Source organism: Kitasatospora sp. NPDC087315, from assembly GCF_044744345.1.
Classification (GTDB): domain Bacteria; phylum Actinomycetota; class Actinomycetes; order Streptomycetales; family Streptomycetaceae; genus Kitasatospora.
In genome coordinates this window covers 573,862-631,207 of record NZ_JBIUYD010000001.1, presented here as the reverse complement: position 1 = coordinate 631,207, position 57,346 = coordinate 573,862, and the positions used below count along the sequence as shown (strand labels likewise).

The 57,346-nt window shown below is 73.7% G+C and carries 44 protein-coding genes, 1 pseudogene and 1 riboswitch (2 of these 46 running past the window's edge); of the genes and pseudogenes, 15 read left to right on the top strand and 30 right to left on the bottom strand.

Going from position 1 to position 57,346, the window contains the following annotated elements:
• Nucleotides 1-11,345: the 5' portion of an amino acid adenylation domain-containing protein gene (locus ACIO5D_RS02675; RefSeq protein ID WP_400793717.1), read on the bottom strand. Its footprint begins 7,432 nt before the window's first position; 11,345 of the gene's 18,777 nt are visible here — the first part of the coding sequence; the start codon lies at nt 11,343-11,345; the stop codon falls past the left edge of the window.
• Between the two features lie 761 nt (nt 11,346-12,106).
• On the opposite strand from ACIO5D_RS02675, the gene ACIO5D_RS02670 reads away from it, so the two are divergent.
• A complete protein-coding gene (locus ACIO5D_RS02670) occupies nt 12,107-12,556 on the top strand; it encodes an RNA polymerase sigma factor (RefSeq protein ID WP_400793739.1) in 450 nt (149 codons plus the stop codon).
• Between the two features lie 51 nt (nt 12,557-12,607).
• Here ACIO5D_RS02670 and ACIO5D_RS02665 read toward each other — a convergent pair whose 3' ends face one another.
• From ACIO5D_RS02665 to ACIO5D_RS02635, 7 genes are all read right to left on the bottom strand, one after another.
• A complete protein-coding gene (locus ACIO5D_RS02665) occupies nt 12,608-13,936 on the bottom strand; it encodes an aminotransferase class V-fold PLP-dependent enzyme (protein WP_363607603.1) in 1,329 nt (442 codons plus the stop codon).
• Between the two features lie 222 nt (nt 13,937-14,158).
• The gene (locus ACIO5D_RS02660; protein WP_363607604.1) at nt 14,159-14,782 is read right to left on the bottom strand and encodes a hypothetical protein; all 624 of its coding nucleotides are present in this window, start codon (nt 14,780-14,782) and stop codon (nt 14,159-14,161) included.
• 195 nt (nt 14,783-14,977) lie between these two features.
• Complete coding sequence (locus tag ACIO5D_RS02655; RefSeq protein ID WP_400793716.1) at nt 14,978-17,902, bottom strand: bpX6 domain-containing protein; 2,925 nt, start codon at nt 17,900-17,902, stop codon at nt 14,978-14,980.
• Entirely contained in the window at nt 17,899-19,578 is a 1,680-nt protein-coding gene (locus ACIO5D_RS02650) for a hypothetical protein (protein ID WP_400793715.1), read from the bottom strand. Before ACIO5D_RS02650 ends, ACIO5D_RS02655 begins: the two co-directional genes overlap by 4 nt.
• Entirely contained in the window at nt 19,575-20,030 is a 456-nt protein-coding gene (locus ACIO5D_RS02645) for a hypothetical protein (RefSeq protein WP_400793714.1), read from the bottom strand. The genes ACIO5D_RS02650 and ACIO5D_RS02645 overlap by 4 nt, the downstream gene beginning before the upstream one ends.
• A complete protein-coding gene (locus ACIO5D_RS02640) occupies nt 20,027-21,202 on the bottom strand; it encodes an AAA family ATPase (RefSeq protein ID WP_363607608.1) in 1,176 nt (391 codons plus the stop codon). Before ACIO5D_RS02640 ends, ACIO5D_RS02645 begins: the two co-directional genes overlap by 4 nt.
• 178 nt (nt 21,203-21,380) lie before the next feature.
• Complete coding sequence (locus ACIO5D_RS02635; RefSeq protein WP_400658808.1) at nt 21,381-21,500, bottom strand: CGNR zinc finger domain-containing protein; 120 nt, start codon at nt 21,498-21,500, stop codon at nt 21,381-21,383.
• Between the two features lie 100 nt (nt 21,501-21,600).
• On the opposite strand from ACIO5D_RS02635, the gene ACIO5D_RS02630 reads away from it, so the two are divergent.
• Complete coding sequence (locus tag ACIO5D_RS02630) at nt 21,601-22,134, top strand: SIMPL domain-containing protein (protein ID WP_400793713.1); 534 nt, start codon at nt 21,601-21,603, stop codon at nt 22,132-22,134.
• 84 nt (nt 22,135-22,218) lie between these two features.
• On the opposite strand, the gene ACIO5D_RS02625 is transcribed toward ACIO5D_RS02630, so the two are convergent.
• Nucleotides 22,219-22,773 carry a hypothetical protein gene (locus ACIO5D_RS02625; RefSeq protein ID WP_363607610.1) on the bottom strand — a complete coding sequence of 185 codons (555 nt, stop codon included), beginning with the start codon at nt 22,771-22,773 and terminating at the stop codon, nt 22,219-22,221.
• A gap of 214 nt (nt 22,774-22,987) precedes the next feature.
• Between ACIO5D_RS02625 and ACIO5D_RS02620 the strand changes: the two genes are divergently transcribed.
• A complete protein-coding gene (locus tag ACIO5D_RS02620) occupies nt 22,988-23,503 on the top strand; it encodes a DUF3592 domain-containing protein (protein WP_400793712.1) in 516 nt (171 codons plus the stop codon).
• A 96-nt stretch (nt 23,504-23,599) separates the two neighbouring features.
• Here ACIO5D_RS02620 and ACIO5D_RS02615 read toward each other — a convergent pair whose 3' ends face one another.
• The 3 genes from ACIO5D_RS02615 to ACIO5D_RS02605 all read right to left on the bottom strand — a co-directional run bounded on the left by ACIO5D_RS02615 (nt 23,600) and on the right by ACIO5D_RS02605 (nt 27,072).
• Nucleotides 23,600-24,940 (bottom strand): glycosyl hydrolase family 8, encoded by a 1,341-nt coding sequence (locus ACIO5D_RS02615; RefSeq protein ID WP_400793711.1) that lies wholly within the window; start codon nt 24,938-24,940, stop codon nt 23,600-23,602.
• An 11-nt stretch (nt 24,941-24,951) separates the two neighbouring features.
• Entirely contained in the window at nt 24,952-26,001 is a 1,050-nt protein-coding gene (locus ACIO5D_RS02610; protein WP_400793710.1) for a chitinase, read from the bottom strand.
• Nucleotides 26,002-26,265: 264 nt separating this feature from the next.
• Complete coding sequence (locus tag ACIO5D_RS02605) at nt 26,266-27,072, bottom strand: hypothetical protein (protein ID WP_400793709.1); 807 nt, start codon at nt 27,070-27,072, stop codon at nt 26,266-26,268.
• A gap of 235 nt (nt 27,073-27,307) precedes the next feature.
• Between ACIO5D_RS02605 and ACIO5D_RS02600 the strand changes: the two genes are divergently transcribed.
• Both ACIO5D_RS02600 and ACIO5D_RS02595 read left to right on the top strand, forming a co-directional pair.
• Entirely contained in the window at nt 27,308-28,285 is a 978-nt protein-coding gene (locus ACIO5D_RS02600) for a LysR family transcriptional regulator (protein ID WP_400793707.1), read from the top strand.
• A 127-nt stretch (nt 28,286-28,412) separates the two neighbouring features.
• Nucleotides 28,413-29,324, top strand: a complete 912-nt coding sequence (locus ACIO5D_RS02595; RefSeq protein WP_363607616.1) for a glutaminase — start codon at nt 28,413-28,415, stop codon at nt 29,322-29,324.
• A gap of 95 nt (nt 29,325-29,419) precedes the next feature.
• Here the strand turns inward: ACIO5D_RS02595 and ACIO5D_RS02590 are convergent, their stop codons facing one another.
• Complete coding sequence (locus ACIO5D_RS02590) at nt 29,420-30,874, bottom strand: MFS transporter (protein WP_400658806.1); 1,455 nt, start codon at nt 30,872-30,874, stop codon at nt 29,420-29,422.
• Between the two features lie 159 nt (nt 30,875-31,033).
• On the opposite strand from ACIO5D_RS02590, the gene ACIO5D_RS02585 reads away from it, so the two are divergent.
• Both ACIO5D_RS02585 and ACIO5D_RS02580 read left to right on the top strand, forming a co-directional pair.
• Complete coding sequence (locus tag ACIO5D_RS02585; protein ID WP_363607617.1) at nt 31,034-31,489, top strand: MarR family transcriptional regulator; 456 nt, start codon at nt 31,034-31,036, stop codon at nt 31,487-31,489.
• 107 nt (nt 31,490-31,596) lie between these two features.
• Nucleotides 31,597-32,139: a hypothetical protein gene (locus tag ACIO5D_RS02580; protein ID WP_400658774.1), complete on the top strand. Its 543-nt coding sequence runs from the start codon at nt 31,597-31,599 to the stop codon at nt 32,137-32,139.
• Nucleotides 32,140-32,154: 15 nt separating this feature from the next.
• On the opposite strand, the gene ACIO5D_RS02575 is transcribed toward ACIO5D_RS02580, so the two are convergent.
• The 4 genes and pseudogenes from ACIO5D_RS02575 to ACIO5D_RS02560 all read right to left on the bottom strand — a co-directional run bounded on the left by ACIO5D_RS02575 (nt 32,155) and on the right by ACIO5D_RS02560 (nt 34,850).
• The gene (locus ACIO5D_RS02575) at nt 32,155-32,370 is read right to left on the bottom strand and encodes a hypothetical protein (RefSeq protein WP_400658772.1); all 216 of its coding nucleotides are present in this window, start codon (nt 32,368-32,370) and stop codon (nt 32,155-32,157) included.
• A gap of 4 nt (nt 32,371-32,374) precedes the next feature.
• Nucleotides 32,375-33,604, bottom strand: coding sequence for an ROK family transcriptional regulator (locus ACIO5D_RS02570; protein WP_400658770.1), 1,230 nt, complete (start codon nt 33,602-33,604; stop codon nt 32,375-32,377).
• 358 nt (nt 33,605-33,962) lie between these two features.
• A pseudogene (locus ACIO5D_RS02565) lies at nt 33,963-34,208 on the bottom strand (PLP-dependent transferase); the annotation flags it as partial.
• Between the two features lie 249 nt (nt 34,209-34,457).
• On the bottom strand, nt 34,458-34,850 hold the full coding sequence (locus ACIO5D_RS02560) for a hypothetical protein (protein WP_363607621.1): 393 nt from the start codon (nt 34,848-34,850) through the stop codon (nt 34,458-34,460).
• Between the two features lie 224 nt (nt 34,851-35,074).
• Between ACIO5D_RS02560 and ACIO5D_RS02555 the strand changes: the two genes are divergently transcribed.
• Nucleotides 35,075-36,631 (top strand): LCP family protein, encoded by a 1,557-nt coding sequence (locus ACIO5D_RS02555; RefSeq protein WP_400793704.1) that lies wholly within the window; start codon nt 35,075-35,077, stop codon nt 36,629-36,631.
• Between the two features lie 84 nt (nt 36,632-36,715).
• On the opposite strand, the gene ACIO5D_RS02550 is transcribed toward ACIO5D_RS02555, so the two are convergent.
• Both ACIO5D_RS02550 and ACIO5D_RS02545 read right to left on the bottom strand, forming a co-directional pair.
• The gene (locus ACIO5D_RS02550; RefSeq protein ID WP_363607623.1) at nt 36,716-37,375 is read right to left on the bottom strand and encodes a double zinc ribbon domain-containing protein; all 660 of its coding nucleotides are present in this window, start codon (nt 37,373-37,375) and stop codon (nt 36,716-36,718) included.
• 180 nt (nt 37,376-37,555) lie between these two features.
• A complete protein-coding gene (locus tag ACIO5D_RS02545; protein WP_400658764.1) occupies nt 37,556-37,774 on the bottom strand; it encodes a hypothetical protein in 219 nt (72 codons plus the stop codon).
• A 374-nt stretch (nt 37,775-38,148) separates the two neighbouring features.
• Here ACIO5D_RS02545 and ACIO5D_RS02540 point away from each other — a divergent pair, with 374 nt between their 5' ends.
• Nucleotides 38,149-38,976, top strand: a complete 828-nt coding sequence (locus ACIO5D_RS02540) for an alpha/beta fold hydrolase (protein WP_400793703.1) — start codon at nt 38,149-38,151, stop codon at nt 38,974-38,976.
• Nucleotides 38,977-39,051: 75 nt separating this feature from the next.
• Here the strand turns inward: ACIO5D_RS02540 and lepB are convergent, their stop codons facing one another.
• From lepB to ACIO5D_RS02525, 3 genes are all read right to left on the bottom strand, one after another.
• A complete protein-coding gene (gene lepB / locus ACIO5D_RS02535; RefSeq protein ID WP_400793701.1) occupies nt 39,052-39,906 on the bottom strand; it encodes a signal peptidase I in 855 nt (284 codons plus the stop codon).
• Between the two features lie 65 nt (nt 39,907-39,971).
• On the bottom strand, nt 39,972-40,565 hold the full coding sequence (locus tag ACIO5D_RS02530; RefSeq protein ID WP_400756950.1) for a helix-turn-helix domain-containing protein: 594 nt from the start codon (nt 40,563-40,565) through the stop codon (nt 39,972-39,974).
• A 154-nt stretch (nt 40,566-40,719) separates the two neighbouring features.
• Complete coding sequence (locus tag ACIO5D_RS02525; RefSeq protein ID WP_400793699.1) at nt 40,720-41,811, bottom strand: helix-turn-helix transcriptional regulator; 1,092 nt, start codon at nt 41,809-41,811, stop codon at nt 40,720-40,722.
• A gap of 108 nt (nt 41,812-41,919) precedes the next feature.
• Here ACIO5D_RS02525 and ACIO5D_RS02520 point away from each other — a divergent pair, with 108 nt between their 5' ends.
• Nucleotides 41,920-42,294, top strand: coding sequence for a hypothetical protein (locus tag ACIO5D_RS02520; protein WP_400793697.1), 375 nt, complete (start codon nt 41,920-41,922; stop codon nt 42,292-42,294).
• A 758-nt stretch (nt 42,295-43,052) separates the two neighbouring features.
• Here ACIO5D_RS02520 and ACIO5D_RS02515 read toward each other — a convergent pair.
• The 5 genes from ACIO5D_RS02515 to ACIO5D_RS02495 form a co-directional block, all read right to left on the bottom strand.
• Nucleotides 43,053-44,222: a magnesium and cobalt transport protein CorA gene (locus tag ACIO5D_RS02515; RefSeq protein WP_400793695.1), complete on the bottom strand. Its 1,170-nt coding sequence runs from the start codon at nt 44,220-44,222 to the stop codon at nt 43,053-43,055.
• A 371-nt stretch (nt 44,223-44,593) separates the two neighbouring features.
• Nucleotides 44,594-44,764: riboswitch (M-box (ykoK) riboswitch) on the bottom strand.
• Between the two features lie 102 nt (nt 44,765-44,866).
• Entirely contained in the window at nt 44,867-45,799 is a 933-nt protein-coding gene (locus tag ACIO5D_RS02510) for a RimK family alpha-L-glutamate ligase (RefSeq protein WP_400793694.1), read from the bottom strand.
• 227 nt (nt 45,800-46,026) lie between these two features.
• On the bottom strand, nt 46,027-48,651 hold the full coding sequence (locus ACIO5D_RS02505; RefSeq protein WP_400793693.1) for a response regulator: 2,625 nt from the start codon (nt 48,649-48,651) through the stop codon (nt 46,027-46,029).
• A 9-nt stretch (nt 48,652-48,660) separates the two neighbouring features.
• Nucleotides 48,661-49,200 carry a heme NO-binding domain-containing protein gene (locus tag ACIO5D_RS02500; protein WP_400658753.1) on the bottom strand — a complete coding sequence of 180 codons (540 nt, stop codon included), beginning with the start codon at nt 49,198-49,200 and terminating at the stop codon, nt 48,661-48,663.
• A 316-nt stretch (nt 49,201-49,516) separates the two neighbouring features.
• Nucleotides 49,517-50,596: a response regulator gene (locus ACIO5D_RS02495; RefSeq protein ID WP_363607643.1), complete on the bottom strand. Its 1,080-nt coding sequence runs from the start codon at nt 50,594-50,596 to the stop codon at nt 49,517-49,519.
• A gap of 1,086 nt (nt 50,597-51,682) precedes the next feature.
• Here ACIO5D_RS02495 and ACIO5D_RS02490 point away from each other — a divergent pair.
• The 4 genes from ACIO5D_RS02490 to ACIO5D_RS02475 all read left to right on the top strand — a co-directional run bounded on the left by ACIO5D_RS02490 (nt 51,683) and on the right by ACIO5D_RS02475 (nt 54,818).
• Nucleotides 51,683-53,494 carry a glycoside hydrolase family 15 protein gene (locus ACIO5D_RS02490; protein WP_363607644.1) on the top strand — a complete coding sequence of 604 codons (1,812 nt, stop codon included), beginning with the start codon at nt 51,683-51,685 and terminating at the stop codon, nt 53,492-53,494.
• Nucleotides 53,491-53,955 carry a HEAT repeat domain-containing protein gene (locus ACIO5D_RS02485; protein ID WP_400793692.1) on the top strand — a complete coding sequence of 155 codons (465 nt, stop codon included), beginning with the start codon at nt 53,491-53,493 and terminating at the stop codon, nt 53,953-53,955. Before ACIO5D_RS02490 ends, ACIO5D_RS02485 begins: the two co-directional genes overlap by 4 nt.
• Nucleotides 53,956-54,145: 190 nt before the next feature.
• Complete coding sequence (locus ACIO5D_RS02480; protein ID WP_363607646.1) at nt 54,146-54,358, top strand: hypothetical protein; 213 nt, start codon at nt 54,146-54,148, stop codon at nt 54,356-54,358.
• A gap of 130 nt (nt 54,359-54,488) precedes the next feature.
• Entirely contained in the window at nt 54,489-54,818 is a 330-nt protein-coding gene (locus tag ACIO5D_RS02475) for an SIMPL domain-containing protein (protein ID WP_400793691.1), read from the top strand.
• A 176-nt stretch (nt 54,819-54,994) separates the two neighbouring features.
• On the opposite strand, the gene ACIO5D_RS02470 is transcribed toward ACIO5D_RS02475, so the two are convergent.
• From ACIO5D_RS02470 to ACIO5D_RS02460, 3 genes are all read right to left on the bottom strand, one after another.
• Nucleotides 54,995-55,237, bottom strand: coding sequence for a hypothetical protein (locus tag ACIO5D_RS02470; protein WP_363607648.1), 243 nt, complete (start codon nt 55,235-55,237; stop codon nt 54,995-54,997).
• A gap of 171 nt (nt 55,238-55,408) precedes the next feature.
• Nucleotides 55,409-56,539: a DUF6745 domain-containing protein gene (locus ACIO5D_RS02465; protein ID WP_400793690.1), complete on the bottom strand. Its 1,131-nt coding sequence runs from the start codon at nt 56,537-56,539 to the stop codon at nt 55,409-55,411.
• Nucleotides 56,540-56,668: 129 nt separating this feature from the next.
• Entirely contained in the window at nt 56,669-56,995 is a 327-nt protein-coding gene (locus ACIO5D_RS02460; RefSeq protein ID WP_400793688.1) for a hypothetical protein, read from the bottom strand.
• A gap of 154 nt (nt 56,996-57,149) precedes the next feature.
• Here ACIO5D_RS02460 and ACIO5D_RS02455 point away from each other — a divergent pair, with 154 nt between their 5' ends.
• Nucleotides 57,150-57,346, top strand: partial view of an STM4015 family protein gene (locus ACIO5D_RS02455; protein WP_400793687.1) — the 5' portion only. Its footprint extends 757 nt past the window's final position; only the first 197 of its 954 coding nucleotides appear in the window; its start codon is at nt 57,150-57,152; its stop codon lies beyond the right edge, outside the window.

Here is a 57,346-nt window from a genome sequence, read left to right as displayed (position 1 = left end):
CGCCGGGGGCGCAGCGCGCACTCCCGGACGGCGAGCAGGTCGAGCAGGGCGCGCTCGGCCTCGCCGAGGTCGGTCCAGCGGCCGTCGAGCTCGGCCCAGCCGTCCTCGGGGCCGCGCAGGTCGAGGCGGCCGTCGGGGGTGATCCGGCCGGTCAGTCCGGTGCGGGCGAGGCGGTCGACGCCGGGCAGGGCGGCACCGAGGGTGTTCGGCGGCAGCCAGGGCCCGGCGTCCGGGTCGAGCAGGCCCGGCGCGGCGACGTGCACGGCGCCGTGGACGCCGGTGGGCACCGGCGCGCCGGCGGCGTCGAGCACGACGGTCGGCACCACCGGGGTGTAGGGCGCTCCCCCGCCGCCCGGGGCGCCGTCCTCGTCGGCGGCGGGGTCGGCGAAGGCCACCACCCCGGCGGCGGGCACGGCGAGCAGGCGGCGCAGCGGGACGGCGAAGCGGTCGGCGAACCGCCGGGCCTGGTCGGGCGAGGAGCCGGTGCCGACGCACCAGACGGCGTCCGGCAGGGCGTCGGCCAGGGCGGGGTCGTGGTCGGCGGCGGTCAGCAGCAGGTCGGCGTGGTCGGCGGTGAGGAAGGCCAGGGTGGGGCCGTGGGGGGCGAGTCGGCGGATCCGCTCGCCGGCGGCCCGGGCGGCGTCCGGGCGGTCCGGTCCTTCGCCGTCCGGCGAGGCGGCCGGGGCGGCGTCCGAGGTGGCGGCCGGAACGGCGTCGGGGGCGGCGGGGCCGGGGTCGACGACGATCCGCGCGCCCCGGGTGAGCGGGGCCAGGATCTCCCAGCAGGCGCGTTCGGAGTCGAGCGGGGCGAGCAGGGCCACCGCGTCGGCGTCGCTCAGCCTGGTCCGGCGCAGCAGCGGGCGCAGGGTGCGGCCCAGGGCGGCGTGGGTGAGGACGGCGGTGCCGCGCGGCGGGCGGACCAGCCAGGCCGGGTCCTCGTCGGTGAGGGGTACCGCGGGCGCGGTGGCGTCGGGGTGGGCCCGCCCCTCGGCGAAGGTGACCACGGCCGGGCCGCCGGGCCGGGCGCCCTCGGGGCGTTCGGCGGCGAGCAGGAAGGCCGGGGCGGTGGGCAGGGCGGTGGACAGGGCGCGGTCGGTGCCGGCGAGGACGCCGCCCGCCTTGAGGACGGCGAGGACGGCGGTGACGGCGTCGGCGCCGGCCGGGGCCGCCACGGTGACGCGGTCGCCGGGGGCGAGGCCGCGGTCGAGCAGGCGGTTGGCGAGCCGGTTGGCGGCCCGGTCGAGGTCACGGTAGGTGAGGCCGGTGTCCGGGCCGACCAGGGCGAGGGCGTCCGGCCGGCGTTCCACCTGGTCGGCGAAGAGGCCCAGCACGCCCGGCAGTTCGAGGTCGTCACCGGCGCCGGCGACGCCGGTGACCAGGCGGCCGCGCTCCTGCGGCAGCACGATGTCGAGGCCGCTGAGCGGGGTGTCGGGGGCGGCGGCCGCCGACTCCAGCAGCCGGACCAGGCGGGCCAGCAGGGTGCGCGCGGTGGCGGCGTCGAAGAGGTCGGCGCTGTATTCGAGGTAGGCGTCGAGGCCGTCGGGCGCGCCGTCGGCGGTCCGGCGCTCGACCACCGCGAAGAAGAGGTCGAACTTGGCGGTGCCGGTCTCGACCGGGTCCACCTCGGCGGTGAGTCCGGGCATGCCGGCGCCGAGCCGGGGCGTCTCCTGGACGGCGAAGGCGACCTGGAACAGCGGGTGCCGGGCGCGCGAGCGGACCGGGTTGAGCTCCTCGACCAGGCGGTCGAAGGGCACGTCCTGGTGGGCGAGGGCGGCGAGGTCGCTCTCCCGGACGCGCTGCAGCAGGTCGCGGAAGGCCGGGTCGCCGTGGGTGCCGGTGCGCAGCACCAGGGTGTTGACGAAGAAGCCGACCAGGTCGTCGAGCGCTTCGTCGGAGCGGCCGGTGACCGGGGAGCCGAGCGGCAGGTCGGTGCCGGCGCCGAGCCGGGTCAGCAGGGCGGCGATCCCGGCCTGGAGGGTCATCAGCAGGCTGGCGCGGCCGGCCGCGGCCAGGTCGGTGAGCGCGCGGTGCAGCGGGGCGGGCACCCGGGTGTGCACCCGGCCGCCGGTGCCGCTGCCGGTCGCGGGGCGCGGCCGGTCGGCGGGCAGCGGCAGCTCCTCCGGGATGCCGTCCAACGCGGTGCGCCAGTAGGCGAGCTGGCGGGCGACCGGGCTGGCCGGGTCGGTCTCGTCGCCGAGTGCGGCGGTGTGCCAGAGGGTGTAGTCGGCGTACTGCACCGGGAGCGGCGTCCAGGCCGGGGCGGTGCCCCGGCTGCGGGCGGTGTAGGCGTGGGCGAGGTCGCGGGCGAGCGGGCCCATCGACCAGCCGTCGCCGGCGATGTGGTGGACGACCAGGACGAGCACGTGGTCGCGGGCGTCCGGTCCGCCGGTGAGCAGTTCGGCGCGGAGCGGCAGGTCGGTGGTGAGGTCGAAGGTGTGCCGGGCGGCCCGCCGGATGTGCTCCTCGCGCTCGCCGCCGGTGGCGACGGTGACGGTCAGCGCGGCGGGGGCCGCGCCGGGCGGCAGCACCACCTGGCGGGGTACGCCCTGGTCGTCGGTGTAGCGGGTGCGCAGGATCTCGTGGCGGTCGGTGACGTCGCCCAGCGCGGCGCGCAGCGCCCCGGTGTCCAGGGTGCCGGTGAGCCGGACCACGAGCGGGATGTCGTAGGTGGGGCTGGGGCCCTCCAGCTGGTTGAGGAACCAGAGCCGCTGCTGGGCGTAGGAGAGCGGGACGTTCTCCGACCGGGCCGCCGGGACGAGCGGCGGGCGGGCCGGGGCGTCGCCGCGTTCGGCGGCGCGTTCGGCGCCCAGGGCGGCCAGCGCGGCGAGGGTCGGGGCGGCGAACAGGTCGGCGACGGTGAACTCCAGGCCGAGGACGGTGCGCAGGCGCCCGACCAGGCGGGTGGCGAGCAGGGAGTGGCCGCCGAGGGCGAAGAAGTCGTCGTCGCGGCCGATCCGGTCGGTGTCGAGGAGTTCGCTCCAGATCCGGGCCATGTCCTGCTCCGGGCCGGGGGCGGGGGCGCCGCCGGCCTCGGCGGCGCGGGCCTGGCCGGCGAGCAGCTGCCGGTCGATCCGGCCGTCCGGGGTGGCGGGCAGGGCGTCCAGGGTCTCCAGCGTGCAGCCGACGGGGGTGCCGAAGCGGTCGTCGGGGGCGGCGGGCGGCTCGGCCGGGGCGCCGACCCGGTAGCCCGCGAGTTCCTGGAGCGGGCGGGCGGGGGCGGCGAGGTGGCTGCGGACCCAGGGGGCCGACGGGTCGAGGCCGACCAGGACGTGCGGGTGGCCGTGGCGCAGCGCGGCAGCCAGCGAGCGGACGCCGTCGCGGCGGCTGAGCAGGCGGAAGCCGCGGGCGCGGGTGAGTGCCTTGAGGGCGTAGCCGCGGCTGACGCCGAGGTCGTCCCACATGCTCCAGGCGACGCTGTGGGCGCGCAGTCCGAGCGCGCGCTGGTGGACGGCGAGGGCGTCGAGGTAGGCGTTGGCGGCCGAGTAGGCGGCGGCGAGGGCGCCGCCGAAGTAGCCGTTGACGGAGGAGAAGGAGACGAAGAGGGTGCCGGGCCGGTCGCGCAGTTCCTCGGTGAGGACGGCGGCGCCGGTGGCCTTGGCGGCCATGGCGCGTTCCCACTGGTCCGCGGTGGTGGCGGTGAGCGGGTGTTCGGCGAAGTGGCCGGCGAGGTGGAGCACGCCGGCGAGTTCGCCGTACTCGGCGCGGGCCTCGGCGAGGGCGTGCCGCACGGCCTCGGGGTCGGTGACGTCGGCGGTGCGGTGGCGGACGTCGCCGAGCGCCTGGAGTTCGCGCAGCGCGGCGGCCTGTTCGGGGCGGGTGGCGGCGGGGTGGCGGCCGATCAGGGTGAGCCGGACGCGGTAGCGGGTGAGCAGGTGGCGGGCGGTCTCGGTGCCGACGCCGCCGAGGCCGCCGGTGATCAGGTAGTGGCCGCCCTCCTCGAAGACCGGTCCGGCGGCGGGGTCCTCCTCGGGCGCGGGCAGCGGGGCGAGGCTGCTGGTCCAGCGGCCGTCGGGGCGCAGGGCGACGTCGGGGTCGGCGGGCGGGGTGGTGATCTCCTGGTGGAGCCGGCGGGCGGTCAGGTCCGGCTCCTCCCCGTCGGGGCCGAGGTCGGTCCAGCGGCCGTCGAGCCAGGGCAGTTCCTGGACGGCGCTGCGCAGGACGGCGACGGCGGCGGCGCGTTCGGGGCGGACCGGCTCGCCGGGGTGGACGGCGTGGCTGTGCCGGGCGGCGACTTCGAGGGTGACGGTGTGTCCGGGGCCGTCCGGGGTGTCGGCCGGCGGGGGTGTGAGCGCCTCGATCAGCCGGGTCAGCGGGGTGGTGGCGGCCAGCGGGTCGGCGGGTGCCCGGTCGGCCGGGCCGGGGTCGGCGAGCAGCCGCAGGTCGACGATCCGGGCGGCGGCGCGCCCGCGGAGGGCGTCCGGGCCGGTGACGACCTCGGCCGGGGAACCGTCGGCGGTGAGCAGGGCGGCCAGCGCGGTGCCGACGGCGTGCGAGCGGTCGCCGGCCCCGCCGGTGAGGACGAGGGTCGGAGCGGGGTGCGCGGTGGCGGCGTGGACGGGCCGGGTGCGCTGCCAGACCGGCCGGTGGAACCAGTCGGGCAGGGTGCGTTCGGTGCCGAGCAGCAGGTCGGTGCGGCGGATGACCTCGGTGAACTCGCCGGCCTCCAGGCGCTTGCGGAGCAGGGTCCGCTGGATCTTGCCGATCTCGGTCTTGGGGATGTCGGCGGGGGCGACGGGCAGGACGAACGCCGGGGCGGCGCCGGTCTGCCGGGTGACCCGGCCGGCGATCTCGGTGAGCAGGGCGCGCTCGTCGGTGCCGGGCGCGGGGCAGCAGAACACCGCGATCTCGTCGGTGGTGGCGGTGGCGGAGGTGCGGACGGCGACGGCGGCGGTGCAGGCGCGCAGGACGCCCGCGCTCTCCTCGACGGCGTCCTCGATCTCGTGGCTGGGGTGGTTGACGCCGTTGACGATGATGACGTCCTTGGCCCGGCCGGTGAGGTAGAGCTCGCCGTCGCGCAGCAGGGCGAGGTCGCCGGTGCGGAACCAGCCGTCGGCGGTGAAGGACTCGGCGTTCTTCTCGGGGTTCTCGTGGTAGCCGGGGGTCACGGAGGGGCCGCGCACCTGGAGGTGGCCGACGCGCTCCTCGGGGACGATCCGGTCGTGGTCGTCGACGACGCGCATCGCGAAGCCCGGGTAGGGCCTGCCGCAGCTCACATAGGTGTCGTCGGAGCCGGGCCCGGTGGGGGTGTAGGAGGTGTCGGTGACGACGGAGCTGGTCTCGGACATGCCCCAGCCGGGGTGCATCACCGTCTGGTCCAGGCCGTACGGCTCCAGCTGGCGCAGCCACTGGCGGACGACCCGGGGGACGACGACCTCGCCGGCGTTCATCACGAGCTTGAGCGCGGAGAGGTCCCAGCCGCGGCCGGGTTCGGCCGCGACCCGCTCGCTGACCAGGCCGAAGGCGAAGTTGGGCGCCCAGGTGACGGTGGCCCGCCAGTGGTGCAGGGCGTCGAGCCAGCGCAGTGGCTCCTCGGTGATCCAGCCGGTGGGGGCGTGGATCTGGCGGCAGCCGAGGACGACGTCGCGGATGTGGAACATCACCACGCCGGTGACGTGGTCGAGCGGGATCCAGTTGAAGGTGGTCTCGTCCGGGCCGAGGGCGTTGAGCCGGGCGGTGGCCGCCGAGCGGTTGAGCACCATGCCGTGGGTGACGGTGACCCGCTTGGGCAGGCCGGTGCTGCCGGAGGTGAGGAGCAGCAGCGCGGTGTCGTCGGGGCCGGCCTGGTGCCAGTCGGTGGCGGGCTCGCCGGTGCGCAGCTCGTCGGCGACCAGTACGTCGAGGTCGGTCCAGCCCTGGTCGGCGGCGCGGGCGCGCAGGGCGGCGCCGGCGGCGGTACCGGCCGCGATGCGGGGCCGGCCGAGCGCCTCCCAGATCCGTTCGACCTTGTCGCGCAGCGGTGAGGCGTCCCGGTAGGAGGCGGGGGCGCCCATCGGCAGGACGGTGACGCCGCCGGCGACGCAGGCCCAGAAGACCGGCAGGAAGTCCTGGTTGTCCTCGAACTGGAAGATCACCGTCTCGCCGGGGCGCACGCCCCTGGCCCGCAGGCCGCCGAGGATGCGGGCGGCCTCGGCGGCGAGTTCGGCGTAGCTCTGCCGCCGGTGGGTGCCGTCGGCGCGCAGGTGGACGATCTCGCCGGTGCCCTCGGCGGCGGCGCGCAGGGCGGCCGCGAGGTGCGGAAAGGGCGGCGGGGGCGGGGGCGGGCCCTCGCTGAGCGCGGGGACGGCGCCGGCCGGGTCGGGGCCGGTGTCGAGCAGCGCGGACGGCTCCTCGGGGGCGGTGCCCGCGCCGGCCGTGCCGGGGAGTCCGCCGAGGTGGAGCAGGCCGGGGGCGGGGGGTGTGGTGTCGCGGACGACGGCGGCGGCGGCCTCGGTGCCGGGGGTCCGGGCGAGGTCGCGTTCCCAGGCGGCGGCGAGCGCGTCGTCGAGCACGGGCAGGCGGTGCAGCGCCTCGGTGTCCAGGGCGCCGTCGGCCGTCCGGGGCAGGGCGGAGAGCAGCACGGTGAGCAGCGGTCCGGCGGCGGCGGGCAGGTCGCGGCGGACGGCGGCGGCGAGCCGGCGGCGGTCGACGGGGCCGTCGGGCACCACGTACGCGACGGCCCCGGGGGCCCCGGCGGTGGAGCGGCGGACGGTGACGACCGCGTCCCGGACGCCGTCCTGGGCGAGCAGGGTCCGTTCGCAGGCCGGGGCGCAGCCGGCCCACTCGGCGTCCTCGTCGGGGTCGGTCAGGGGCAGCGCGGAGAGCGGGGTGTGCGGGGCTGCGGCGGCCTCGGCGAGCAAGCGGCGCAGCCGGGCGGCGAGCCGCTCGACGGTGCGGCGGTCGAAGAGTTCGGTGCTGAACTCGATGGTGCCGTCGACCCCTTGGGCCCGGTGGCCGTCGGCGGGGCGCTCGGTGAAGTCGAGCATGAGGTCGAAGCGGGCGGTGCCGATGCCGCCCGGGTCGAGGCGGACCCTGGTGCCGGCGATCTCCAGTTCGGTGTCGTCGGCGCCGTCGGCGTTCTGGAGCGCCAGCATCACCTGGAAGAGGGGGTGGCGGCCGATCGCGCGGGCGGGGTTGAGGTGCTCGACGACGCGGTCGAAGGGCACGCCGGCGTGGGCGTGGGCGGTGAGGTCGGCGTCGCGGACCCGGTCGAGCAGGTCGCCGAACGCGGGGTCGCCGGCGGTGTCGGTGCGCAGCACCAGGGTGTTGACGAAGTAGCCGACGAGGTCTTCCAGGGCCGGGTCGTCGCGCCCGGCGGTGGGGGTGCCGACGGGGATGTCGGTGCCGGCGCCGCCGCGGGTGAGGGTGGCCGCCCAGGCGGCCTGGAGCACCATGAAGAGGGTGGCCCGGTGGGCGCGGGCGAGGTCGGTGAGGCGCTGGTGGAGGCCGGCGTCCAGGTGGAGGGTGACGGTGTCGCCAGCGTGGCCGGGGGTGCGCGGGCGGGGCCGGTCGTAGGGCAGCGGGAGTTCGTCCGGCAGGGCGGCCAGGGTGTCGTGCCAGTAGGCGAGCTGGCGGGCGGCGGGGCTGTCCGGGTCGGTCTCGTCGCCGAGCAGGCCGTGCTGCCAGAGCGCGTAGTCGGCGTACTGGACGGGCAGCGGCGGCCAGTCGGGGGCCCGGCCCTCGGCGCGGGCGTCGTAGGCGCGGGCCAGGTCGCGGCCGAGCGGGCCGAGGGACCAGCCGTCGGCGGCGATGTGGTGGACCACCAGGACGAGCAGGGCGGTGCCGTCGTCGGTGCGCCGCAGCAGGTGGGCGCGGAGCGGGGGTTCGGTGGCCAGGTCGAAGCCGTGCCGGACGGCGGCGCGGCGCAGCTGCGCCAGCTCCGCGGCGTCGGCGGCGTCGGCGGTGGCCAGGTCGGGCCGGGCGGCCGGGTGGCCGGCGGGCAGGACCAGCTGGTGCGGGACGCCGTCCTGGTCGGGGTGGAGGGTGCGCAGCACCTCGTGCCGGGCGGTGAGGTCGGCGAGCGCGGCGCGCAGCGCGTCCTCGTCGGTTCCGGCGGGCAGCGGGAGGGTCAGCGGGATGTTGTAGGTGGGGCTGGGGCCTTCGAGCCGGCCGAGGAACCAGAGGCCGGCCTGGCCGGGGGTGAGCGGGACGCGGTCGGGCCGCTCGGCGGGCCGGAGCGGGGGCCGGGCGGGACCGTCCTGGGCCGGTCCGGCCGCGGCGAGGCGGGCGGCGAGCCCGGCCGGGGTCGGGTCGGCGAACAGGGCGGCCATCGGCAGTTCGGCGCCGGTCTCGCCGCGCAGCCTGGTGACCAGGCGGGTGGCGAGCAGGGAGTGGCCGCCGAGGTCGAAGAAGCCGTCGTCGGCGCCGACGGTGCCCCGGGGCAGCCGCAGGACGTCCTCGTAGAGGCGGCAGAGCAGGGCCTCGGCCTCGGTGGCCGGGGCGCGGCCGCCGGCGGTGGCGGCGTAGTCGGGGGCGGGCAGTGCCGCGGTGTCGAGCTTGCCGTTGTGGGTCAGCGGCAGGGTGTCGAGCAGGACGCAGGCGCTGGGCACCATGTGCTCGGGCAGCAGGGCGGCGAGGTGGGCGCGCAGCCGCCCGGGGTCGGGGTTCGTCCCGGGCCGGGGCACGGCGTAGCCGACCAGGACGCGGTCGCTCTCGCCCTGCTCGCGGGCGACGACGGCGGCCCGGGCCACGTCGGGGTGGCCGGCCAGCGCGGCCTCGATCTCGCCGGGTTCGATCCGGAAGCCGCGGATCTTGACCTGCTGGTCGGCCCGGCCCTGGTAGGCGAGGGTGCCGTCGGGCAGGCGGCGGGCGAGGTCGCCGGTGCGGTACATCCGGGTGCCGGGCGGGCCGTACGGGTCGGCGACGAAGCGCTCCGCGGTGAGGTCGGGGCGGCCGAGGTAGCCCTGGGCGAGGCCGGGTCCTGCCACGTACATCTCGCCGGTGCGGCCGGGCGGGACGGGCTGGAGGGCGTGGTCCAGGACGTGGACCCGCAGGTCGGGCAGCGGCGCGCCGATGGCGCCGCGCTCACCGGGCCCGTCCAGGCGGTGGTGGGTGACGTGCACGGTCGTCTCGGTGATGCCGTACATGTTGACGAGGGCGGGGGCCCGGTCGCCGTGCCGCTCGGTCCACGGCAGGAGGTGGGTGGGTTCCAGTGCCTCGCCGCCGAAGACGACGTGGCGCAGCGCGAGCGGTCCGGCGCCGGGCGGCTCGTCGCGTTCGGCCTGGACGAGCTGCTGGAAGGCGGAGGGGGTCTGGTTGAGGACGGTGACGCCCTCGGCGCGCAGCAGGCGCAGGAACTCCGCGGGTGAGCGGGTGGTGGTGCGCGGGACGACGACCAGCCGGCCGCCGTGCAGCAGCGGGCCCCACAGCTCCCACACCGAGAAGTCGAAGGCGTAGGAGTGGAAGAGCGTCCAGACGTCGTCGGGGCCGAAGCCGAAGTGCTCCGCCGAGGTGGTGAACAGCCGGACGACGTTGGCGTGCGGGACGACGACGCCCTTGGGCCGGCCGGTGGAGCCGGAGGTGTGGATGACGTAGGCCGGGTCGGCCGGGGTGAGCGGCGCGGGCCGGTCGGCGTCGGTGAGGTCGGCGGGCGACTGCGCGGCGAGCGCGGCTTCGGTGCCGGCCTCGCCGAGGACGACGGTGGTGGCGGCGGTGACCGGCAGCCGGTCGGCCACCTCGGCCCGGGTGACCAGCAGCCGGGGTGCGGCGTCGGCGGTGACGGCGAGGATCCGCTCGGCCGGGTAGTCGGGGTCGAGCGGCAGGTAGGCGGCCCCGCTCTTGAGGACGGCGAGCACGGCGACGACGAGGTCGCCGGTGCGGGGCAGGGCGAGGGCCACGGTGCTGCCGGGTCCGGCGCCGTGGGCGACGAGCAGCCGGGCCAGCCGGTTGGCCCGCTCCCCCAGCGCCCGGTAGCTGAGCTCGGTGTCCTCGGCGGTGACGGCGACGGCGTCGGGGGTGCGGGCGGCCTGGGCGTCGAAGCGGGCGGGCAGGGTGGCGTCGGGGGCCGCGGGCGTGTCGGTGGTCGCGCCGGCGGGCGCGGGCCGCTCGGCCGGGTGCAGCAGGGTGGTGCGGGCCAGCGGCAGGTCGGCGCCGGCGTCGGCGAGCTGGTCGAGCAGGAGCAGTAACCGGTCCTGGTGGTCGGCGAGTTCGTCGTCGGTGTAGAGCGCCGGGTTGGCGTCGAAGGAGAGCCAGAGCCCGGTGTCGTCGGCGCCGGGGCGGACGTTGATCTGGAGGTCCTCGACCGCCCCGCCGGTCAGGTGGTGCCAGGTGGTGGGGTGTCCGGCGAAGCCCACCTCGTTGGCGAACGGGATGAGGTTGACGACGGGCCCGTACAGGCGCCGGGCGCCGTCGCCCAGCAGCCGCAGGTCGCGGCGGAGGTCCTCGCCCCGGTACAGCTGGTGGCGCCGGACGGCGTCCAGTTCCTCGCCGGCGGCGCGCAGCAGGCCGCCGACGGTGGTCCCGGCGGGCAGGGTGAGGCGCAGCGGCAGGATGTTGGAGGCGGTGCCGGGGGTGCGCAGGGCCGCCGAGCCGACCCGGCTCATGGTGGGCAGGCCGAGGAGGACGTCCTGGGCGCCGGTGGCGCGGTGCAGGTAACCGGCGACGGCGCCGAGCAGCAGGGCGGTGCGGGTGACGCCGAACCGGGCGGCGGCGGCGTCCAGCCGGGCGGTGGCCGCCGCGTCGAGGACGGTCTCGCGGCGGCGGAACGGCGCGGCGGGGGGCGCGGTGTGCGGGGTGAGGCCCACGGCGGCGGGGGCGTCGGCCAGCCGCGCCGTCCAGTGGGCGCGGTCGCGCGCGAAGGCCGGGGACTCCCGGTAGGCCCGCTCCTCGGCGGTCAGCCGGTCCAGCGGCAGGAACGGTCCCGGCTCCGGTTCGCGGCCGTCGGCGAGCGCGGTGTAGACCTCGGCGAGGCGGCGGCCGACGAGCTTGAATCCGTAGCCGTCGAGCAGGATGTGATGGGCGCGCAGGAACCAGAACCAGCGGTCGGGCGCGGCCTTCAGCAGGGCGTGGGTGAACAGCGGGCCGTCGACGAGGTCGACGGGGGTGGCCAGGTCGGCGGCGATCCAGGCGTCGACGGCGGCGCCCGGGTCGGGTTCGGCGGCGAGGTCGACGTGGTGCAGGGGCCACGGGGCGTCGGGGTCGAGGGTGGCGCGCGGGCCGTCGGCCGTCTCCGCGAGGCGCAGCTGGAAGGTCTGTGCCTCGGCGACCGTGTACCGCAGCGCGGTCTCGAAGAGCCGCGGGTCCACCGGTCCGTGGATCTCCACGGACTCGCCGGTGTTGAACGCGGCGCTTCCGGGGTCGATCCGCTGCGCGAACCAGATGCCCCTCTGCGCACCCGACAGCGGGTGACCGGCGTCCTCGTGGCCAGACATGGCACCAACCCTCAATAGGTGTGAGTGGAATTTCCGCCTGAATACCCCCCGGCGCCCCGGGGCGGGCCGGAGCAGGACGGGTCGTTCATATTTCACGTAATCCACGGGCGCCGACGGGAGAGCGCGACGGCCCGGCTTCGGTGCCGACCCGAGTTTCACTCTGCATGAGGAGAACTCGACGAGTCAAGCGATCCATTTCACTGGCCGATAAAGGTCACGCGGAAATGCCGGACGGCCGCCCCCGCGCCGCCCGGCCTGACGTTACCCCCAGGTGAGACCGGTGTAACACCCAGGCTGAGCTGATGACATAACACCGAGCGATCATGGTGTCACCTACCGGAGTTCGGCCACCGGAAGGCCTGGAAACAAGCCAATCTCCACTGATCGGTTCCCACCCATGCCGGATCGGCCTTGAATGCGGTCATCGATGACGATTCACTCATCGCGGTTCCGCTTGGTGTTTAGGATCGGCTCGGGGGCGCCATTCCGGCACACCCCGGCAATCCTTGTGACCTTATCCATCCCATTCCTGGAACGGCACATGAACGCCCGTGTCCGCACGGTGGTCCGGGGCCCCTCCCGAACACGTCGGCCGACCAGGACGGAAACAGTGAAAGGCGATCCGCATGGACCGCACCGCGCGGCCCCACGCGCACCTCACCCCACCGGCCCCGACGCCCGCCGTCCCGGGCGCACCCGACCCCGCCGTGTTCCCGGTGGCCGCGCTGCTGCGGCGCGCGCAGGCCGGCGACCACGTGGCGATGAACGACCTGCTGGTACACATCACCCCTTTCGTCGGGCGTCTCTGCCTGCCGATCGCGCGTACCCACAGCTGCGACGCCGCCCAGGAGGCGATGCTCGCGATCTACCGCGGCCTGCGCGGCCTGCGCGAACCCCTCGCCTTCTACGGCTGGGTGCGCTCCATCGCCGTCCGGGAGGCCGTCCGCACGTCGAAACGGCTGGCCCTGGAGCACACCGACGGCCTGCCCGACCTCGCCCCCGACGGCGACCCCCTGGGCGCCGTGCACATCAGCGACGTGCTGGACCGGCTGCCCCGCGAGCACCGCGAGATCCTCACGCTGCGCGCCGTCTACGGCCTGAACGAACGGGAACTGGCCTCGGCCCTGCGGCTTCCGGTCGGCACCGTGCGCTCGCGGCTGCACCGCGCCCGCCGCAACTTCCAGCGGGCCTGGACCCACCAGCCCGCCTGAACGGAGCGGCGCCCGGGCGCCGCACGGGCCCGGCCGGCGGCGGGCCCGGATTCAGGTCACGGTGGCCCTCGTCCGGTAGCGGGCCCGCAGATGGTCCCCGGCGTCGACCGCCTCGCGCAGCAGACAGAGCGCCCGCCAGATGTCCCGGTGGCTCAGGAACAGGGCGTTGACGCCGAAGCGGAGCAGGTCCGGGGCCCGCATGTCGCCGATCACCCCCCGGTCGGCGAGCGCCCGCACCAGCGCGTACGCCTCCCGGTGGCGCAGCACGACCTGGCTGCCGCGGCGCCCGGGCTCCCTGGGGGTGACCACCGTGAAACCCCGGCCGTCCAGCAGGGTGTCGGCGCAGTCCTGGAAGAAGCCGGTCAGTGACAGGCTCTTGGCCCTGACCTGCGCCAGGTCCACTCCGTCGAAGGCGGTGAGCGCGGCTTCCAGGGCGAGCAGCGACAGGATGGCGGGGGTGCCGATCCTGGCCCGGCCGACGCCCTCGGCCGGGGTGTAGTCGCCGCTGAGGCCGAACGGGTCGGCGTGGCCGTTCCAGCCGGTGAGCGGGTGGTCGAAGGAGGCCTGGTGACGCCGCGCCACGTAGAGGAAGGCGGGGGCTCCCGGGCCGCCGGACAGGAACTTGTAGCCGCAGCCGACGGCGAGGTCGGCCCCGAGCTCGTCCAGCCGCACCGGGAGGGCGCCGGCCGCGTGGCAGAGGTCCCAGAGCATCAGGGCGCCGGTCCGCTGGACGGCGCCGGTGAGCGCGGGCAGGTCGTACAGTTCGCCGGTCCGGTAGTCGACCGGGGAGTACCCGGCCACCGCGACGCGGTCCCCGTGCCCGGCGAGGAAGCCCGGCAGGTCGTGCGGCGGGACCCGCTCGACGGTGAGGCCGAACAGCCGGCCCACGGCGTCGGCGACGTACTGGTCGGTGGGGAAGTGGGCCGGGTCGGTGAGCAGCAGCGGCCGGCCGGGGCGCAGCCGGGCGGCGGCCCCGAGCGCGTTGAACAGCTGGACGCTGGTGGAGTCCCCGGCCAGGGTCTGGCCGGGCGCCGCGCCGACCAGCCGTCCGATCGCGTCCCCGACCCGCAGCGGTGCCTCCCACCAGCCGGCGTCGTTCCAGGAGCCGATCAGGCCCCGGCCCCACTGCCGGTGGACGGCGTCCTCCAGGGCGGCGGGGACGGCGGCGGGCAGCGGACCCAGGGAGTTGCCGTCCAGGTAGACGACGCCGGGCGGCAGCAGGAACCGTTGCCGCAGCGGGGCCAGCGGGTCGGCGGCGTCGAGGGCCTCGGCCCGGTCGGCGAGGAGGCGGTCGGGGCCGCTCGCCGCCGTCACCGTCGCGGGCCCGGGTGTGCGATCCCCCTCCGGACCGCTCCGCCGGTCCCGGATACGTTCAGACATGGCCACCTCTTCGTCTGGGCCCGCCGCTTGGCATGGCCTCCGACAATGAAGAGGCTGACCAGGGGCCGCCCTATCCCGCCCCCCGCGTGACGAAGGACACACACCGGACGGCGAGGCGCCCCGCCGTCGGCACCGCGCCGCACACCGTCCCCGAAACGCCGCCGGTCGCCGGCCGGCCGCCCGCAGGCGACGGCGGCCCCGCGCACCCCCGCCACCGGCCGCCTACCAGAGCCCCGGGCCGGCCGGCCGGCCCGGCGGGCCCGGGCGGTAGGGGAAGGGCCGGTACGCGTGGAGGAAGCGGTGGTAGCTGCGGGCGGTGCCGACCAGGGATTCCATCCGCAGGACGTGTTCGATCGCGTCCAGCTGCCCGCCGGTGGCCGTCAGCACCCAGTGCGCGGTGCCCGCCACGGGGCGGGCCTCGGCCACCGCGGTCCGGAGGCAGGCCGCGTCGACGGCGGCGAGCCCGGCGATGCCGCGGGTGCCGGCGAGGGCCTGGCGCAGGAACGTCATCTCCGTCTCGGTGAACCGCAGCCGGGTGCGGCCGGGGATGTCGCCCTCCTCCTCGGGCCAGGGGGCGACCGGGCCCTTCCGGAGTTCGCGGTACTTCAGCAGCAGCCGGCCCTCGGGGGTGATCCGGGCGGCCCAGGCCGGCGGTCCGTCGGCGGTGGCCAGCGTCTCCAGGACGCTCTCCGGGGCGAGTTCGCACAGCCGCTCGGCGGTGAGCCGGCGCGCGGCGCTGGCGCGCCGCCGCGACCACGACGGGGCGGCCGGGGCCGCGGCGAGCCACCCGCCCTCCTCGGCGGCGACGTCCTCCAGCAGCTCCACGTCCTCGGCGCGCAGCGGCATGTCCCGGCCCCTTCGTCGTCCTGGCGTCGTCCTGGCGGTGCGCCGGCCGGCACGACCCGCGCAGCGGGACTCTACGCCCGGGGGCCGCCCGCGCGCCGGTCTCTTCGCCGACCGGGGGCGGCGGCACCACTCCAGGGCCTCCCGAGCTAGAACTCCCGCACGAGGGAAGCTCGTTCGCGCGAGCCGGGCGGGCCGTCAGCCGATCGTGACCCGCAGGTTGGCGAGCACGGCGGAGCCGTCGGCCGCGACGGCCAGCACCCGGCCGCCGCGCTGCCAGTACGTCACCGCCCCGCCGTGCCGCCGCACCCGGACCGGGGACCGGTCGGCGCCGGGGAAGAGGGCGAGGCCGGTCGGCGCGGAGGCGGCGCCCTCGCCCGCCGTGAGGCGGATACCGCGGCCGCCGTCGAGGGCGCGGCTGAACGCCCAGTGGTCGCCGTCGGCGGTCAGGCCGGCCGGCTCGTCCCCCTGGCCGGCCGGCCCGTCCTCGCGGGCAGCCGGCTCGTCCTCCTGGACGGTCAGCCCGGAGTCCGTCCCCTCGCCGAGGAAGCGCAGCACCGTCCGGCCCGGCTCCCGCGTGGGGTCGGGGTCGGGCACGATCAGCCGGCCGCTCGCCAGCACCGTCGCACCGGTCACCGCGGCCGGGTCGAGCGCGGTCCTGGACCGCAGCTCCCAGCCCGGCAGGTCCCAGCGCCAGAGCTCCGTCAGCGGCGCACCCACGGCCGGGCCGGAGACCACCACGGCCGCGCAGCCGGACGGGGTGCGGGCGATCCGCCCGGTCACCCCCTGGTCGCCGCCGAGTTCACGCCAGACCACGGTGGGGCGGCGGGCCAGGGTGTCGAGGACGGCGATCCCGTCCGCGTCCACCGTGATCAGCTGCCGGCCGTCGTAGGACGGCACGATCTGCCGCACCCGCAGGGCGGTCCAGCGCCGTACGGCCCGGGTGGCGAGGTCCAGCCGGGAGACCTCGGCGACCTCGCCGTAGCGGGCGACCAGCAGCGCGGTGCCGCCGTGGTCGGCGAGCACCAGCTGGTCGGCGGGCACGTCCCAGCGGGCCCGGGTGCGGCCGTCCGGGCCGAGCAGCCGCACGCCCGCCTGGCCGCACGCGACCAGCAGCGAGCCGGAGTCCAGCAGCGCCGCGTCCAGGACCGGGAGTGTCCCGGGCCGGTCGGCGGCGGTGGCGGCCCAGCCGGCCCCCGTGGGGCGGGCGGAGCGGCGGGGCCTGGGCAGGTCGGCGGCGGCCAGCGGGTCGGCGCGCTTCACCAGCCCGTCGAAGAGGGCGCGTCCGGTCCGGTGGTCGAGGGAGCCGCCGAAGCCGCCGTCCCGGACGACGGCGCGGGCCGCGGCGGTGGCGAGTTCACGGTCGGCGGCCCGGTCCGCGCCCGGCAGCCCGGCCAGGGCGGCGGCCAGCGCGGGCCGGCCGGTGGTGTCGGGGTGCCCGTCGCCGTCGAGGACGGCCAGCGCGAGCGTACGGGTCGCCTCGCCCGCGCCGAGGGCGAGCAGGTGGGCGAGGGCCCGGCCGCGGGCCGGCCCGCCGAGGGCGACGGCGTCGCGCAGGTCGGCGGCGACCGTCGGCCGCAGCGTCTCGTCCGGCCAGGCGGCCTCGACCGCGCCGAGCCGGTCCCCGGCCGCACGGCGGTGCTCGGCCCAGGCGGCCCGCAGCTCCCGGGCGGACTGCGGGTCGGTGGCGGTGAGCCGCTCGACGGCGGTGGCGAACGCGCCCCGGCGGTAGGCGGTGCGCACGGCCCGGTCCCGGTCCCCGGCCCGCCACCAGAGGCGGACCACCAGGTCGGCCGCCAGCTCGCGGCCTTCGGCGAGTTCGGCGGCCTGGGCGCCGCGGCCGTGCCGGTCGAGCAGGGCCACCGCCTCGGCGGGCGCGTCCAGCAGGTCGGCGAGGACGAACGCCGCCTCGTCGATCCGGCCCTCCCGCTCCAGCCCTTCGGCGGCCTTCCGGTAGAGGTCGGCCAGGAGTTCGTGGACGGTCGGGCCGGAGAGCGGCGAGACGGCCGCCGCCCGGCCCCCGGCGTCCGGGGTGGGGCGCAGCGGGCCGGCGAAGCGGCGGGGCAGCCCGAGTGAGAGCCAGGCCCGCTCGGCCTCGGGCGACTGCCCGGAGAGCCGGACGGCGTCGCGCAGGGCGTCCTCCCAGCGGCGCTGTTCGAAGGCGCGGGTCAGTTCGCGCAGGTAGCGGGCGTGGCGGCCGCGGACGAGACGCGCGGCGGGGGTGCGCAGGGCCAGCCGGGCGAGCAGGCCGCCCAGCCGGGACCGCCAGGACGGTCCGGGGTTCCGCCGCCCCTCCGCCGCCCCGGGGGCGGAGGCCTCGGAAGCTGTTCCCGGGGCGCGGCGACGCAGCGCGAAGGCCGCTCCGATGAGCAGCCCGGTCAGCAGCGTCGACGGGTGGAGGCCCCGCCCGGCGACGAGACGGACGAGACCGGCGAGCAGCGGCAGGCCCACGAGGACGAACAGCAGGGCGAGGCCGGCGACGGCGACGGCCCGGCCGACCGGGGCGGGCAGCCGGGGCAGGGACCACCAGCGGCGGGGGCGGTCGCCCCGGGCGCCGGGCGCGGTCGGCCGACGGGACCACCAGCGACGGGGGCGACCCCGCCCGGCGGGCGCGGTCAGCCGACGGGCCCGCTCGGAGCGGGGGCCGATTCCGGCGGCGGTCCGCAGGTCCGCCGCCGGGCGCCGCGGCCGGTCGTCGAGCACCGGTTCGGGGGCGGCCGGGGCGCCGACCGGCCCGAGCCGGTGGAGGGTGAGGCCGGCCGGGTCGAGCCAGTCGGCGGGCCGCAACTTCGCCAGACCGGCGATCTGGTGACGGTCCATCAGCCCTGCGGTGGTGAGCAGCAGCTGCCCGGCGGCGGCCTGCGCGCCGTTGGTGCCGACGGCGACGAGCGCGCCGTCCCGCCCCAGCAGCGGCAGCCCGGGGGCACGGTCGGCCCGGGTCCCGACCGGTTCGGGCAGGACGAGCAGCCAGCGGCCGTCCGGCAGCTCGCGCAGGTCGGCGCCGTCCTGCCAGTGGGCCAGGACGCGCCCGGCGGCCTCGGCCGCGCCGATCAGCGGCACGTCCAGCACGAAGCCGGCGGCGTCGACGGTGGCACGGAACGCTCCGGCGGAGGTGGCGCTCACTGCTCGCTCCCGATCAGGTGGTGGATCCGGCCGCTGCCCGCGTCGCCGACCACGATCCGCCCGGGGTGCGGTTCGGCGGCGATGAGGGAGAGACCTGGGTGGACGGTCGCCGGGGTGACGCCGCCGGAGAAGCGGCTGAAGGTGCGGACGGCGTCGGCCCGGACGCTGCGCACCACCCGGGCGCTCCGGCTGCAGGTGATCAGCGCCGGCCGGCCGTCGTCGTGCCGGACGAGGCCGATCACCTCGGCATCCTCCCGGAAGGTGATCAGGCTCCGGTCGCCGGCCGGGGTGCGGACCTCCCAGGCCTTGCCGTCGGCCGACCAGGCGACGGCGGTGCCGCCGTGGACGAGGTGCGGCGCGTCCTGGGCCCCGGGCGGCAGCGGGTGGTCGAACGCCCGCGGATCCCGGGAGCGGTGGTACCGCGCGCCGTCGGCGCTCGGCGCGACCGGGCCGTCGTCGTGGACGGATCCGTCGGGCGCGATCCGCCACCAGCGGCCGTCGAGCGGGAGCGCGAGGCCGTCCCCGGCGCGCAGCAGTGGCAGGACGGGGCCGGTGAGCAGGGTGTCGAGCAGGGCCTGGTGCAGGCCGAGGGCGGCCCGGTCGGCGGTGTACTGGCCGGGCTCGCCGAGCGGGCGGCCGCTGATGTACGGGACCAGCCGGTCACCCTGGACGGACAGCGCGACCAGGCGCCGGCCGAGGCGTCCGGCGGCGACGACCGGCCCGTTCAGCTCGTGGCGACGGGTCCGGACGGGGGTGACGCGCTCCGGTGCGCCGCTCGGCAGGTTGACGGCGAGCAGGGTGGCGGCGTTCGCACCACGGGCCAGCAGGGTGCGGGCCGCGGTGGTGAAGACGGGGTGCGCTCCCCCGGTGGGGCCGGCCGGCAGCGCGGCGGCGGTCGGCGCGCTGCGGCGGAATTCGGCGCCGCGCAGCGCCCGGACGGCGATGTCGGTCACGGGCAGGGGCAGTTCGGCCCGCGCCTCGCCCAGCCGGACGGTGACCGAGCCGGCGCCGGCCGCGGTCCAGCGGGCCTCCTCGCTCGCCAGCACCCTTCGCCGGGAGGGGAGCCGGTCGGCGAGCCGGGGCGAGGTGAGGACCCAGGCCTGGTCGGCGGCGTCGAGCGTGCCGCAGGCACGCCGGACGTCCTCGGGGGTCGGGTCGGTGCGGCGGCGGGCGTCGAGCCAGTGCGGCAGCAGTTCGGCGAGGTCGCCGTCGAGCCAGTGGCCGGGCCGGTCGCCGAGGATGCCGACGAGCAGTTCGGTGCCCCGGGCGGCGGCCCTGCGGTGCAGGACGAGCAGGGCGGCGAGCTGGACGAGCCGGCCGGCGCCGGCCTGGGCGGGCCCGGTGTCGGCCAGGACGACGATCCGGCCCCGGCCGGCCGGGGTGCGGAACTCGGGTGCGAGGTGGAGGAGTTCGCCGTCGACCAGGCGGCGCAGGAACTCGTCGGGGTACTCGTCGGCGAGCAGCCACTCGGAGGGCAGCAGCTGGTCGGGCCGGCCGGAGCGGGCCAGGCCGCCGTGGCCGTCCGGGGTGCCGTGGTCGTCGGTGGCGGGTTCGCGTTCGCCGGCCAGGGCGTCCAGGCGGCGCAGCAGGGGGCCGAGGGCGGTGGCGAGTTCGGGGGTGAGCGCGGAGAGGCCGGCGGCCCAGGGGGCGAGGGCGGCGGGCAGCGGCGTGGTCATCGCGGGTCGCTCCCGGTGCCGCCCGGACGCGTCGTGCCGCCGGTGCTCCGGGTGTACGGCTCCAGGGCGGCCGGGTCGGTGGTGGGCGGCGGCGGATCGGCGACCAGGGCGTGGCCGGGCAGCAGGACGCAGAGCTGGCCGTCCCGGGCGCCGAGCGCGGTGCGCCAGAGGGCGGCGGCGGGCCGGGGGCGGGCGGTGGTGGGGACGAGCAGTCCGGCGTCGCGGCCGAGGTAGCGGGCGCCGTCGGCCCACGGCAGGTCGTCCTCGGCGCCGAGGACGAGCAGCGCGCCGTCGTCGGCGACGGCACCGAGCCGGGCGCCGCCGGTGAGCCGCTCCCGGGTGGCGGCGGCCAGGGCTGGCACGTCGGGGCCGAGGGCGAGCACGGCGGCGGCGGGCAGCGGCGGTTCGCACCGCTCCCAGCGGAGCGGGAACAGCGGCGGGGCGGTGGTCACGAGGGTGCGACCACCGCGACGAGCTCGGCGCGTATGCCGGCCAGCCCGGCGGGCAGGTCGGCCGGGTCGAACCCGGCGTCGATCTCCCGCAGCGCGGCCTCCAGCCGCAGCCGCGAGTCGCGGCCGTCCGGCAGGGTGCGGTGTTCGGCGAGCAGGGCCGTACTCTGCCGGGCGAGCCGGTCGGCGCGGGCGGCCGAGCTGCGGGACAGCTCCTCGGCGGCGTGCGCCAGGCTGCGGTTGGCGGACTTCTCGACCAGGTCGGCCAGGGTGTCGCGGGCCAGTGCCTGGGTGTCGGCGGTGGGGGCGATGAGCGGCAGCACCCAGAGGTCGCGGGCGGTGCCGGCGGTGCGGCCGTCGAGGACGGCGGCCGCCGCGACCAGCTTCTGCGAGCGGACGGCCCGCCGGTCGCTGACCGGGACGCCGGCGGCGCGCAGCCGGCGCAGGGCGGTGCCGAGCAGCGGGGTGACCTCGTCCAGGTCGCAGTCGCGGGCGGCGGCGGCCAGCCGGTCGACGGCGCCGAGCAGGTCGGCGGGGCGGGCCGGGGCGGTCGCGGGCCGGCGGCCGGCTTCGAGCAGTTCCTCCAGCCGGGCGTCGGCCACCGGTTCGACGAAGACCCGGGCGAGGAAGCGGTCGGCGAAGGCGGCCAGGGCCGGATCCTCCGGCAGGTGGTTGGCGGCGCCGACGCAGACCCGCAGCGGGCTGGCGAGGACGGTTCCGCCGCGCCGGAAGACCCGTTCGTTGAGCAGGCCGAGCAGGGTGTTGAGGACGGCCGTGGAGCCGAGGAACACCTCGTCGAGGAAGGCGATCTCGGCCTCGGGCAGCATGCCGGCGGTCTCGAACTCGACCCGTCCTTCGCGCAGCCGGCGCAGGTCGACCGGGCCGAACAGCTCGTTGGGTTCGGTGAACCGGCCCAGCAGGTACTCGAAGTAGCGTCCGCCGAGCTGCCCGGCGACCCGGCGCACCGCCTCGGACTTGGCGGTGCCGGGCGCGCCGACGACCAGCAGGTGCTCGCCCGCGACGGCGCAGAGCGTCACCACCTCGGCCACCGTCTCGCGGTCGATCATGCCCTGCCCGGCGGCGGCCACGGCGGCGGCGATCAGCTCGGCGTCACCGGCCGCGGCGGTGCCGCCGGCGCCCGGGCGGGTGGTCGGGGTGGTGCTGGTCTCGGTCACGAGCACCGGAGTCTACGGGGGGTCCGGCGGCGCCCACCAGCGGATTGACGCTCGCCGCGCGGTCCCGGGGCCGGGGCCGCGCGGCACGCCGGGCCCCGACGGCTCGGTCCGGGAGGCCTTCCCCGCCGTGGCCGTCGAGACCTCCCCCGGGCTGTTCGAGCAGCCCCTCCACAACCGCTCACACCACGGACCCGGGCCGGGCGCCGTCGGAGCGCTGGGCGCGGTGGGCGGCGACCCGGACCCGGGTGGCGCAGCGGGGGGTGCAGTAGCGCTGGGGGGCGCGGCGGCCGGTGTCGATGAAGTAGCGGGCGCAGCCGGGGGCGGCGCACCGGCCCCAGGCGCAGCCGCCGCGCTCGCCGAGCCAGAGGGCGAGGGCGGCGGTGGAGGGGAGCCAGTGGGTGAGGCCGACGCCGGCCGCGGCCTTCGAGGTGACCGGAGCCGCCGTCAGCCGGGTCCGCGAGGTGGTGCGCGGCCACGGCGTGCCGGACGGCGACGTCTCGACCTCCCGGCTGGACCTGCAGTCCTCGTGGAGCTACGGCGGCGGCGAGCGGCAGTTCCTCGGCTACGAGTGCACCGCCTCCTTCGTCATCGAGCTGCGCGAACTCGACGCCCTGGAGCGGCTGTTGGTGGACGTCGTGGAGGCCGGGGCGAACCACGTGGAAGGGGTGGAGTTCGACGTCCGCGCCAAGCGGGAGCTGCGGGCGCGGGCCCGGGAGGCGGCCGTCGCGGACGCCCTGGAGAAGGCGGAGCTGTACGCGCGGGCCGCCGGCGTCCGGCTCGGCCCGGTCGTGCGCATCAGGGACGTGGACTCCGAACAGCCGGGCACCGGCTACGTCGGCCACAGCCAGGGCGGCGGCGAGGGCTCGCTCGCGCCCGGCGGGATCCGCGTCTCGGCGGGCGTACTGCTCGGCCCGGCCATCATCGGCGGCTGACCGGACGCTCCCGGAGCTCGGCCCCGGCGGGACGGGGCGGGGCGGCGGGCGGTGGACGGCCGCCAGTCACCCCGCCCCACCCGGTCAGGCCTGCCAGTGCGGTTTGCCGCTGACCATCCGGCAGGTGATCATCCGGCCGTTGGCGTCGTGGGTGCTCTTGTCCAGGTCCGCGTTCCGGCAGAACTGGCCCGCCTGGTAGCAGTTGCCCGCGTTGGACCGGATCTCGCAGGAACCCGTCGCCCCCTTGGCCGCTTCGGGCTCGGGGTCGGTCGGCGGCTGGGCGGTGGTGATCTTGGGCTGCGGCGCCTTGGTGGCGGGCGCCTGCGGCTTGGCCGTGGTCGGTGCGGGTACCGGCGCCGGCGGCTGGGTCGGCTGCGGCGCCTCCGTGGTGGGCACGGCCGCGGGCGTCGTCACCACGGGCGGAGCCGGCACGGGCGCGGCCGCGGTCGCCACCGGCGCGGGGGTGGTCGGCCCGGGGGTGGTCGGCTCGGCCGCGGCCACGGCGGCGGGCGAGGAGGAGGCGGCCGTGGCACCGTCACCCGCCGCCGGGTCGCAGCCGGTCAGGGCGAGACCGACGGTGAAGACGAGTCCGGCGACGGCGGCCAGGCCGCGATGGCCGGCGCGTATCCGTGAAGACATGGGGGAAGAACGCTCCGTTCCGCTGGGGTGAGGTTCACGATTCAACCAGAACTGCGACACGGCTCGCGCACAGTTCCCGCACCTGTTGGCAGATCGAGATCTACGGCCCACGGAACGTCAGCGCACCGGCCCGGCCCCGCTCCCCCACCGACGCCGTCACCCGGCCGACAGCTCTGACATGATCGGCCCGCCGGGCGGAAGGAGTCCCCGCATCATGCCGGACAGCAGACCCCCACGCGACAGCATGAGCACGGAGGAGTGGACCGAGGCTCCGCCGCCCCGGGCGCCCAGGGGCGGGTGGCCGAAGCTCCTCGGGCTGCTCATCGGCCCGGCGTTCCTCCTGGTCGGCATCGTCTTCTCGGCCGGCCACTGGACGGTGTGGCAGCACTTCAGCGGCACCTCGCGGGTCTCCGCCGTGGTCGACGAGGTGCGGTACGGCCGGCCGGAACAACGGACCGACGCCACCGAGGTACTGGTCACCGTGGAACCGGACGGCCGGCGACAGCCCGCCGTGGTGGACTCACCGCACTCGGCGCCGGACCGGCTGTCCGCGGGCGACGCCGTGACCCTGCTGCACGACCCCCGGCGGCCGGGCCATGCCCTCTTCCCCGCCCAACTCGGCTGGGCGGACGCCCTCTTCCCCGGCCTGCTGTTCTGCGCGACGGGCCTGGCCGCCACCGCGGCGGGCACGGTGGCGACCGTCCGGTACGTGCGCGGCCGCGAGGGCTGAGCACCGCCGGGCAGACCGGTGGGGCCGCCCGGCGGGCGCCGGAACGACCGGCCGCGCGGGCCCGCCCCCCGGGAGGGCAGGCCCGCGCCAATGCCGTTACGGCACCCAGTAGTTGCCGGAGGCCACGATCATCGACTGGAGCTGGACGCTGCTGCCGTAGTAGAGCGAGCTGTCCACCGCGGTAGCGGCCAGCTTGGTCCAGAGCGCGTCGAGCCACGCCTGCGAGCCCGGGTCGGTCATCGCGGTCACCACGAACGGCGCGGTGAACGCCATGTCGTGGCCGCTGTCGAAGGCCGAGCCGTTGAGGTGGTAGCCGCTGACGATGTTCGCGGGACTGCCGCCCGTCTTGGCCTTGACCCAGGTGTTGAGCCTGCGCGCCGAGGCGAGCGAGGCGGCGTCGCCGCTGGTGACGGCGTCCGCGCCGATCCGCCACGGGTCGCGGCAGGCGTTCCAGCTGTAGTCGCCGTCGTTGGCGCTCTCCAGGACCTTCCCGGGCGCCGGTTTGGCGGTGCCGTTGGTGTTGACCACGAAGTCGGCGAGCAGACCGGTGTTCGGGGCGTAGCCGCTCTGCTGGGCGGTGATCAGCCGCTGGTGGGCGGTGCGGACGGTGTCCCAGGCGGCGTCGCCGGTGGCGGTCCGGAACGCCCGGAAGTGGTCGATCATCCAGTCCGAGGAGCGGGTGACGTAGTAGGTGGAGTCGCCCCTGCTCGACCAGTCGCCGAGCAGTGTCAGGTGGGTGCTCGGGTTGATCTCGCTCGCCATGATCGCGTTGATGTGCCGGACCGCCAGGGCCTTGTAGTCGTAGCTGCCCGAGCTGCCCCACTGCCGGTCGGCGAGCAGCAGCCCGTACGCGACGTCGAGGTCGCCGTCGGTGGCGGAGTCGGAGCCGTCGACGGACCGGCAGGAGGAGTCCTGCTCGGCGGCCAGCAGGTCGGGGTTGTTGACCGACTTGTGCGCCAGCATGTACTTCACCATGCCGTCGAAGACGGTCCTGGCGTTGGGGTCGGCCCCGGCCATGGTGGCGGTGACGACCATGCCGTAGCCCTGTCCCTCCGCCACGTAGGGGTGGTCGGCGTCCGGCGAGAGCACCTGGTACCAGCCGTTGCCGCAGTTCTGCTTGACGAACGCGGCCTTCCAGGCGTTGTAGGCGGCGATCACCTTCTGGTCGAGGTCCGCCTGCGCGCCGGAGGGCTTGAGGATGCCCGCCGCGTACGGGTAGCGGTGGCTGCCGAAGGGCACGGCGGGCGCGGCGGCGGCTCCCGGGCCCGGGGCGGCCGAGGCCGCCGGGGCCGCCGGGGCCGCCGGGGCCGCCGGGGCCGCCGGGGCCGCCGGGGCCGCGAGCAGGCCCGCCGCCAGGCCTGCGCCCGCGAGCAGCGCCGCGGCGGCCCGGAGGCGGGGGCGGGGGCGGAGGCGGGGGCGGGGGTTCGGCTGTGTCATCGGAGTGCTCCTCAGCCCTGGTACTGGACGACGATCCTGGTGAACTCGTACGGGGACTGCGCGACGCCGCTACAGGCGTCGGCGTCCGTGCCGGAGCCGCAGGCGCGGTCGCGGTTGACCGCCCAGAAGGCGAACCGGGCGAGGTGGTGCTGCCGGGCGTAGCCGAGGATGGTCCGGAAGTCGGCGGTGGTGACGGTCTCACCGGCCTCGTCGGTCTTCCCGTTCGTCGACGAGACCCCGGTGTGCCGGTAGGCCGCGTCGTCGCTGTAGCCGTAGGCGCTCTTGACCGCCGCCTTCAGCCCGTCCAGCGCGCTGACGGTGGCCTGGCCCATGGTGCCGCTGTGGCCGCCGAAGTCGAAGGGCATGATCACCCAGCCGTCGTTGGCCAGGCCGGCCGCGGCGCCGCGCCTGATCAGGTCCTTGCCGGCGGCGTCCGGGCCGCTGGGGGTGGTGCCCATGGTGACGTAGGTGACGATGCCGGGGTTCCTCGCCTTGACGGTCTTCAGCGCGTCGACCACCCGCTGACGGACCGTCGCGCTGGAGAACTCGGTGTCCTCGATGTCGATGTCCAGCGCCTTGAGCCCGTAGGCGTCGATCACCTTCTGGTAGGCGCCGGCCAGCGCGCTCGCGCTGCCGCACTTCTCGCCCAGCTTGTTGCCGCTCCAGCCGCCGACCGAGACGACCACGTCGCCGCCGGCCGCCCGGATCGACCTGATCGCGGCCTCGTCGGAGCCGCCGGTCAGCGGCCGGCTGCCGTCCCACTTCGGGTTGCAGCCGCCGTCGGAGAGGATGAACGCGAGGGTGAACCACTTCACCCCGGTCGCGTTCATCACGTCGGTCGGCTTCTGCGGGTTGCCCCAGCCCAGGTACTCGTACGGCGCGGCCGCCATCCCGGGGGCCACCGCCCTCCCGGGCGCGGCGGCCGGCTCGGGCGGGGCGGCTGCCGGGGCGGCCAGGGCCTGGGGCGCGGGGGCCAGCAGCAGGGCGGCCGGGCCGAGCGCGGCGGCCAGCAGCGGGGCGGCGAGCCGGGCGGCCGTCCCGGCCCTGAAGGTCTTGTACATGCCAACTCGCTTTCGTCGGTCCACCGCACGGTGACGGCCGGTCAGGAGAGAGGCGAAACGGCCCGCACCGGCCGGCGGGCGACCGGAGCGGGCGCCTGCAGGACCGAGGTGACGGGACGGCCGGTCGACGACTTTCGTTAGGAAAGTTTCCCAATGGTCGACACTCTCAACCCCCTTCACCGCCGGACACCTTGACGCGGCGGATCCGGCTCCCCGCCATTGACGACCCGTCAACGCTCGGGCACCGGAAGACCGGCCGGCGGTTCAGCGCGGGTGCTCGACGTCCGCGCGGATGGCCCGCATGACCGGGGCGACGTCGGCGGCGGTGAAGCCGACCTTGGTGCTGGTGCCGTCGCCCTTGATGATGAGGCTGACCCCCGCGGCCGTGGTGGCGGTGAACCAGGAGCAGGTGGTGACGGCCGTGGTGAGCATGGCGTTCTGGACCAGCACGGTGTTGCAGATCGCCCGCCCGCCGTGCGGGCCGGGGTCGGTGTCCACGGCGTTGGTGCTGATCCGGTCCCCGGCGCCGTCGTTCCTGGTGGCCGGGGGCTGGTTGAGCGCTTCGTGCAGACGGTCGGGGTCGAAGCCGCTGCCGGTGACGCCCGAGTAGAAGATCCACGCGCCCTGGGCCCGGTCGTCGTAGTAGCCGTGGACCGGTGTGCCGGTCACGCCCAGGCGCTTGGCGTACAGCTGGGCATCGGAGTCGACCTTCTGGATCAGGTCGGCCGGGGGCTGACCCTGCCGGTAGCCGGCCGCGACCGGCGGAGCGCTCAGCACGTACGCCGCCCCGCCGCCCCCGGCCGGCGGGGCGGCGCCGTTCTGTGCACCGGCGCCGTTCCGCGTGGCCGGCGCATCCGGTGCGGCTGCGCCGCCGCTCTGCGAGGCGCCGCCGTTCTGCGCGGCCGGCCCGCCCGACGCCTCACCGGGGAAGCTGCCGGACGAACCGCAGGCCGCGACCAGGAAGAGCGCCGCCAGCGCGCACGCCGCCGCCGGCACGCGGCCGGACCTGGGCGGGCGCCGTCCGGCCGGCGCCGGGCCGGGCCGCCCCGCTGTCGAAATCGAACGGACCATGCGCTGCCTCCTGATGGGCGTGAACGGGACGTGCCCGGCCGCGGGCACACGTCTGCCGGGGCGCGCCGCCGAAGTCCGGTGAGTGGCGGCCAGTGTGACATCCCGTCGGCCACCTGACGGCCCCGCCCGACAGCGGTGCTGAACCCGGGCGACAGCAGGACTGGCACCCTGCGGCCCGGCGCGTGGCAGGATGGGCCGCCGAACGACCCGGAGGAACCGAGGAGGAGCCCGCCCCATGGACCTCGACCCCCGGCGGCTGCTGGTCCTGGACGCCATCGCCCGCCACGGCGGTCTGGCCCCGGCGGCGCGGGCGCTCGGCCACACGCGGTCGGCGGTGTCGCAGCAACTGGCCAGCCTGGAGCGGGAGGTGGGCCTGCCGCTGGTCGACCGGTCCGGCGGCCGGCTGGAACTCACCGCGACCGGCCGGCTGCTGGCCGCCACCGGCGACCGGATCAGCCGGGAACTCGCTTCCGCCGTCGAGCAGTTGAGCTCCGCCGACGGGAGCCTCACGCAGGGCCCGGTGGCGATCGGCGCGAGTTCCTGGGTGATCGAGCGGCTCGCGGCCCGGGCGCAGCGGCTGCTCGCCCAGTGGCATCCGCAGGTGCGGCCGAGATTCGTGGAGACCGGTCTGCCGGACGGCCTGCAACGCCTGCGCCTGGGCGGGCTGGACGTCCTGGTCATCACCGACGACCGGGACACCGCCGTGCCACTGCCGCCCGCCGTACGGGCGTGGGTGCTGAGCGAGGACGAGTACCGGGTGGTCGTCCCGGACGGCTGGGACCTGCCGGGCCACCCCGCCGAACTCTCCGGCCGTCCGTGGATCGGCGCCCCCGAACAGTCCGCCCGCGCCCGGGCCTTCGCCCGGTTCGCGGCCGCGCACGGCGTGGTGCCGTCGGTGGAGCACGTCGCCGAGCACCCGACCGCCCTCGCCGCCCTGCTGGCCGGGCAGGCCGGTGCCCTGATCATGCCCGCCTACCACGCGGCTCTGCTGGACCGGGCGAAGGTGACCGGCCTGCCCGTCACCGGCAGCCTGATCACCCGGGTGCTCCACCGCACCGGGCACGCCCCCGGCGCCCCGGCCGCGCGGGCCGCGGCCGACGCGCTGAGGCAGGCGGCCCGCGACCACGCCGAGGCGGTGACCGCGGGCGCACCCGCGGGCCGGGACATCGTCGTCCGCCGCCTGCACGACCCCAGCGGCACCGACCGGCAGTGAACTCCCCGTCCACGGCGCGGCCCTGCCCCGGGGAGGCGAACACCGGCGCCGTGACCGTGCCCGCCTCCGCAGGACGGCACCGTCACGGCGGTCCGCACGAAGGTGCACGCATGTGCACAATGGCCCGGTGGATCTCCAGGACCAGCTGACCCAGGCCATGGAAGCGGCCCGCCCGGTACTCACCGCCGGACGGGTCGCCGACTACATTCCGGCGCTCGCCGCCGCCGACCCGAACGCCTTCGGACTGGCGCTGGCCACCGTCGACGGCGCCGTGTACGGCGTCGGGGACTGGGAGCAGCCGTTCTCCGTCCAGAGCATCTCCAAGCTCTTCACCCTCTGCCTCTCCCTGGCCGCCGGCGGCGACGGCCTCTGGCAACGGGTCGGCCGCGAGCCCTCCGGCAGCCCCTTCAACTCGCTGATCCAGCTGGAGACCGAGCACGGCATCCCGCGCAATCCGTTCATCAACGCGGGCGCCATCGTGGTCACCGACCGCCTGCACAGCCTGACCGGCGACGCCCGCGCGGCCGTCCGGGACTTCCTGCGCGCCGAGTCCGGCAACCCACTGCTCGACAGCGACTCGGTGGTCGCGGCCTCGGAGGCCGCGCACGGCCACCGCAACGCCGCGCTCGCCCACTTCATCGCCAGTTACGGCAACCTGGAGAACCCCGTCGACACGGTTCTCCAGCACTACTACGACCACTGCGCCCTCACCGCGAGCTGCCGGGACCTGGCCCTGGCCGGGCTCTTCCTCGCCCGGCACGGCCTGCGCGCCGACGGCTCCCGGCTGCTCAGCCGCAGCGAGGCCAAGCGCATCAACGCCGTGCTGCTCACCTGCGGCACCTACGACGCGGCCGGCCAGTTCGCGTACCGGGTCGGGCTGCCCGGCAAGAGCGGCGTGGGCGGCGGCATCCTCGCGGTGGTGCCGGGCCGGGGCGCCCTCTGCGCCTGGGGCCCCGCGCTGGATCCGGCCGGGAACTCCGTCGGGGCGGTGGCCGCGCTGGACGCGTTCACCACGGCCACCGGGTGGTCGGTGTTCTGAGCCGCGGCGGCCGGGCCCGGGCGGCGGCGCCCCGGACCGGCCGCTCGCCCGCGCGGGGCCGGTTCACTCGGCTCTCCCCGCGTGGGCCGGTCCGGTCAGCCCTCGGCCGCGACCGCCTCGCGCTCGGGGGACGGGGCGTCCCGCTCGCTCCCGGCCGCGCCGCGCACCGCCGGGATGACCGCCGCGATCGCCGCGGCGATCAGCGCGACCCCGAGGCCGATGAGCAGGCCGGTTCGGAAGCCGCTCTCGGAGGCGAAGGCGTGGCCGCCCATCGTGGTGGTCATCTGGGAGAGGACCGTGCCGATCACGGCCGCGCCGATGGAGGTGCCGAGCGAGCGCATGAGCGTGTTGAAGCCGTTGGCGGCGGCGGTCTCCGCGGGCGGGATCGAGCTCATGATCAGGGCGGGCATCGCCCCGTAGGCGAGGCCCACACCGCTGCTGGTGACCATGGTCACCAGCATGAGCCCCCAGGCCGAACCCATCAGCGCCAGCGACAGGCCGTAGCCGGCGGCGATCACCAGGACGCCGCTGATGAGCGTGAACTTCGGGCCGCGGGCGTTGGTGAGCTTCCCGCCCAGGGGGGAGACGATCATCATCATGATGCCGCCCGGGGCCATCCACAGGCCGGCGGCGAGCATCGACTGGCCCAGCCCGTAGCCGGTGGCCTTCGGGAACTGGAGCAGCTGGGGGACGATCAGCATGCTGGCGTACATGCCGAAGCCGACGAAGACGGAGGCGAGGTTGGTGAACAGCACCCGGGGGCGGGCAGTGGTGCGCAGGTCGACCAGCGGGTCCTTGGTGCGCACCTCCCAGAAGCCCCAGCCCGCCAGCACGACGACGGCGGCGGTGAACAGGCCGATCGTCGTGCCGGAGGCCCAGCCCCAGTCGGCGCCCTTGGAGACGGCGAGCAGCAGGCAGACCAGGCCGACGCCCAGGCCGAGCGCGCCGGGCAGGTCGAATCGCTGACCCCTGGCGGTGGCCGGCACGTCCGGCACCAGGAACCAGATCAGGGCGGAGACCACCAGGGCCAGGACGGCCGCACCCCAGAACAGCACCCGCCAGTCCGCGTACTGGGCGACCGCCGCGGCGATCGGCAGGCCGAGACCACCGCCGATCCCCATGGATGCGCTGACCAGGGCGATCGAGGAGCTGAGCTTCTCCGCCGGGACGACGTCACGCAGCAGGGCGATGCCCAGTGGCACCATGCCCATGCCCATCCCCTGCAGCCCACGCCCGACGATCATGGGCACGACGGAGGAGGCCAGCGCGCACACCACCGAGCCGGCGACCAGGGGCACCGAGCAGACGAGCAGCATCCGGCGCTTGCCCACCATGTCGCCGAGGCGTCCGGAGACCGGCACGCAGACGGCCGAGACGAGCAGGGTGACGGTGATCACCCAGGCCGCGTTCGAGGGCGTGGTGTGCAGAATCTGCGGCAGTTCCGCGATGAGCGGGGTGACCAGCGTCTGCATGACCGCGGCCACCGTGCCGGCGAAGGCCAGGGTGGCGACGACGCCGCTCGGGTGCGCGGATCGTTGAGAGGTGTCCATGGGGAAGCTCCGGAACAGTCTGTCGGACAAGAAGTGCATCATACATGTCTAGTGCATCATGCACATTCTATGGTGGATGCATAATGCTGTCCGGAGGGACGCGGACGGAGCCGGCCGGCCACGGACCGAGGCGGCCGTCGGCCAGAAGGTGGCAGGAACATGGTCAGACCCACGCACGAGGTCGAGTACGAGCAGATGCTCCTGAGCCGTCACGGCCTCCAGGGCAGCGCCGGCGCCCGCCGCAAGGACAGCCTGCTCGAACGCAGCGCCTACATCCTGCTCAGTCGCATCCGCGTCCAGGGGCCGATGTCGATCGGAGAGCTGAGCGACGCCTTCGACCTCGACGCCTCCACCCTCAACCGACAGACCACCGCCGCGATGCGGGCCGGGCTCGTGGAGCGCATCCCCGACCCCGAGGGCGGGATGGCCAGGAAGTTCCGCATCACCGGCCGGGGCGTGCGGCTGCTCGACCAGGAGCGCGCCGGCACCATCGACAGCCTGGAGCGGGTGATGGCCGACTGGACGGACGACGACATCGCCGCCTTCGCCGGCTACCTGAGGCGCTTCAACACCGGCATCGAACGCCTGGGCGGACACCCCTGGCCGCGCCCCTGAACCACCCCCGCCCCGGTCCCGACCCCGGCACGAGGGTGGAACGACAGCGACGCACCCAGCATGATGGCAGTTCCGGGTGCGGGGCCCGCAGGGGAGGGGAGGTCCGCATGTGGCGTCCGTCGGCGCGAGCGGCGGCGGTACTGGCGGCGATCGGCCTTCTGGCTGGGGCGGGGTGGCTGGCCTGGGTACTGGCTGCCGAACGGGTGGGCGCGGCCGCGGGCCTCGGTCCGCCGAGCGGCGTCGTGCTGGTGGAGAAGTGCTACGACGTGTCCGACGACGAGGGCAACAGCGCCGGCCGCGACTGCCGGGGCCAGTACACCCCGGCCGGCGGGACGGCGGCCGGGGCCCGTCCGGTCGTGGTACGCGGCGTACCCCGCGACCACCGGGCGGGCACCCGCCTGACAGTCCGGCTGTCCCACGGCGTCGCCTACGAGCCGTCGTCGACGCCGGCCCTGCGGTACGGCGTCGTCGCTGGACTGATCATGGTGCTCGGCACCGTACCGGCCGCGTGGTTCCTCTCCTGTGCCCGGCACGGGAACCTCCAGGACGGCAGCGGCTACGTCGCGGCCGGCTTCGCGGGACTGCTGGGCGTACCGCTGCTGGGCATCGCGGTCGGCCTGGTGGCCGGGATCGCCGAAGCCGTCCTCTGAGCGCGGCCCGGCCGGCTACAGCCGGAACGGGTTCCCGCCACTCGCGGCGAGCGGGTGGGCGGTGCCCTCGGACCAGACCTTGCCGGTGTCCGCGGTACTGAAGCTCACACCGGTGCAGGGACCGTCGGTGACGGAGAGCCGGCCGATCGTCCGGTCCACGGCGGCCGAGCAGGCTGGGTCGGGCGTGGCCGGGTGGCTCCAGGTCCGGACGTCCTCGGCGGGGCCGGCCACGGGATCAACTGCCGGACAGGCCTTGGGCCGTCGCGCCCGAACGGCGGCCGAACACCTCCGGCCGGGCGATCTCCAGCGCCGTCGAGACGGCGCCGAGCAGGACCGCCTCCTCCCCCAGCAGGCTCGGGGCGAGCCTGGTCCGCAGCGGGGAGAGCCGGTGCAGCGCCCGCTCCAGCGGCTCCAGCAGCAGATCCGCGCTGCCGCCGACGCCACCGCCGAGCACCACCAGATCCGGGTCCAGCACCGCCGTCAGCACCGCGACGGCGTAGGCGAGTTGCTCCGCCTCCTGCTGGACGGCCCCGGCCGCGAGCGGGTCGCCGGACCGGGCCGCGTCGAAGACCTGCTTGGCCGTCAGCGGGCCCGGCATGCCGAGGCCGAGCGCGGTGCGCACCACCGCGTCCGCCCCGGCCACCTGCTCGATCGTCCCGGCCGGCTCCCCGGCGGGCCGGCCGGGCAGCGGCAGCAGCCCCACCTCGCCCGCGGCTCCGTGCGCGCCGGCGAGCAGTTCGCCGTCCTTCACCACGCCGACGCCGAGGCCGGTGCCGACCAGCAGATAGGCGAACACCCGGCTGCCCTGCCCGGCGCCGAGGGCGAACTCGCCCAGCGCGGCGAGGTTGGCGTCGTTGGCGACGGTGATCGCGGTCTCCAGCCCGTCCGCGATCCGGTCGAACAGGCCCGGTCTGCCCCAGCCCGGCAGGTTGGTGGCGTAGCGGACGCCGCGGCGCCGCTCGTCCCAGACGCCCGGGCTGCCGATCACCGAGTGGACGATGCCGCCGGCCGTCAGCCCCGCCTCCGCGATGGTCTCCCGGGCCGCCGCCACCACCGCGTCGGCCACCGCGTCGGCCGTCCGCCCCCGGTTGGGCACGTCCCGCCGGGCGACGATCCGCCCGGCCAGGTCGGCCACCGCCACCCGCAGCCGGGCCCGGCCGATGTCCACGCCGAGCACATGGCCGGCCGTCGGGTCGGCCTCGTACAGCACCGCCGTGCGGCCGCGCTCGGGGACGAACCGCCCGGCCTCGCGGGCCAGTCCGGCCTGTTCCAGCGCGGCCAGCGCGGCGGAGACGGTGGGCTTGGAGAGCCCGGTGTCGCGGGCGAGCTGGGCCCGCGAGGACGAGCCGCCGGTGCGCAGCAGTTCGAGCAGCAGCCACTCGTTGTTGCTGCGCAGCCGCTGCCGGTTCCACGGCTGCACCGGCGCTCCGGCCGCCGGGAGGTGGGTCGGCAGGTGGCGGCTCATCAGGTCCTCCGGTCTCGGCGTACCCCGCGGACCGGCGCGGTACCGGGGCGGTGGCGGGCCTGGGCTCAGGCACCGCCGCCCAGTATGACCGGTTGTCAACCCGCCCATCGGCCCGGATCCGGCCCCGGGACCGGTCAGCCCACCCGGCCTCCGGTGAGGGACCGCACCGCGGAACTGTCGAGGTCCGCCGGCTTGGCCGCGACGAAGGCGCGGGCCCGCCCGCCCGGCGCTCGTCGGTCCGCCCGGCGCCGCGCCGGTCCGGGCCGTCCGCTCGCCCGCCGTCCGCCCAGAGCTCGGCGAGCGCCTGCTCCAGGTCCGCCCAGAGGTCCTCCGGGTGCTCGGTGCCCACCGAGAGGCGGACCGTCCCGGCGCCGATGCCGGCGGCGGCCGGCTCCGTGTCGTCCAGCTGCCGGTGCGAGGTGCCGGCCGGATGCAGCACCAGGGTGTGCGCCCCGCCGGGCGAGGGCGCGGGGGAGGCCGGCCGGACGGACTCGGTGAAGGTCCGGGCCGCCTCCCGTCCGCCCGCGAGGTCGAACGCGAGCACGCCGCCGTGGCCGTCCGGGAGCAGTCGGCGGGCGCGCTCGTGGTCCGGGTGGGCGGGCAGGCCCGGGTAGTGGACGGCGGTGACGGCCGGGTGCGCGGCCGGACGGCCGGGTCGAGCGCGGTGTCGCAGCGCCTGCGCACCCGCAGGGCCGGCGTCTGCAGGCCGCGCAGCGTCAGCCAGGCGGCGAACGGGTCGGCCGCGGCGCCGGGTTCGATGGCGTAGCGCCAGACCCTCCCAGAGCCAGTCCCGGTCGATCGGCCCTGGACGGCCGCCGGGCCCGACGGCGCGTGCCGAGGGGCCCGGCGGGTCTCAGCGGCGGCGCCCGAAGACCCGCTTGGCGGCGTAGACGATCCCGACGATCAGCAGCACGAAGAAGAGAATGATCAGGATCACCACGATCAGCAGGAACTTGCCGAGCTTGGCGAAGAAGCCCTTCTTCTTCTCCTTCTCCGCCGCCAGCCGGCTCGCCGGAGCCGCCGCGCGGTCCTCGGCGGCCCGGGGGACCTGGACGGTCTGTCCGCCCTCGGCCCCCTCCATGCCCTGGACGCCCTGGACGCCCTGCGGCTGGACGGCGCCGGCCGCCACGGCCGCGGGTCGGGGTGCGGCCACCGCCGTCGCGCTCGACGCCGCCGCGGTCAGGCCTGCGGTGGCCAGCAGGGCCACCAGGGCGCCGGCTATCGAACGTGCGATCCGGTGAGTCATCGTGCTCCTTGGTTCCGGTCCGGGTGCGGCACCGATGGGCCCGGCCGTCCAGACCCCCCTGGGCTGACCTGCGGGTTTCCTCATCGGCGCCTAGTATGCTCCACTGAAGTTCTACAGCGGTGTAAAAGTTTACCGGCGGCGGACCCGCCCACGGTACCCGGGGTCCGCGCGCGGGCGCCCAGCACACCGACGGGGATCTCGTGGCAACTGTGGAGGGTGACGACATGTCAGGTCGCAGGGGTCCCGGCGGAGCCGGGGCGTCGAGGAGCCGGTCGGGCGGCCGACGCGCCCGTCCCCGGCGCAGCCGCAAGCAGAAGGTGCTCTGGGTGACCGCCGGCTGCACCGCCCTGCTGGTACTGGCCGGCGGCGCCGTCTACTACCGGCTGAACGGGAACATAGCCACCTTCGACGGAGACGCCGTCAGCAAGGACCGCCCGGAGGCGGCCAAGCCCGACGCGCAGGGCCATGTGCCGGTCAACATCCTGCTGATCGGTTCGGACAGCCGCGGCGGCAACAACAGCGACCTGGGGGGCGGCCAGGAGGGCGGGGCCCGTTCGGACACGGCGATCCTGCTGCACGTCTACGCCGACCACAAGCACGCGGCGGGCATCTCCATCCCGCGCGACTCGCTGGTCACCATCCCGCCCTGCAAGCTGCCGAACGGGAAGTGGACCAAAGAGCAGAACAATGTCATGTTCAACAGCGCCTTCGCGGTGGGCGACACCGAACAGGGCAACCCGGCCTGTGCCCAGAACGCCGTGGAGAAGCTGACCAACATGCGGGTCGACCACACCATCGTGGTCAACTTCGAGGGCTTCGCCGCGATGACCAAGGCCGTCGGCGGGGTGGAGGTCTGCCTGCCGAACGAGATCCGCGAGGGCGACCTCAACCCCAACCTCGGCCGGAAGGGCAAACTGCTCTACCCCAAGGGCCTGCAGAGGGTTCAGGGCCAGTCCGCGCTGGACTACGTCCGGCTGCGGCACGGCATCGGCGACGGCTCGGACATCGGCCGCACCAAGCGCCAACAGGCCTTCCTCTCCGCGCTGATCAAGGAGATCAAGGCCAAGGGCATGGACCCGACCACCCTGCTGCCGGTCGCCGACGCCGCCACCCGGTCGCTGACCGTCGACCAGGACCTCGGCTCCGCCGCCAAGCTGCTCTCCTTCGCCATGTCGCTGAAGGACATCGATCTGCACGACGTCAAGTTCGTCACCGCGCCCTGGCGTTACGAGGGCCCCCGGGTCGCGCTGGTCCACCCGGACGTCGACCAGCTCTGGGCGGCGCTCCGGGCCGACCGCACGCTGGACGGCCAGGACGCGAGCGCGCCGAGCGCGGCGGCGTCCGAGGACCCCTCGCCCTCCCCCACGGCCTCCCCCGCTCCCGAGCCCCCGGCGGCCGGCACAGACGTCAAGGTGACCGTGCTGAACGGCACTTCGGCCACCGGCCTCGGCGGCCGGGCTGCGGAGTCCCTGAAGGCGGCCGGGTTCACCGTGACGGCCGTCGGCAACGCGCCGAACCGTCAACGCGCCACCACCGTGGTCGACTACGGGCCCGGCGAGCGGACCTCGGCGGAGGCCGTGGCGAAGCTCTTCCCCGGCGCCGGGGTCCAGCCGGGCGCCAAGGCGGGCGTCAGCGTGGTGCTGGGCCACGACTACGCCGCCACCGCCACCGCCGCGCCCTCCGGCCCGCTGCCGCCGGCCCCGGGACCGCTGCCCACCAGCGTCCGCGACGCGGCCCGCTCGGCCGACGACGACCCCTGCGCCAACCTCTCGTACGGCTGACGGCGCCGCCGGCCCGCACAGGGCCGGCGGAGAGCGTCGCGCGCCCCGGGGCGACGGTGGTCCCGGGGCGCGCGACGGTCCTGGTCAGCGGCGGGTGCCGCACCCCGGGCAGAACGCGGCGCCCTCGGGCAGCGCGGCCTGGCACTGCCCGCACTGGTTCGGGTTGGCCAGGCGGAAGCCGCAGCCCGGGCAGAACGGCGTGCCGTGGGTCTCGGTGCTGCACTGCGGACAGACCAGCTGGCGCGGCGTCTGCACGTCGAAGGCCTGGCCGGTCTGCTGCCCCTGCGTGTAGGCCCGCTCGGAGACCATGTCGTTGAGGCCGCGCCGCTGGGCCGCCATCGCCTCGGCGGCGGTGTCCGGGGCGCAGGTGTGGCAGAGGCCCTGGGCGGGGTCGAAGCAGCGGCCGCAGACGTAGTTGGTGCACCGTGCGCACCGGTTGAAGTGGGTCTGGGCGTTGGCGATGGCCCGCTGGAAGGCGGCATCGCGGGAGCTGCCCCAGTTGGCGCCGGCCAGCCCGTCGGCGGCGTTGCTGATGGTGTTGGCGTTGCCGCCGATGAGGTTCCAGGCGGCACTGACGCCCTTGCTCACCCAGCCCGCCACCTGGCCGGTGGTGAACGCCTCGAACGGCGAACGCCAGGTGTCGGAGCAGCGCGAGCAGGAGAACTCGAACTGGAAGCCGGCCCCGGTACCGTGTTGCTCGCACAGGTCACGGTAGTTGTTGCTGAAGTAGATCTCGGAACTCACGTCGTCCCCGGTGGCTGAGTTGGCATGTCGGCGGTCCCCGGCCCTCTGACGCCGACACGGCTGCGATGGGTCACGGGGCGCTGCACAGAATGACATATACCGTCATATTTTGTGAATCCCGTTGGGGTAAAGCTTCGCTGAGCAACGGTTCAAGAACCGCCCGGTCCACCGGAGTGGGTCTCAGACCCCACCGGCCGGCAGCAGCACCACCCGGGCCGGGTCGAACGGCTCCCAGCGGGCCGGCCGCCCGCTCCGGGCCACCCGCAGCCGGCACCAGCGCCGCCCGGCCGCGTCCTGCCACCACCCGCTGATCCGCCCGAGCGCCCAGGTGCCGTCACCGAAGTGCACCTCGACCGGCTGGTACACCCGCTCCACGCCCGGCTCGGCGTCCAGGTCCACGCCCCCCGGTCCCTCGCCGTCCACAGGCCCGCGCCGACTCTCCTCCACGGTTCCGCCTCCCGACCCGGATGTCGCCACCGGCTCCCCCGACAGGGCAGCCGCGAGGCCTGGCGTACAGCTCACCCGACAGACTCTACAGCCGTGTAGAGAACGGCGTGGCGAGAACCCCCGGAAGGCGGCCCCGGGCCCGGCCCGGATCCGGCCCGCGACCGTCCCCCACCCGTCCGGAGGACGAATTCCGGGCAACACGCCGACCGGTCACCGCCTTCCCGCCGCGCCGCGCCCACCCCCCGCCTAGCGTCTGAGTGCCTCCCCCGCCCCTGTCTCCTCTGTTCACCTCCAACCCCTGTGGCCCGATCGCACGAAGGAGCGCCATGCCCACCATCACCACCGACGACGGCACCCGGATCTTCTACAAGGACTGGGGCAGCGGCCGGCCGGTCGTCTTCAGCCACGGCTGGCCGCTGAACGCGGACGCCTGGGACGAGCAGCTGCGGCTGGTCGCCGAACGCGGCTACCGCGCGATCGCCCACGACCGGCGCGGCCACGGGCGCTCCGACCAGCCCTGGCACGGCAACGACATGGACACCTACGCCGACGACCTCGCCCAGCTGACCGACCGGCTCGACCTGCGCGACGCCGTCCTGGTCGGCCACTCGACGGGCGGCGGCGAGGTGGCCCGCTACCTGGGCCGGCACGGCACCTCCCGGGTGGCCAAGGCGCTGCTGCTGAGCGCCGTCCCGCCGCTGATGCTGCGGGGCCCCGGCAACCCGGAGGGCACACCGCTGGAGGCCCTCGACGGCATCCGGGCCGGGGTGGACGGCAACCGCTCGCAGTTCTACTGGGACCTCAGCGAGAGCTTCTACGGCTTCAACCGCCCCGGCGCCGACCTGTCCGGGGCCGACGGCATCCGCCGGGCGTTCTGGCTCTGGAGCATGCAGGTCGGCGCGAAGGCGGCGTACGACTGCGTCCGGCAGTTCTCCGAGACCGACTTCACCGAGGACCTCAAGCGCATCGACATCCCCACCCTGGTCGCGCACGGGGACGACGACCAGATCGTCCCGATCGCGGCCGCCGCCCCGAAGACCGCCCGGCTGATCCCGGACAGCGTGCTCAAGGTCTACCCCGGCGCGTCGCACGGCCTGCACGGGGCGTACCGGGCCGCCTTCGAGGCCGACCTGCTGGACTTCCTCACGTCCTGATCCCCACGTCCTGACCCCGGGACCCGGGCGGCCCGTTGCCCGCCGGTACGGCCGGGACCGGGGCCGCCGGCCCGGTCAGCGCCTGCGGGCCCGGGCCCGGCGGCGCTGCCAGACGGCCAGCGGAACGGCGGCGGCGAGGGCGGCGGCCTCCGGGGCCGGCGGGCTGTCGAGGGGGTTGTCGTGCGGGGCGGGTGCGCCCAGCGGTGCCTGGTCGAAGGTGTCGGGGACGGGGAGGGTGTCCCAGTGGGAGAGCGGCCAGGCGACGACGAAGGCGCGGCCGATGACGTTGTCCACCGGGACGAAGCCGCCGCCGGCCTCGCGGGTGTGGTACCGGGAGTCGCGGGAGTCGTCGCGGTGGTCGCCCATCACCCAGAGGTGGCCCTTGGGGACCTTGACCGTGCCGGCCGGCTCGTTGTCGCAGGGCGTGGCGCCCGGGTAGATGTACGGCTCGTCCAGCGGGACGCCGTTGACCTTGACCGGGCTGCCGCTGTTGCACTCGACGGTGTCGCCGCCCACCGCGATCACCCGCTTGATCAGGTCCTTCTCGTCCGCCGACGGCATCAGGCCGACCACGCCGAGCACCGTCTGGACACCACGCATGACGCTGTTGCCGGACTGCTCGGGCGGCCCCTCCAGCCAGCCGCCCGGGTCGCGGAAGACCACCACCTCACCGCGGTCCGGGGTGGCGCCGAACCACGGCGTGAACTTGTCGACCAGCACCCTGTCCCCCTTCTCCAGGGTGTGCTGCATCGAGCCCGAGGGGATCGAGAAGGCCTGGACGAAGAAGGTCTTGATGCCGAGTGAGAGCAGCAGGGCGATGACCACCAGGACCGGCAGCTCCCGCCAGAAGGACCGTTTCTTCGACCCCGCCGCGCCCTTCCCGCCGGCCTCATCGGCCTGATCGGTCTCCGTGGTCTGTTCGACGCTCATCCCTGGGCCCCTCCGGACGGCCTGTCGGGAGCCCGGTGCGGAACCCCCGTTGTGAGCCAACGAACCTAACGACCAGAGGTTCCCGGCCGGGCCCGGACGTGGATGCGTTCGCCCTGCGGCCCGAACAGGCTCAGGAACTCGACCGGCGTCGGCCCGGCGTTGCCGAAGGCGTGCGGGATCCGGGTGTCGAACTCGGCCGCCTCCCCCGCGGTCAGGACGAGATCGCGCGAGCCCAGGAGCAGGCGCAGCCGGCCCGCCAGGACGTACACCCACTCGTGGCCCTCGTGCACCTTGGGCTCCAGCTCGGGCCCGGCCCGGTAACCCGGGGGCATGATCTGCTTGTAGGCGTGCAGCCCGCCGAGGTGGTGGGTGAGCGGGACGAAGGTCTGGCCGCCCCGGGTGAACGGCCGGGCGTGGATGCGCGGATCCCCGGTGGCCGGGGCGCCCACCAGTTCGTCCAGCGGCACCCGGTACTCCCGGGCCAGCGGCAGCAGCAGTTCCAGGGTGGGCTTGCGCTGGCCGGACTCCAGGCGGGAGAGGGTGCTGAGGGAAATGCCGGTCGCGGCGCTCAGCCTGGCCAGGGTGGTGCCACGCTCGCGCCGCAGCGCCCGCAGACGCGGGCCCACCGTGGTGAGGACGGTAGAGAAGTCGTCGGCCATGTCTTCTATTTGCCGAGGCGGCAAGCGTGGTTGTCAAATCAGCTTGCCGGCACGGCGGCCGGCGGAACCGCGGGGCGGCGGGCGGCGCCGGGGAGCCCCCGCGGCCGGCCGTCTCCCGGCCCGGTGCCGCCCGCCCCTCAGTGTGCACCGCCCCTCAGTGGCCGACGCCGAGCATGACCCGGGCGATCAGCTCACGGCGGCTGGCCACCCCGGCCTTGGCGAAGACCGACTTGAGGTGGTCCTGCACCGTGTAGGGCGTCATCGTCAGCAGCCGCGAGACGTCCCGGGTGTCGCAGCCGCGCACCAGCAGCAGCGCCACCTCCTGCTCCCGTGCCGTCAGCCCGTACGCGGACAGGTAGAGCGGCATCACGTCCGCCGGGGTGGCCTCGGAGGCCACCACCGTCACCTCGCCCGCCGTCCCGCCCCGCAGCGCCGAGGCGTGCAGCACGAACCAGCGGCCGTCCCTCGCCTGCACCCGGATCTTCCGCTGCGGGGCGGGCAGGCCGTACGCCGCCCGGCGGGCCTGCTCGGCGGCGATCGCGAAGGCGGTCGGCACCGCGAGCGCCGACGGTGTGGGGTCGGCCAGGCCGGCCAGCAACTCCTCGGCCGGGCCGGACATCGCGAGCAGCCGGTTCGACGGGCCGAGCAGCAGGACGACCGGCGCCCCGCCGTCCGAACAGGACTCGTCCTCCGGCCCGTCGCCGGGCGGCGGGAGGTGGCTGGCCCGCAGCGCGTTCCCCAGGTGCCGGGCGGCGATGTCGGCGAGCTCGCGCTGGTGGCCGAGGTACGGCCCGCGGTCCCCGGCCCGCATGAACGCGGCGCACCCCCACATCCCGCCGTGCGCGTCGAAGACGGCGCGCAGCTCGTCGCCGAACCCGGCCGGGGCGATCTGCTCGCGGTAGCGCACGCTGTGCTCCGGTCGCCCCTTCGTCACCCGGTTCAGTGTCTCGGCCCGCACGCCGCTGCGGCGGATCTTGGGGAAGGTGGCGACGTCATCGGACCAGATCTCCAGGCGGACGGCGTCCTGGAAGCTGTCGAGGCTGAGGTCGTCGCTCAGCACGGAGTTCACCAGCCCGGTCGCCGGGTCGGCGGTGTGCCAGCAGACCGCGTCGAACTCCATGACTCCGCGCAGCAGTTCGTCCGCCCCGCGGAACACCTCGGGGGCCGTCAGCCCGGCCCCGGCCAGCTCCCGCAGCCCCTCGATCGCCTGTTGCGCCGCCGCCCCACGAACCCCACGTGATCCCATGGCCGGAAGCTAACACGCAGACCAGTCAGCGGTCATGCGCCGATCGTAGGGGGTCGACTCCGACTCATGGCGGGGTCCCGGCCACTCCGTACGGCTACGCTGCCCGCCATGAGAACCGAACTGACCAGGGACAGCGTGGCGATGGGCGACGACGTGTCGGCTCCGCACGCCGAGCGGCGCGAGTTCCCGGACGGCATCGGTGTGCGGGACGCCGTCGTCTCGGTGCTCGCGGACGGCTACCTCGCGACCGTCCAGGGCGGCCGGGCGACCTGGATCGTGGTGGCCGCCGACCGGACCCGCCTCGCGGTGGTCGCCCAGCAGTGGGCCGCTCCCCGGCTGCTGCCCGCCGCCGGCCAGGGCCCGCTCGCCCGGTTCACCGACCGGGACGGCGTGGTGCGGCTGCACTTCGACTACCGGCAACAGACGAACCCGGAGGCCGAGTTCGAGCGGCTGTCCGCCACCGGGGCGCGCGCGGACGGTTAGGTCCCGCCGCCGACACGGACGACTGAGCCCCCGGTCGGTGCACACCGCCCCGGCGCGCGGCCGGGCACCCGCCGGTCCCGGACCGCTCCACGTCAGCGGAGTGCCGCCGCGTGGTCCGGCCGCAGGGGCCGCCCGGTCAGTCCTCCTGGGTGGCCGTCAGACCCCACCGGATGGCCTGGGAGGACCAGCACCGCGCCCAACGCCCCGGCCGCACCGACCAGCGCCCGCTTCGCCGTCTGCTTCATCGCGCTACCCCCTGACGATCCGTCCGGACCGGCCGCACGTGGAACCGCGCGGCCGTCCGTCGCCGTTCTTCGGCACCCGAACGACCCTACGGCGGCCCACTGACAAGTGCGGCGGACCAGCGCGCTACCGGTACTCCCGCAGCCGCGGCCGGACGCCGATCGCCAGGCCGGTGCCGAGGGTGACCGCCTCCTTCAGCCGCCCGGCCGGGGTGCGGGACGAAGGTACGAGAAGGCGTCCGCCCCTGCCCCGCGGCGACGGGGCAGGGGGCGGCGCGGGCCGTGCCGTCCGGCGGGGAGGCGCGGTTCAGCGCACGGCGATGACGGCCGCGGCAGCGACGACCGGCGGCCGCGGATGCGGCGGGCGGTCGTGGTGGCGTGCCGGGCGGTTCATGCCCTTCATCCAAGCCGTCGGCGCGGGCGGGGGGCAAGCCCCTCCGGCCCGCCCTGACGGAACCCTGACGCCCTGTCCGAACGTCGTGCCGCTCACGGCGGGTCACGGGCGAGCCACGGCACTCAGAGCCAGTTGCGGCGCTTGAACACCAGGTAGAGGCCGGTGCAGACGAGCGCCATCAGCCCGATCGCGAACGGGTACCCGAACGCCCACTTGAGCTCCGGCATGAGCTCGAAGTTCATGCCGTAGACGGTGCCGATCAGGGTCGGCGCGAAGAGGATCGCCGCCCAGGAGGAGATCTTCTTGATCTCGTCGTTCTGCACGTGCCCGGCCTCGGCGAGCTGCTTCATCTCCTCGTTCTGCCGCTGCGAGACCAGGGTCGCGTTGACGGTCAGGATGTTCTGCAGCATCTGCCGGAAGCCGTCCACCCGCTCGGCGGCGTACGTGGCGTGGTCGGCCACGTCCCGCAGGTAGCGCTGGAGCTCGTCGTCGGTGCCGTACTTGCCGAAGCCCGCCTCCAGGCTCTTCATGATCTCCAGCAGCGGACGGGTGGCCCGCTGGAACTCGATCACCTCGCGGGAGAGTTCGTAGATGCGGCGGGACACCTGCGGGTCACCGCCGAACACCTCGGTCTCGATCTCGTCGATGTCGTGCTGCAACCCGGCGATCACCGGCGCGTACCCGTCGACGACCGCGTCCAGCACCGCGTACAGCACCGCCTCGGGGCCGAGCGCGAGCAGCTCCGGGTCGGCCTCCAGGCGGCTGCGCACCGCGGAGAGGTCCGGGGCCTGCGAGTGGCGCACGGTGAGAACGAAGTCGGGGCCGACGAAGAGGTGGATCTCGCCGAAGTCGACCTCCTCCACGTCGTCCAGGTAGCGGGCGGCGCGCAGCACGACGAAGAGCGTGTCGCCGTAGCGCTCCAGCTTCGGCCGCTGGTGGGCGACGATCGCGTCCTCGACCGCCAGCTCGTGCAGGTTGAACCGCTCGGCGGCCTCCAGCAGCTGCGCCTCGGCGGGCCGGAACAGGCCGATCCAGGCCATCGTGCCGGGCTTGCCGGGCAGCTGGCGGTAGATGTCGGCCAGGCTGGCGGGTTCCTCGACCCGGCGCCCGCCCCGGTAGACGGCCGCGTCCACGACGGAGCGCTCCAGCGTGACGGGCTCCGCGGGCTGGTCGGGCCTCGGGTCCATCGAGTGCTCGGGCGCCGGCTGCGCGTCGCCGCCGCGCGGCGTGGTGACGGAACGGGAGAACGGACGCTTGCTCGCGCGCACGGCGCGCACACGCCAGTCGGACATGGCGGGGTACCTCCACGGGTCGGTGTCCGCCGCTGCCGAGGCCAGGGGCCGCGGGGTCGGGCGGGGCGGGGGCGGGAGGCGCCCGGCCGTCCTCCACCGCGCACGGCGCCCGGACCACGCGGCCGGAGCCGCCGCTGTCAGCGGCGGGCGGTACGGCGGCGGGGTGCGGGAGCGGTACGGGAGGAGAAGTGCCGGGTGCCAGGAGAAGAGGGGGACGTCCTGGGGCGGGGCCGACTTCGGCCCGGACTACTGCTCTCCACAGGTCTCACCTCCTCGCCGTCGGGGCGCCCGTACTCGGGTCGCCGTTACCGGGGCCATCAGGGAGATCCACACCACGCGCCGCGGGCACACCTGGCCGCGGGACGGGCGGGGCACCCCTGATCTCGTCAGAGCTTTGGCACGCCACGGCGTAGCACCCGGGGGTGCAGCCACTTGGGATCACCCCTTAGGCCGGGGAGACCTGTCCTGAACCTGGGCGTCTCTCGACGTCGTGGGGTCAGTGGCCTGTGTCCGTGGCGACGCCTCACCGAACGAGGTGCCTTCACAACTGTGCCAAGTCTAGTACCCGCGCGACCGCGCCCTTGACCAGGGCCTCCGCCGAGGCCTCCACCGGGGCCCCGACGGGCCCGGGCCGCCGCTTCGGCTCAGCCCAGTGCGAGGTGGGCGGCGGTGTACGGCAGGGCGACCGTCTCCAGGCCCCCGACGCTGCCGAACACCGGGTGGACGTTGACCTCGAAGACGACGCCGCCGTTCTCCGCGCCGAGGTCGACACCGCCGAGCGGCAGGCCCAGGGACTTGGTCGCGGAGACGGCCAACTCGGCCAGACCCGCAGGCAGTTCGCCGTCCTCCAGCAGCGTCGAGACGGCGCCCTGGATCTCGTTGCAGGGCGCGTCCGGATCCGGCTGGACGTGCTCGACCGCGCGGACGACGCGCCCGCCGAGCACCACCACCCGGTACTGGTGGCGCCGGCCGTCGGCGTTGAAGTTCCCGGCGTCGCGGGCGATCAGCCAGTCGGCGCCCGAGGCCACGTAGTGGTCCGCGGCGGCGGTGAGCTGGTCGCGGGTGGTGACGTGGAAGACATCGTTGCCGCCCATTCCGACGGTCGGCCGGGCCCAGACGTCGCCGCCGAGGCGGTCGAAGGCATCGACGGCGGCCTCGGGGGTCGGCCGGGAGAGCGCGATGGTGGGCATGTGCGCGATGCCGTCCCGGCTGAAGCGCTCGACGGTCCGGTCCTTCTCGGTGGCCGCCCGCCAGCCGTCCGTGTCGGTGCCGAGCGAACGGGCGCCGTACGCGCGGAGCCGCTGCTGGCAGGCCTCGAAGGCGCGCCGCTTGTGCGGCGGTATCTCGTAGACCAGCACGGTGTCCGCCGTCACGGCGAGGCCCTCGGCCGGCACCTCCAGGCGGAGCCCGCCGTCGGCGGCCGGGCCGATCCGGCCGGTGCCGCCGCGCATGAAGTGCCGCGCGTCGAGCAGGACGGGCACCCGGCCGGTGAGCATCCGCGCGGCGGTGGCCAGAGTCTCCCGGCTTCCCTCGGTCGAGCTGTGATCCGTCATCAGAACGAGCTCGCTTCGCGGCATGCCGCCATGGAACAGGCCCCGCCCGGCCCGGGCAAGAGCGTGTTCCAGGCCTGGCCCCGCCTCCGGTGGCCGGAATCCTCTTCGTTCCCGGTCGGACCGGGGCCGGGTCGGTGCCCGCGTCCGGGCCCTGGCCGAGACCGCTCGGCTGCTCGATGCCCGTGGTGGCGGCATCGACATGCTTCACATCAGCGACCTCTTCCTCGCCCGCGGCCCCTGAGCGAGGCGAGTCAACCGAGACTGTGGCTTTCCAGTTCGGTGAGAATCTCGAAGAGCTGACTCTTCGCGCGAAGGAATTCGTCACTCATTGCACTCACACTGAATTCCCCAAGGGTTTCCGCGCGGGCTTGTGCTTCGATCTCCGCTGCCATATCGGCCAGCAGGTCAGCCCCCAGGGCCCTGGCGCTGGACTTCAGCGTGTGAGCGGCCCGCCGCACCTCGTCGTTCTGCTGACTGCCCGACATGGCGGATATCAGTTTCGGCGCATCTTCCACAAACAGCTCGGCCAGTTCAGCAACCGAGGAAGCCCCGCCCAGGTCGTCACAGAGACGCTCCAGAACCTCTCGGCTGACCGAAGTGCCGGAGTGCTCCGGCTGCGGGGTGGTGTCCTGCTCGCCGCCGGGTGCGGACACACGGCTCAGCGCTTCAGCCAACTGGTCACTCTTTATCGGTTTCGCTATGTAGTCGTCCATGCCCGCGGCAAGGCAGATTTCGCGGTCGCCCTGCATCGCGTTCGCCGTCATCGCGATTATGTAAGGACGGCGGCCGGCCTCAAGCATTTGATTGATCTTCCGCGACGCCTCGAGGCCGTCCATGACGGGCATCTGCACGTCCATCAGCACGACGTCGTAGCAATCATTGAGGACGGCATCGACGGCCTGACTGCCGTCGTCGACTATCTCGGCGGTGTGGCCGAGTTTCCGCAACATCAGCGTAGCGATCTGCTGATTCACCGCATTGTCCTCGGCCAGCAGGATTTTCAGATCAGAAGACGCGCCGTCAGGAGACGTACCCTTGCTCGGGGAAGGGCTCACCCCGGCGGGTTCCCGCTTGCCCACGATGACCGTCACAAGCGCATCATGCAGCTGCGAAGCCCTTATAGGCTTGGTCAGGACCGCGGAGAATTCTTCACGGTCGATCAGTTCTCTGGACGTCACCAGTGAGGTTGCCAGTATGAGCGGCAGACGTTCACGACCCAGGATCCGGTGGATCCTCCTGGCCAGCTCCACGCCATCCATCTTCGGCATCATCATGTCGATGACTGCCACATCAAACGGATCGCCCGACTCAAGTATTCTGAGGGAATCTTCGGGGAAGGCCGTTTCATAGGGCACCATGTTCCATGAATCAGCGTGCCGCCTGACCACTTCGCGGTTGACCGCATTGTCATCGACAATGAGCAGGCGCTTCAGTCGCAGTGGTTCTTCCGCGACAGGCGGCAGACTGCCTTCAGCGACCTCCAGATTGATTTCGAAGCTGAAGACAGAGCCGACGCCGCTCTTGCTCTCCACCTTCATGAAACCATCCATCATCTCGACGAGGCGCTTGCTGATCGCCAGCCCCAGGCCCGTCCCCCCGTACCGGCGAGTGGTGGACGAATCCACCTGGCTGAAATCCCGGAAGAGTCGATCCATGCGATCTTCAGGGATGCCTATACCCGTATCCGAAACGGAAAAATGCAACCGCGTGGCCCGGTCGTCCCCGTCGACATCCTCAGTGGTTCTCACCGATACTACGACTTCACCGGTCTCGGTAAATTTAATCGCATTGGAGAGGAGGTTGGTCAGTACTTGCCGGAGGCGCATTCCGTCGCCGACCAGCCTGTCCGGAACGTCAGGCTCAACCAGGCAGGCAAGTTCGAGCGATTTTTCTGCGGCACGGGTGGCAATCACCCCGACCGCGGAATCCATCATATCACGCAAGGAGAACGGCCGGCTCTCCAGCTCCAGCCCGCCGGCTTCTATCTTGGAGAAGTCCAGAACGTCATTGATGATACCAAGCAGGGCCTCCCCGCTGGAATTGATGATATCAACAAAGTTTCGCTGTTCGGACGTCAGTTCAGTAGACAGCAGCAATTCAGTCATCCCGATGACTGCGTTCATCGGGGTCCTGATCTCATGACTCATGGTGGCCAGGAACGAGCTCTTGCTGCGGGCCGCGGTCTCCGCGACCGAGCGCGCGTCCTGCAACTCCCGCTCTGCCTTCGCCCTTTCAACCACGCGTGACAGCTGAGCGCCGACCTGAATCAGCAGCTTCGTGAGCATCTCGTCCTGGCTGATTTTTCCCGGCGCGGCAAAGAACTCAAGCACAAAAATGACTTCGGATTCACAGAAAACAGGAAGCGTCAGGAACTCGGTGATTCCGAGTTCACGACAGGACTTGATGTAATCTATTTCTTCGTCCTCGCTGCCGACGGTGCCTGTCAGCGCCTCGGTGGACAGCAGGGCGCGTCCGGCCGGCCCACGCCCCCGGGGGACCATGAGCCCATCATTCGCCTGCAGCGCTCGCAGGTGTTCCGGATCGTCCGCCCACCAATAACGCGAGTACGAGGCAAGCATGCCGCTGTCCGGCGAGAACGACAGCGCATGACCGGCCGGGCACCCCGTGAAGGTGCATATTCCTTTTACCGCGGCAAGCAGCGGATCGCTCACCTGGAGCGCGTTGTTGCATGCCGCAGCCACCGACTCCAGCAGTTCCAGACCCCGCTGCTTCTCGAGCTCCTGGTTCTTTGCGTCATGCAGCTTGCGAATCATTTCCTCTGATATCAGCTCGGCCTGCCGCCGCGCCTTGCGTTCCTTGTTCAGTAGGCTTTCCAGCAGAGCTGCTTCCCGATCTATATTCCGCTCACGCTCCACCGTAATCTCCTATGATGCTAGCCTTACTTCAAATACGCATTCTTCGTCCCCTCGCCCGGTGCATCTGGGCTGCTTGATCTGAACGGACTCCCCGAAGTGAACGGCCGCACCCTCGATAAGTCCTTCGCCGAACCAGCACAGCTGTCGTTCCGACCTGTAGCTCATGATGAGTACATCATCGGACGACGTATCGAATCTGAAACTAGGCACATCGGCACCGGGATAGAGCCGCCTCACTTCGGGATGTATGATGTCGTTCAGTGTCAGCAGGAAGGTTCGAGCCGAGCTGTGTCTTTCGAAGAACACGGGATATCTGTCGGCGAAGATCGGCAGCGCCTCGCGCCCCAGCCAGCGAACAATTTCGTCTTCTGACATACCGAACATGGACGCCGCTTCGGCAACTATTTTCAGGAACTCGGCATCCGGGTAGTTGCCGAGCGACGTATACACTCCCTCAACACCTGCAGCGTTGATCAGGTCTTCCCATGCGGTCAGGCCGTACTTCTGCGAGACCACCTCATTGAAGAGATCAAAAACGACGCCCTTCATCGCATCTCATCCCCTTGCCCTGACGTCTCGACGGCAACCAAGTCCACGGATCCGAGGGTGCCGGCTTTCACGAGTGCCGCGATTGATTCTCGAATGCCACTTTAGGCGAAGACATCTTCATCGCTTATTACTGTGGCGTCTCCAGCAGCCGCATATTGAATGAGCGGAACCAGCATACGCCCGCCCGGACACCGGTGCGACTGGAGGGGAGGATGGCAGACCGGTCGCCATGGAGCGCTCTTGCCCCCGTACACCTTTGGCGCCGCGCGCGAGCCGGTACAGTGCGCCTTTAGGGCCTTTAGGGCGCGGCGCGCCTTCAGCCGGCGGCGGCCCCTTTCGATCCATCTCCCCAGACACCGACGGAGGACCGCTTCCCGCGAAGGGATATCTCTCCGACGAAGACGAGGTCGTCGGAATGCCTGCTCAGCATGGCGTAGGTTTCGTTTGAGATCAAAATCGCGTGCGGTACCTCTTTGGTCATTTGCTCAAGACGGGATGCGGTATTGGTGGTATCACCCACCGCCGCATACTCGAGGCGGCGTTCCGACCCTACTGTTCCGGACATCACCGGGCCGCTGTTCAAGCCGATTCCGATTCTGAATCCCGTACCCAGGCCTTCGCGCTTCAGCCACGTATTGAAGTCCAGCAGGGCTTCCTGCGCCATCATGCGGGCCGCGGCCAGGGCGAGGTCGGCATGGCATTCCTCCTCGATCGGAGCCCCAAAAGCGGCCATAATCCCGTCGCCCATGTAGGACACCAGGGTACCGCCGTGATCGAGAATAACGTCACTCATGGAACCGAGATAGTAGTTCAGGGCATTGATCACGAGATCCGGCGAACTGTCCTCGGCCCAGGACGTGAACCCGCGCAAGTCTGCGAACATTATCGTTGCGACGCATTTTTCTCCCTTCAGCCTGAGATCCTCGCCGGCCTGCAGGAGCACTTTGTCGACTATAGCTGTGGGAACGAATCGCCCAAAGATGCTGCGGACCCTCTCCTGTTCCAGGTCGTGAATCCTCTTCCGGTTGAGGCTCGCATCCATCCTCGCCCGCAGCAGGATCTTGTTGGCTGGCTTCGGAATATAGTCGGTTGCTCCGAGGCCAATCGCTTTGACAACACTGTCTATATCTTCGATCGCCGAGATCATGATGACGGGAATGTGACGAGTCCTCGTATCCTGCTGGACGCGTTCCAGCACGCCGAAACCATCCATCTCGGGCATCTCGATGTCGAGGAGAATGACGTCGACGTCGTTCTCCGCCAAAAGATCACAAGCGACCCGCCCGTTTTTTGCCGCGAGTGTCAGATACCCCTCTCTTTCGACGAGCCTGATGAGGAACATCCTGTTAACGGGATCATCGTCCACCACTAGGACGCACGGGCGGTCCAATCTCATATCGAATCCTCCTTGCAAATGTCTCAGCACCCGGCAAGGGTCGGGGACTCAAGTCCCGGCGGACAGTCCGCCAGGTAACGCGCACCCGATATCTGCGCGTCGTCCAGGAACCAGGTGAATCGGCTTGGTGATCCTTACCCGCGTTGATTCCTCTCTGTCACCACCCAAAGTGGTGGCTGCCATTCCCATTATTCGCGGCCAATCCTCGTGGCGCCAGACCTGATGAGACCTTGGGAGCCCTTTTCAGGTGCAGGTCGTGCGGGTGAGGGTGGCGACGGTGACTGAGGACCTGCCCGCACTGTGTGTGGCCGTACTTGTGGTTACCGCTCACCTTCCGTGAGATGGAGGAGCTGATGCCGGAGCGCAGCGTGATCGCCTCCCAGGAGGCGGGCCGCCGATGGCGCCTGAAACTCGGCCAGGCCTACGGCGACAGCTGCGGCCCGGTGACAGGTGGTACTTGGAGGAGGTCTTCATCATGATCAACGGTGACTGTAAGTACCTGGGAGGGCGCGGGCACAGCGGTAACCGTCCGCGTTCAGCGGCATCTCACCCCGCTTCAGACCCCGCCGCCACGTCATGACCGCTGGTCGGCACCGACTCGAAACGATTATCCGCCTCGCCATCTGTAACCACATCACCGAGCCGCCGGCCCGCCCGCGGCAGGCTGAACCAGGCCCGGAAGCGAGCCCCGGCACGCCCCGAGACGCCCCCTCCGGGATGCCGGACGCCGATCCGCACGGACTCCGGCGGCCGTACCCGCGAGTTCCTTGAACTGGCGCGCGGCGCGCGGTCGATGATGGTCCTACTCGGTGGGGACGACCATCACCGACGGTATCCACCAGGTGGTGCCGAAGGTTCCGGCGCCGGCCTCGGCACCGGCCGTCGAGCCCGCCGGGGGCACCGCCGGTCGTTCGCCAGGAACGTCCCGGCCCCAGTGCCCAGTTGCGTGTCGCCGCATCCGCGCGGCCCGCGACACCGGCCTGCGGAACCTGCCCCCGGCCCCGGTTGTGGCACAGCTGGCAGGCAGGGCTCCCGCGTAGCACAATCGAAGTATGTTCAGCCGCTCAGGGCCCCAAAGGACATGGCATGAGCTACAAACCGATTGAGAACTACGGAGTAATCGGGGACATGCACACGGCGGCTCTGGTCGGCATGGACGGCTCGATAGACTGGTGCTGCCTTCCGAGATTCGACTCGCCAAGCGTCTTTGCCCGCCTGATCGATGATGAAAGGGGCGGGTACTTCAAGATCTCGCCGGTACTGTCGGGGCGCTGCCAGCAGATGTACATGCCCGACACCGCCGTTCTGATCACGCGCTTCCTGAGTGCGGAAGGCGTAGGCGAACTGGTCGACTTCATGCCCGTCAAACAGTCCGCCTCCCGCGTGACGTCGCACCAGATTGTGCGAGTCGCCAAGGCGGTTCGCGGTAACATACCTTTCCGCCTGGACTGCTTTCCCGCCCTTGATTTCGCGCGGCAGGACCACGAAATCAGCCAGGAGGGGCGCGGGGCCGTATTTCGCGGTGGCGAGATCTCCGTTGCTCTCACCAGCCGCTTTCCGCTGGCCACGGTGGGCTCCGGGGTCTCTGCCGAGTTCACGCTGCATGAGGGTGAGGAGGTGACGTTCCTGCTCCGCCAGGTGGAAAGCCTCGGCGGCGAGGCTGATCTCCTCGAGGCGCGCCTGACCGGCCAGGACCTCCTGCACCGCACTATCGACTACTGGAAGAGCTGGCTCGGCCAGTGCACTTATACCGGCCGATGGCGGGAGATGGTGCGGCGTTCGGTTCTCACGCTGAAGCTGCTGACACACGATCCCACCGGCGCTATTGTTGCGGCTCCGACCACCAGTATTCCCGAGGAGATAGGAGGGGAAAGGAACTGGGACTACAGGTTCACTTGGATCAGGGACGCCGCGCTGACCCTCCTCGCCTTTATGAAGCTGGGATTCACGGAGGAAACCATCCGCTTCATGGAGTGGCTCGAGGACCGCGCCAAAGAGACCGGCGAGGGTTACCCGCTGAAGCTCATGTATCGAATTGATGGCAATGCTCAACTCGATGAAATGACACTGGACCACCTGCAGGGCTACCGGGAATCGCGGCCGGTACGCATCGGCAATGACGCCTCGAACCAGCTCCAGCTGGACATATACGGCGAGCTCCTCACTGCGATCGAGCTTTTTGATGCGCGCGTCTGCCATATATCTTATGACCTGTGGTGCCATCTCCAGCGAATGGTTTACTGGGTCGCCGACAACTGGCACCGTCCCGATGAAGGAATATGGGAGATCCGGGGCGAGAAGCAGCACTTCGTCTATTCGAAACTGCAGTGCTGGGCAGCCCTCGACCGGGCCCTGCGAATATCTTCCCGTCGTGGTTTTCCACTCGACAGTGACCGCGTGAGGAGTCAGCGTGATGAGATATTTCAAACCATCATGCAGGAAGGCTACGACTCACAACGCAAGACCTTCGTTCAGTATCTCGGCTCAGATGCCGTGGACGCCAGCATTCTCGCCATGCCCATGATCGGTTTCATATCACCGAAAGACCCGCGGATGCTCGGCACACTTCAGAGCATCATGGAAGACCTTTCGTCGGACAGTCTCGTGTACAGGTACGAGGCGGACAAGGCCGCGGGTGACGGACTCCGCGGCGGCGAAGGGACCTTCAATATCTGCACGTTCTGGCTCGTCGAGGCCATGGCGCTGGCCGGGCAGGTGGAACCGGCCCGCTTCCTGTTCGAGAAGATGCTGACTCACGCCAACCACCTGGGGCTTTTCGCGGAGGAAACGTCCGCATATGGAGAAAGTATCGGAAATTACCCGCAGGCCCTCACCCATCTGAGTCTCATAAGTGCCGCGTGCACCCTTGACGAAGCCCTGGGGAGGGGAACGGTGTGATTCGAGAAGATCATTCAGCGGCCGGCGGATACCTCGACAGACCGGCCGAATACTGGATGTCCTTTGTTCGCAGCGACGATCCGACCGAACGGCGGCTGGGCGTCTACGCGCTGGGAGAGATCGGTTCGGTCGAGGTCGTACCCGCGCTCGAAGCAGCGCTGCACGACTCTTTCAGCTTCGTACGGGTCTGGGCGGCGGCCGCTCTGGCCAGGGCAGCCTGCGACAAGCAGAAAGACGCGGTCCTCGCCCTCTCGGCAGAGAGCGCGGATTCCGCCGGCTTCGTTCGCAGCCTGGTGGCCTGGTCCCTCGGCCGCCTCAGCTATCAGCAGGGCGGGGAGGCGGCAGCCGTCCAGACGCTTCGAGTCCTGCTCGAGGACCCGGATGCCAGTGTTCGCGCCGAGGCCGATCTCGCCCTGCACCAGATTCTCCGCAGGGCCCGACGAATGGGTCTCGACGACTGACCACCGGCTCCTGGCGGGAGGCACCCGCCCGCACCGGTTTTCTTCCAGCCGGTACTGATCGCCCGGGCCCCGTAAAGCCGGTGGGCCCACGACGACACGCGTCCCGCCCCGTTCGGGTGACATTCCCCCTACGGCGGGTTCCCGCTTCCCTAGGGTGCGGTTGCACGTTGGCCTACGAAGGGATTGCTCCATGTACCGTACCGTCCGCACCCTCGCCGTCCTGCTGGCCGCCGTCGGCGCCGTCGCCGTTCCGGCCCAGGCCTTCGCCGACAGCCCGGCTGTGACCACCACGACCATCACGGTCATCGGTACCGGCAACCAGCTCGCCGGCGCCGACATCTTCAACACCGGTGGTGACAACGTGGTGGGCTCGTTCGACGGCAACGGGTACCAGACCCCCTGACCTCGCACCGCCCACAACTGCCGCACCGCCCGCACCGACCCCGGTGCGGGCGGTGCGGCACGTTCGGACCCCTGCGCTCCGGGGGCGGTCAGCCCGTAACGGCGTAGTCGAGCGCCGGCCGCCCAGCGACGTGCCCAGGAACGCGGCGCTCTTCACCTCCAACGAGGCCGGGGCGAACCAGGTCGACGGTGTCGAGTTCGAGGTGAGTACCAGGAAGGAACTCCGCGCCCGGGCGCGCACGGCCGCCGTGGCCGCCGCCCGCGAGAAGGCGGCCCTGTATGCGGAGGCCGCCGATGTCCGGCCCGGCCCCGTCATCCACATCAAGGACGTGGACTCCGATCAGTTGCGGAACTCCTGCCGCGGGCACCGCCAAGCCGGCGGGGCCGGGGGCGACCTCGCCCCCGGCAAGATCAGTGTCGCCGCGGGCGTGGTGATCGGTTTCTCGATCACCGGCGGCTGACAACACGCACAACAGAGGCCTGGTGCCCGGCCACGAGCGCGGCCGGGCACCAGGCCGCCTGTTTCCGGAGTGGAAGGACGACCGGACTGAGCGCCGGTCGTCGTTTCCGATGTTCCAGGCCCCGTGCCGGCCATGACAGCATTTGATCACGCCCTACCCGAACTGCCGCGCCGGCCTCAGGCGGTGGCCGTCGGAGCGGGCGAAGCCGCGCCGGTGGGCGGGGCCTGACAGGGCAGGGTGACGATGACGCCCACACCCTGGCCGGACTTCGCCCCGCCCACCGAAACGGTGTAGCGGTCGGGCTCGTGGACAGCCTCGAAGTCCCAGGTGGGCGAGGTGGACCGGGTGGCCGAAGCGGACTCGTTCGAGGTGATCTTGAAGCCCTCGCCCGCGAGCTTCTCCCGCAGTGCCCGGAGCACATCAGGACGCTGGTCGTCCGTGGCCTTCAACTGGATCGCCGAGCTGAGCCGACGGCAGTTGGATACCCGGCCTCACCGGTATCGAGCCCCTACTCGGTCGGCCGCCGCACTCCCGGCGGGCCGGCGGCGGGGCGTACCCCGCGGCGCGGGCCGCCGGGGTCCTCCGGGCCCTCAGGTCTCGCGCTGCGGGTGGTACTCCGCCTCCGTCAGGCCGAAGGTCCAGGCCACCCCGGCCCGGGCGGTGCGGGTGCCGGGCGGGACGCGCAGCCAGTAGGTGCGGAAGGTACCGTCGGGCTCGGCGGTGGAGTTCACCACCTCGACCATCACCACCGGCTCGTCGGCCGGCAGCTGGATCCGCCAGAGCACCCCGGTCTCGTCCCGGTGCAACGGCTCGGCGCCGGAGTCCGCCAGGTAGCGCTCGTAGCCGTAGTGCTCCAGCAGGACGCGGCGCAGCTCGGCGTTCTCCTCGGTGCGGATCCGCTCGACGGTGACGGTGCCGAGGCCGGCCAGGAAGCCGGGCGGGACGGGCATGCCTCGCCAGGCGTGCAGCGCGAAGCCGTCGGCGTACTCCAGGGCCGGGCCGTCGGCGCGGTCGAGCCGGCCCGCCTCGTCGCGGTGCAGGGCGACGGGCCGCTCGCTGACCAGGGCCACGCCCTCGTACGGCCACCACCAGCCGGCCTCGCGCGCGACCCGGGCGAGCGCGTCGATCCCGTCGGCCTTCTCGGCACCCCCGTCGTCCTTCTCAGCGCCCTCGGCCGCGCCGGTCGGCTCCCCCGCCGCCTCGAAGGCGGCGAACCACGGCGCGTCGTGCTGGCCCCGGACGGCGTCCAGCAGGGCGAGCCGGACGGCCGTGCGGCGGGCGCGGGCGGCCTCGACGACGTCCTGCGGATCCTCCTCCGCATCGGCCTCCGGGGCGAGCCGGTCGAGGACGGCGTCGCGGACCCGCCCGGCCAGGGAGTTGGTCACCGGGCCGAGTTCCCCGCCGGTGAGCGCCCAGAGCGGCGCCCAGCCGGCCGGGCCGACCCGCTCGACGGCCCGGCGGCGGGCCTCCTCCCACGGCCGGGTGCGGACGGCCTCACGGACGCTCACCGCGCCGCCGGCCCGCAGTTCCAGCGCGGCCTCCGCCGCCGCCCGCGGCGAGCCGAACCAGCGGACGACCGCCGGCTCCGCCAGTCCGGCCGCCCGGTAGGCGGCGCGCAGCGCGCGCTCGACCCCGGCCCGGTCGGCCGGCCCGGTGGCCGCCGCGCTCGCCCGCCAGCGGGCCGTCACCGCACCGGGCCCGACCGTCTGCTCCGTCACCATCACGCACTCCGCTCCCGGCCGGGAGCCCTGCCCGGCCACTGGTACTCGATCTGTTCAACTGCTCGATCCGTTCGACGCCGCCGCACCATCCGCGCGGCGGCGGCCCCGCTGTGAACCGCCGCCGGGGCCTCAGTCGGCGACGACGCGGACCGCGCCCGGCATGTACTCGCGCTGGCGCACCACCCGGTACCAGCCCCTGGGCAGCGGTATCGCCGCGTGCTCCTCGTGCACCACCCGGCCGCCCTCGGGCAGGTGCAGCCAGGCCGCACCGAACGGACCGGCCTCCCTGCGCAGTTCGCCCGGGCCGACCACGGCGTGGGCGTGGCCGGTGACCTCGCCGAGCGCGAGGACCATCCGGCCCCGTCCGTCCCTCGGCTGCGCGGCCAGCACGCCCACCCGCGGCGGCACCGCGGCCTCCTCGACCGGCGCGATCAGCACATCACCCTGGCGGTACATCAGCCCTCCTGACCGGCCCGGCGGGCGCCGGACCTCTCACGCCCCGAAACGTAGAGGAGGGGTCCGACAACGCGCCCGGGCGACGCCCCAGCCACCGGATTGTCGGACCTGGCTGGTAGACATTTGTTCGGCCCCAACCCCCGAGGAGCAGCGCATGACGGTCAGCAGGCACATCGAAGAGTTCCACGGCCTCCCGGTCTTCGACTTCGTCCAGGCCGTGGAGAAGGGCACCCAACTGCCGGACGCGGCAGCGGTCGCCTGGAAGATCGGCCTGGAGTACGAGTCCCCGCGGACGTTCACCGAGTGCTGGCAGCAGTTCCTCGACACGGTCGAGGCGGACCGGGTGAGCAC

What these genes read in the sequence shown, in the direction of transcription:
- ACIO5D_RS02670 (WP_400793739.1), top strand. Translation starts at nt 12,107, where the DNA reads ATGAACGACCTGCTGGTACACATCACCCCTTTCGTCGGGCGTCTCTGC.
- ACIO5D_RS02665 (WP_363607603.1), bottom strand. Translation starts at nt 13,936, where the DNA reads ATGTCTGAACGTATCCGGGACCGGCGGAGCGGTCCGGAGGGGGATCGC.
- ACIO5D_RS02660 (WP_363607604.1), bottom strand. Translation starts at nt 14,782, where the DNA reads ATGCCGCTGCGCGCCGAGGACGTGGAGCTGCTGGAGGACGTCGCCGCC.
- ACIO5D_RS02650 (WP_400793715.1), bottom strand. Translation starts at nt 19,578, where the DNA reads ATGACCACGCCGCTGCCCGCCGCCCTCGCCCCCTGGGCCGCCGGCCTC.
- ACIO5D_RS02625 (WP_363607610.1), bottom strand. Translation starts at nt 22,773, where the DNA reads ATGTCTTCACGGATACGCGCCGGCCATCGCGGCCTGGCCGCCGTCGCC.
- ACIO5D_RS02620 (WP_400793712.1), top strand. Translation starts at nt 22,988, where the DNA reads ATGCCGGACAGCAGACCCCCACGCGACAGCATGAGCACGGAGGAGTGG.
- ACIO5D_RS02615 (WP_400793711.1), bottom strand. Translation starts at nt 24,940, where the DNA reads ATGACACAGCCGAACCCCCGCCCCCGCCTCCGCCCCCGCCCCCGCCTC.
- ACIO5D_RS02610 (WP_400793710.1), bottom strand. Translation starts at nt 26,001, where the DNA reads ATGTACAAGACCTTCAGGGCCGGGACGGCCGCCCGGCTCGCCGCCCCG.
- ACIO5D_RS02605 (WP_400793709.1), bottom strand. Translation starts at nt 27,072, where the DNA reads ATGGTCCGTTCGATTTCGACAGCGGGGCGGCCCGGCCCGGCGCCGGCC.
- ACIO5D_RS02600 (WP_400793707.1), top strand. Translation starts at nt 27,308, where the DNA reads ATGGACCTCGACCCCCGGCGGCTGCTGGTCCTGGACGCCATCGCCCGC.
- ACIO5D_RS02590 (WP_400658806.1), bottom strand. Translation starts at nt 30,874, where the DNA reads ATGGACACCTCTCAACGATCCGCGCACCCGAGCGGCGTCGTCGCCACC.
- ACIO5D_RS02585 (WP_363607617.1), top strand. Translation starts at nt 31,034, where the DNA reads ATGGTCAGACCCACGCACGAGGTCGAGTACGAGCAGATGCTCCTGAGC.
- ACIO5D_RS02580 (WP_400658774.1), top strand. Translation starts at nt 31,597, where the DNA reads ATGTGGCGTCCGTCGGCGCGAGCGGCGGCGGTACTGGCGGCGATCGGC.
- ACIO5D_RS02570 (WP_400658770.1), bottom strand. Translation starts at nt 33,604, where the DNA reads ATGAGCCGCCACCTGCCGACCCACCTCCCGGCGGCCGGAGCGCCGGTG.
- ACIO5D_RS02560 (WP_363607621.1), bottom strand. Translation starts at nt 34,850, where the DNA reads ATGACTCACCGGATCGCACGTTCGATAGCCGGCGCCCTGGTGGCCCTG.
- ACIO5D_RS02555 (WP_400793704.1), top strand. Translation starts at nt 35,075, where the DNA reads ATGTCAGGTCGCAGGGGTCCCGGCGGAGCCGGGGCGTCGAGGAGCCGG.
- ACIO5D_RS02540 (WP_400793703.1), top strand. Translation starts at nt 38,149, where the DNA reads ATGCCCACCATCACCACCGACGACGGCACCCGGATCTTCTACAAGGAC.
- lepB (WP_400793701.1), bottom strand. Translation starts at nt 39,906, where the DNA reads ATGAGCGTCGAACAGACCACGGAGACCGATCAGGCCGATGAGGCCGGC.
- ACIO5D_RS02530 (WP_400756950.1), bottom strand. Translation starts at nt 40,565, where the DNA reads ATGGCCGACGACTTCTCTACCGTCCTCACCACGGTGGGCCCGCGTCTG.
- ACIO5D_RS02525 (WP_400793699.1), bottom strand. Translation starts at nt 41,811, where the DNA reads ATGGGATCACGTGGGGTTCGTGGGGCGGCGGCGCAACAGGCGATCGAG.
- ACIO5D_RS02520 (WP_400793697.1), top strand. Translation starts at nt 41,920, where the DNA reads ATGAGAACCGAACTGACCAGGGACAGCGTGGCGATGGGCGACGACGTG.
- ACIO5D_RS02515 (WP_400793695.1), bottom strand. Translation starts at nt 44,222, where the DNA reads ATGTCCGACTGGCGTGTGCGCGCCGTGCGCGCGAGCAAGCGTCCGTTC.
- ACIO5D_RS02510 (WP_400793694.1), bottom strand. Translation starts at nt 45,799, where the DNA reads ATGCCGCGAAGCGAGCTCGTTCTGATGACGGATCACAGCTCGACCGAG.
- ACIO5D_RS02500 (WP_400658753.1), bottom strand. Translation starts at nt 49,200, where the DNA reads ATGAAGGGCGTCGTTTTTGATCTCTTCAATGAGGTGGTCTCGCAGAAG.
- ACIO5D_RS02495 (WP_363607643.1), bottom strand. Translation starts at nt 50,596, where the DNA reads ATGAGATTGGACCGCCCGTGCGTCCTAGTGGTGGACGATGATCCCGTT.
- ACIO5D_RS02490 (WP_363607644.1), top strand. Translation starts at nt 51,683, where the DNA reads ATGAGCTACAAACCGATTGAGAACTACGGAGTAATCGGGGACATGCAC.
- ACIO5D_RS02480 (WP_363607646.1), top strand. Translation starts at nt 54,146, where the DNA reads ATGTACCGTACCGTCCGCACCCTCGCCGTCCTGCTGGCCGCCGTCGGC.
- ACIO5D_RS02465 (WP_400793690.1), bottom strand. Translation starts at nt 56,539, where the DNA reads ATGGTGACGGAGCAGACGGTCGGGCCCGGTGCGGTGACGGCCCGCTGG.
- ACIO5D_RS02460 (WP_400793688.1), bottom strand. Translation starts at nt 56,995, where the DNA reads ATGTACCGCCAGGGTGATGTGCTGATCGCGCCGGTCGAGGAGGCCGCG.